50 protein-coding genes (1 of these 50 running past the window's edge) are annotated in these 57,671 nt (G+C 69.2%); 30 read left to right on the top strand and 20 right to left on the bottom strand.

Annotated elements, in window-relative coordinates; all coding sequences use genetic code 11:
* Nucleotides 1-65, top strand: partial view of a DUF805 domain-containing protein gene (locus FB475_RS33090; RefSeq protein WP_141861902.1) — the end only. The gene continues 346 nt to the left of window position 1, outside the view; only the last 65 of its 411 coding nucleotides appear in the window; its start codon lies beyond the left edge, outside the window; it ends in the stop codon at nt 63-65.
* 54 nt (nt 66-119) lie between these two features.
* On the opposite strand, the gene FB475_RS33085 is transcribed toward FB475_RS33090, so the two are convergent.
* Genes FB475_RS33085 through FB475_RS33075 form a run of 3 tightly spaced genes read right to left on the bottom strand, consistent with a single transcriptional unit; the run spans nt 120 to nt 3,940 of the window.
* Nucleotides 120-1,520, bottom strand: coding sequence for a metallopeptidase TldD-related protein (locus FB475_RS33085; protein ID WP_141861900.1), 1,401 nt, complete (start codon nt 1,518-1,520; stop codon nt 120-122).
* Entirely contained in the window at nt 1,517-3,028 is a 1,512-nt protein-coding gene (locus FB475_RS37945) for a TldD/PmbA family protein (RefSeq protein ID WP_141861898.1), read from the bottom strand. The genes FB475_RS33085 and FB475_RS37945 overlap by 4 nt, the downstream gene beginning before the upstream one ends.
* A gap of 30 nt (nt 3,029-3,058) precedes the next feature.
* Complete coding sequence (locus FB475_RS33075; protein WP_238332593.1) at nt 3,059-3,940, bottom strand: alpha/beta hydrolase; 882 nt, start codon at nt 3,938-3,940, stop codon at nt 3,059-3,061.
* Nucleotides 3,941-4,086: 146 nt separating this feature from the next.
* Between FB475_RS33075 and FB475_RS33070 the strand changes: the two genes are divergently transcribed.
* Genes FB475_RS33070 through FB475_RS33050 form a run of 5 tightly spaced genes read left to right on the top strand, consistent with a single transcriptional unit; the run spans nt 4,087 to nt 9,652 of the window.
* Entirely contained in the window at nt 4,087-5,016 is a 930-nt protein-coding gene (locus FB475_RS33070) for an ABC transporter permease (RefSeq protein WP_141861896.1), read from the top strand.
* Nucleotides 5,016-6,014 carry an ABC transporter permease gene (locus tag FB475_RS33065; protein WP_141861894.1) on the top strand — a complete coding sequence of 333 codons (999 nt, stop codon included), beginning with the start codon at nt 5,016-5,018 and terminating at the stop codon, nt 6,012-6,014. The genes FB475_RS33070 and FB475_RS33065 overlap by 1 nt, the downstream gene beginning before the upstream one ends.
* Nucleotides 6,007-7,005, top strand: a complete 999-nt coding sequence (locus tag FB475_RS33060; protein ID WP_141861892.1) for an ABC transporter ATP-binding protein — start codon at nt 6,007-6,009, stop codon at nt 7,003-7,005. Before FB475_RS33065 ends, FB475_RS33060 begins: the two co-directional genes overlap by 8 nt.
* Entirely contained in the window at nt 7,002-7,985 is a 984-nt protein-coding gene (locus FB475_RS33055) for an ABC transporter ATP-binding protein (protein WP_185759544.1), read from the top strand. The genes FB475_RS33060 and FB475_RS33055 overlap by 4 nt, the downstream gene beginning before the upstream one ends.
* Nucleotides 7,982-9,652: an ABC transporter substrate-binding protein gene (locus FB475_RS33050; protein ID WP_141861888.1), complete on the top strand. Its 1,671-nt coding sequence runs from the start codon at nt 7,982-7,984 to the stop codon at nt 9,650-9,652. Before FB475_RS33055 ends, FB475_RS33050 begins: the two co-directional genes overlap by 4 nt.
* 1 nt (nt 9,653) lies before the next feature.
* Here the strand turns inward: FB475_RS33050 and FB475_RS33045 are convergent, their stop codons facing one another.
* Nucleotides 9,654-10,148, bottom strand: a complete 495-nt coding sequence (locus FB475_RS33045; RefSeq protein ID WP_141861886.1) for a phosphatase domain-containing protein — start codon at nt 10,146-10,148, stop codon at nt 9,654-9,656.
* Nucleotides 10,141-10,692, bottom strand: a complete 552-nt coding sequence (locus tag FB475_RS33040) for a GNAT family N-acetyltransferase (protein ID WP_141861884.1) — start codon at nt 10,690-10,692, stop codon at nt 10,141-10,143. Before FB475_RS33040 ends, FB475_RS33045 begins: the two co-directional genes overlap by 8 nt.
* Nucleotides 10,693-10,830: 138 nt before the next feature.
* Here FB475_RS33040 and FB475_RS33035 point away from each other — a divergent pair, with 138 nt between their 5' ends.
* Both FB475_RS33035 and FB475_RS33030 read left to right on the top strand, forming a co-directional pair.
* Nucleotides 10,831-11,955 (top strand): metallophosphoesterase family protein, encoded by a 1,125-nt coding sequence (locus FB475_RS33035; RefSeq protein WP_141861882.1) that lies wholly within the window; start codon nt 10,831-10,833, stop codon nt 11,953-11,955.
* On the top strand, nt 11,952-14,708 hold the full coding sequence (locus FB475_RS33030; protein WP_141861880.1) for an AAA family ATPase: 2,757 nt from the start codon (nt 11,952-11,954) through the stop codon (nt 14,706-14,708). Before FB475_RS33035 ends, FB475_RS33030 begins: the two co-directional genes overlap by 4 nt.
* Here FB475_RS33030 and fdhD read toward each other — a convergent pair.
* Nucleotides 14,692-15,525: a formate dehydrogenase accessory sulfurtransferase FdhD gene (fdhD, locus tag FB475_RS33025; RefSeq protein ID WP_141861878.1), complete on the bottom strand. Its 834-nt coding sequence runs from the start codon at nt 15,523-15,525 to the stop codon at nt 14,692-14,694. The two genes, FB475_RS33030 and fdhD, sit on opposite strands and share 17 nt — an antisense overlap.
* Entirely contained in the window at nt 15,522-16,547 is a 1,026-nt protein-coding gene (locus tag FB475_RS33020) for a phosphotransferase family protein (protein ID WP_141861876.1), read from the bottom strand. Before FB475_RS33020 ends, fdhD begins: the two co-directional genes overlap by 4 nt.
* 56 nt (nt 16,548-16,603) lie before the next feature.
* Between FB475_RS33020 and FB475_RS33015 the strand changes: the two genes are divergently transcribed.
* Nucleotides 16,604-17,209 (top strand): trimeric intracellular cation channel family protein, encoded by a 606-nt coding sequence (locus FB475_RS33015; protein ID WP_141861874.1) that lies wholly within the window; start codon nt 16,604-16,606, stop codon nt 17,207-17,209.
* Here the strand turns inward: FB475_RS33015 and FB475_RS33010 are convergent.
* Nucleotides 17,192-17,902, bottom strand: a complete 711-nt coding sequence (locus tag FB475_RS33010; protein ID WP_141861872.1) for a MerR family transcriptional regulator — start codon at nt 17,900-17,902, stop codon at nt 17,192-17,194. The genes FB475_RS33015 and FB475_RS33010 overlap by 18 nt on opposite strands.
* Nucleotides 17,903-17,942: 40 nt before the next feature.
* Complete coding sequence (locus FB475_RS33005; protein WP_238332592.1) at nt 17,943-19,118, bottom strand: MFS transporter; 1,176 nt, start codon at nt 19,116-19,118, stop codon at nt 17,943-17,945.
* Between the two features lie 72 nt (nt 19,119-19,190).
* Between FB475_RS33005 and FB475_RS33000 the strand changes: the two genes are divergently transcribed.
* The 3 genes from FB475_RS33000 to FB475_RS32990 all read left to right on the top strand — a co-directional run bounded on the left by FB475_RS33000 (nt 19,191) and on the right by FB475_RS32990 (nt 21,647).
* Nucleotides 19,191-20,261: a ferrochelatase gene (locus FB475_RS33000; RefSeq protein WP_141861868.1), complete on the top strand. Its 1,071-nt coding sequence runs from the start codon at nt 19,191-19,193 to the stop codon at nt 20,259-20,261.
* Complete coding sequence (locus tag FB475_RS32995; RefSeq protein ID WP_141861866.1) at nt 20,258-21,052, top strand: inositol monophosphatase family protein; 795 nt, start codon at nt 20,258-20,260, stop codon at nt 21,050-21,052. The genes FB475_RS33000 and FB475_RS32995 overlap by 4 nt, the downstream gene beginning before the upstream one ends.
* A gap of 295 nt (nt 21,053-21,347) precedes the next feature.
* A complete protein-coding gene (locus tag FB475_RS32990) occupies nt 21,348-21,647 on the top strand; it encodes a DUF4193 domain-containing protein (RefSeq protein WP_130379292.1) in 300 nt (99 codons plus the stop codon).
* Between the two features lie 83 nt (nt 21,648-21,730).
* On the opposite strand, the gene FB475_RS32985 is transcribed toward FB475_RS32990, so the two are convergent.
* Both FB475_RS32985 and FB475_RS32980 read right to left on the bottom strand, forming a co-directional pair.
* Nucleotides 21,731-22,057: a DUF4235 domain-containing protein gene (locus FB475_RS32985; protein WP_141861864.1), complete on the bottom strand. Its 327-nt coding sequence runs from the start codon at nt 22,055-22,057 to the stop codon at nt 21,731-21,733.
* 29 nt (nt 22,058-22,086) lie between these two features.
* Entirely contained in the window at nt 22,087-22,554 is a 468-nt protein-coding gene (locus tag FB475_RS32980) for a DUF3093 domain-containing protein (RefSeq protein ID WP_238332591.1), read from the bottom strand.
* A gap of 52 nt (nt 22,555-22,606) precedes the next feature.
* On the opposite strand from FB475_RS32980, the gene dut reads away from it, so the two are divergent.
* The 4 genes from dut (at nt 22,607) to FB475_RS32960 (ending at nt 24,915) form a co-directional block, all read left to right on the top strand.
* On the top strand, nt 22,607-23,059 hold the full coding sequence (gene dut / locus FB475_RS32975) for a dUTP diphosphatase (protein ID WP_141861860.1): 453 nt from the start codon (nt 22,607-22,609) through the stop codon (nt 23,057-23,059).
* Nucleotides 23,060-23,158: 99 nt separating this feature from the next.
* The gene (locus FB475_RS32970) at nt 23,159-23,812 is read left to right on the top strand and encodes a DUF3710 domain-containing protein (protein WP_141861858.1); all 654 of its coding nucleotides are present in this window, start codon (nt 23,159-23,161) and stop codon (nt 23,810-23,812) included.
* Nucleotides 23,813-23,831: 19 nt separating this feature from the next.
* On the top strand, nt 23,832-24,221 hold the full coding sequence (locus FB475_RS32965; RefSeq protein WP_141861856.1) for an OB-fold nucleic acid binding domain-containing protein: 390 nt from the start codon (nt 23,832-23,834) through the stop codon (nt 24,219-24,221).
* Complete coding sequence (locus FB475_RS32960) at nt 24,214-24,915, top strand: DUF3159 domain-containing protein (protein WP_141861854.1); 702 nt, start codon at nt 24,214-24,216, stop codon at nt 24,913-24,915. The genes FB475_RS32965 and FB475_RS32960 overlap by 8 nt, the downstream gene beginning before the upstream one ends.
* Here FB475_RS32960 and FB475_RS32955 read toward each other — a convergent pair.
* The 3 genes from FB475_RS32955 to FB475_RS32945 are packed head-to-tail and all read right to left on the bottom strand — an operon-like array spanning nt 24,902 to nt 27,145.
* Nucleotides 24,902-25,759, bottom strand: a complete 858-nt coding sequence (locus FB475_RS32955) for an aminoglycoside phosphotransferase family protein (RefSeq protein WP_141861852.1) — start codon at nt 25,757-25,759, stop codon at nt 24,902-24,904. The genes FB475_RS32960 and FB475_RS32955 overlap by 14 nt on opposite strands.
* A 51-nt stretch (nt 25,760-25,810) precedes the next feature.
* On the bottom strand, nt 25,811-26,488 hold the full coding sequence (locus FB475_RS32950) for a potassium channel family protein (protein WP_141861850.1): 678 nt from the start codon (nt 26,486-26,488) through the stop codon (nt 25,811-25,813).
* 9 nt (nt 26,489-26,497) lie between these two features.
* Nucleotides 26,498-27,145, bottom strand: coding sequence for a potassium channel family protein (locus tag FB475_RS32945; RefSeq protein ID WP_272952126.1), 648 nt, complete (start codon nt 27,143-27,145; stop codon nt 26,498-26,500).
* Between the two features lie 108 nt (nt 27,146-27,253).
* Between FB475_RS32945 and FB475_RS32940 the strand changes: the two genes are divergently transcribed.
* The 8 genes from FB475_RS32940 (at nt 27,254) to FB475_RS32905 (ending at nt 40,783) form a co-directional block, all read left to right on the top strand.
* The gene (locus FB475_RS32940) at nt 27,254-29,281 is read left to right on the top strand and encodes an APC family permease (protein ID WP_141861846.1); all 2,028 of its coding nucleotides are present in this window, start codon (nt 27,254-27,256) and stop codon (nt 29,279-29,281) included.
* Complete coding sequence (locus FB475_RS32935) at nt 29,278-30,489, top strand: class I SAM-dependent RNA methyltransferase (RefSeq protein ID WP_141861844.1); 1,212 nt, start codon at nt 29,278-29,280, stop codon at nt 30,487-30,489. The genes FB475_RS32940 and FB475_RS32935 overlap by 4 nt, the downstream gene beginning before the upstream one ends.
* A gap of 134 nt (nt 30,490-30,623) precedes the next feature.
* Complete coding sequence (locus FB475_RS37050; protein WP_185759543.1) at nt 30,624-35,558, top strand: hypothetical protein; 4,935 nt, start codon at nt 30,624-30,626, stop codon at nt 35,556-35,558.
* Between the two features lie 10 nt (nt 35,559-35,568).
* The gene (locus FB475_RS32925) at nt 35,569-36,501 is read left to right on the top strand and encodes an LLM class F420-dependent oxidoreductase (RefSeq protein ID WP_141861842.1); all 933 of its coding nucleotides are present in this window, start codon (nt 35,569-35,571) and stop codon (nt 36,499-36,501) included.
* 145 nt (nt 36,502-36,646) lie between these two features.
* Entirely contained in the window at nt 36,647-39,421 is a 2,775-nt protein-coding gene (gene acnA / locus FB475_RS32920) for an aconitate hydratase AcnA (RefSeq protein ID WP_141861840.1), read from the top strand.
* Nucleotides 39,422-39,424: 3 nt separating this feature from the next.
* Nucleotides 39,425-39,655 (top strand): cold-shock protein, encoded by a 231-nt coding sequence (locus FB475_RS32915; RefSeq protein WP_141861838.1) that lies wholly within the window; start codon nt 39,425-39,427, stop codon nt 39,653-39,655.
* Nucleotides 39,656-39,684: 29 nt separating this feature from the next.
* Entirely contained in the window at nt 39,685-40,236 is a 552-nt protein-coding gene (locus FB475_RS32910; RefSeq protein ID WP_141861836.1) for a HEAT repeat domain-containing protein, read from the top strand.
* A gap of 61 nt (nt 40,237-40,297) precedes the next feature.
* Complete coding sequence (locus FB475_RS32905) at nt 40,298-40,783, top strand: GNAT family N-acetyltransferase (RefSeq protein ID WP_238332590.1); 486 nt, start codon at nt 40,298-40,300, stop codon at nt 40,781-40,783.
* Here FB475_RS32905 and FB475_RS32900 read toward each other — a convergent pair.
* Nucleotides 40,760-41,176, bottom strand: a complete 417-nt coding sequence (locus tag FB475_RS32900) for an HIT family protein (protein WP_141861832.1) — start codon at nt 41,174-41,176, stop codon at nt 40,760-40,762. The two genes, FB475_RS32905 and FB475_RS32900, sit on opposite strands and share 24 nt — an antisense overlap.
* The gene (locus tag FB475_RS32895; RefSeq protein WP_141861830.1) at nt 41,176-43,083 is read right to left on the bottom strand and encodes a Na+/H+ antiporter; all 1,908 of its coding nucleotides are present in this window, start codon (nt 43,081-43,083) and stop codon (nt 41,176-41,178) included. Before FB475_RS32895 ends, FB475_RS32900 begins: the two co-directional genes overlap by 1 nt.
* A 131-nt stretch (nt 43,084-43,214) precedes the next feature.
* Here FB475_RS32895 and FB475_RS32890 point away from each other — a divergent pair, with 131 nt between their 5' ends.
* Entirely contained in the window at nt 43,215-44,720 is a 1,506-nt protein-coding gene (locus FB475_RS32890) for an alpha/beta hydrolase family protein (protein ID WP_141861828.1), read from the top strand.
* Here FB475_RS32890 and FB475_RS32885 read toward each other — a convergent pair.
* Together FB475_RS32885 and FB475_RS32880 are read right to left on the bottom strand one after the other, a co-directional pair.
* Nucleotides 44,717-45,211 carry a ribonuclease FAU-1 family protein gene (locus FB475_RS32885; RefSeq protein ID WP_141861826.1) on the bottom strand — a complete coding sequence of 165 codons (495 nt, stop codon included), beginning with the start codon at nt 45,209-45,211 and terminating at the stop codon, nt 44,717-44,719. The genes FB475_RS32890 and FB475_RS32885 overlap by 4 nt on opposite strands.
* A 178-nt stretch (nt 45,212-45,389) precedes the next feature.
* Nucleotides 45,390-45,929, bottom strand: coding sequence for a ribonuclease FAU-1 family protein (locus FB475_RS32880; RefSeq protein WP_141861824.1), 540 nt, complete (start codon nt 45,927-45,929; stop codon nt 45,390-45,392).
* Between the two features lie 102 nt (nt 45,930-46,031).
* On the opposite strand from FB475_RS32880, the gene dxs reads away from it, so the two are divergent.
* The 5 genes from dxs to FB475_RS32855 all read left to right on the top strand — a co-directional run bounded on the left by dxs (nt 46,032) and on the right by FB475_RS32855 (nt 53,560).
* Nucleotides 46,032-47,912 carry a 1-deoxy-D-xylulose-5-phosphate synthase gene (gene dxs / locus FB475_RS32875; protein ID WP_141863076.1) on the top strand — a complete coding sequence of 627 codons (1,881 nt, stop codon included), beginning with the start codon at nt 46,032-46,034 and terminating at the stop codon, nt 47,910-47,912.
* A gap of 9 nt (nt 47,913-47,921) precedes the next feature.
* Nucleotides 47,922-49,262, top strand: coding sequence for a hypothetical protein (locus FB475_RS32870; RefSeq protein WP_141861822.1), 1,341 nt, complete (start codon nt 47,922-47,924; stop codon nt 49,260-49,262).
* Nucleotides 49,263-49,328: 66 nt separating this feature from the next.
* Nucleotides 49,329-50,660, top strand: coding sequence for a hypothetical protein (locus tag FB475_RS32865; protein ID WP_238332589.1), 1,332 nt, complete (start codon nt 49,329-49,331; stop codon nt 50,658-50,660).
* A 69-nt stretch (nt 50,661-50,729) separates the two neighbouring features.
* Nucleotides 50,730-52,211, top strand: coding sequence for an amino acid permease (locus FB475_RS32860; protein WP_141861821.1), 1,482 nt, complete (start codon nt 50,730-50,732; stop codon nt 52,209-52,211).
* A gap of 62 nt (nt 52,212-52,273) precedes the next feature.
* The gene (locus FB475_RS32855) at nt 52,274-53,560 is read left to right on the top strand and encodes a hypothetical protein (protein ID WP_141861819.1); all 1,287 of its coding nucleotides are present in this window, start codon (nt 52,274-52,276) and stop codon (nt 53,558-53,560) included.
* 1,147 nt (nt 53,561-54,707) lie between these two features.
* Here FB475_RS32855 and FB475_RS32850 read toward each other — a convergent pair.
* Entirely contained in the window at nt 54,708-56,816 is a 2,109-nt protein-coding gene (locus FB475_RS32850) for a 3-hydroxyacyl-CoA dehydrogenase NAD-binding domain-containing protein (RefSeq protein WP_141861817.1), read from the bottom strand.
* The coding region (locus tag FB475_RS32845; protein ID WP_141861815.1) for a thiolase family protein at nt 56,813-57,671 on the bottom strand (859 nt) is incomplete at its 5' end. The genes FB475_RS32845 and FB475_RS32850, both read right to left, overlap by 4 nt.

Below are 57,671 nucleotides of genomic sequence, written 5' to 3'. Positions count from 1 at the left end.
ACCCGAAGGCAGCTGAGCGGTTCGGCGGGCCGGGGCAGGCGGAGCCGGGTTACCCGACTGTCTGACGTAGTACGAACAGAACGCCCCGCCGGTGAATCGGCGGGGCGTTCGGCGTTTGATCAGTTCGCCTGGCTGACGCTGGACATGTTGTAGTCCGGGATGAGCAGCGGCGGTGTCGCGGTGCGGGAGAAGTAGTCGCCCCACTCGCGCGAGAACGACGGCACGGTCGCGCCGGCCGCGGTGAAGCGGGCCAGCAGGTCGACCGGGCTCTCGTTGAACCGGAAGTTGTTGACTGCGCCGGTGACTTCACCGTTCTCCACCAGGTAGACGCCGTCGCGGGTGAGTCCGGTGAGCAGCAACGTCTGCGGCTCGACGACCCGGATGTACCAGAGGCAGGTCACGAGCAGCCCGTGATCGAGCCCGGCGACGAGGTCGTCCGTCGAACCTGACGCGCCGTCGACCGAGAGCACGTAGTTGTCGATGCCGGGCGTCGCCGTCGGTACGTCGATCAGGTCCGCCGTGTACCGGCTGGTCATCAGGTGCTCGAGCTTCCCGCCGCGGATCCAATCCGTCGCCGCGAGCGTGAGGCCGTTGTCGAACACGCTCGACGATCCGCCGGACGAACGTGCCACCGCGAACGCGAACGCCTCCAGTCCGGCCAGCGCCGGATCCGAGTGCAGGTTCACCGGCTGCGGCGACAGCGTGTCGCCGATCCGGGTCCCGCCGCCGGGCTTCGAGAAGACGGTCTGCCCCTCGAATGCGTCCCGGCCGTCGAGGACCCAGTACAGGTACGTCACCAGGTCCGCGACCGCGGCCGGCGGCAGGATCGTCGGGTGCCTACCTGCGTCGACCGAGACCGTCCGGCCGGCCCAGCCGAGGCGGCGGGTCAGCTCGGTGTCCAGCGCGAGCGGGTCGACGTCGGTGAAGTCCCGCGTCGCCGTACCGACCCAGGCCGAATGGGCGCCGACCTTGCCGGTGGAGGACACGTACCCGCGGGGGAGGGCCTGGCGCAACCGCAGCCCGGTGGAGGAGCCGACGTACAACGTCACGACCTCGTGGTCGGCGAACCCGAACAGCCGGCGGTTCTCGGCCGACGCCTGCTTCAGCGACTCCCCGAGCGACGGCGCGAACTTCTCGTAGACGGAGACCGAGGTCTCCTCCGGTTCGAGATCCCAGTCCGGCGAGGCGGTTCCGTCCACGAGTGGTCGCGCGTCCTCGGCCGGACCGGCGGCGCGGGCGGTCGCGATCGCGGCGGAGACGATCTCGCGGAGCGAGTCCTCGGTGACGGACGAGCGGCCGATGACGCCGGCCGCCGTACCCTCGCCGGAGCCGACCGTGGCGATCACGGTCACGTTCGAGCCGCGCATCGCCCCGTTCGTGGTCAGGGTGTTGTTCGCCCAGCGCAGGTTCGTGCTGGAGGTCTCGGCCACGAGTACGACGCAGCCGTCGGCGCCCTCGTCCGCCGCCAGGGCCAGGCCCCGCTCGACGGTGTCCTGCGGGGTGAGCTGTACGGCGGTCACCGGCCGGCCTCCTGAGTGGTGTTGAGAATGCGGACACCGCGGAACAGCGCGGAGGGGCAGCCGTGGCTGACCGCACCGGACTGCGCCGGCTGGGCCTTGCCGCAGTTCAGCGCGCCGCCGAGGACGTACGTCTGCGGGCCGCCGACCGCCTCCATCGAGCCCCAGAAGTCGGTCGTGGTCGCTTGGTACGCGACGTCGCGGAGCTGGCCGTCGAGCTTGCCGTTGGTGATCTTGTAGAACCGCTGCCCGGTGAACTGGAAGTTGTACCGCTGCATGTCGATCGACCAGGACCTGTCGCCGACGATGTAGATCCCGTTCTGCACCCGGCTGATCAGTTCCTCGGTGGACGGGCCGTCCGCGGCCGGCTGGAGCGATACGTTCGCCATCCGCTGGATCGGGATGTGCCCGGAGGAGTCGGCGTACGCGCACCCGTTCGAGCGCGGGGCGCCGAGCACATCCTCGTTCTTCTTCGCCATCCGGCGGTCGACCTGATAGCCGACCAGGATGCCGCCTTTGACCAGGTCCCATTGCTGGGCGGCGACACCCTCGTCGTCGTACCCGACGGTGGACAGGCCGTGCTCGGCGGTGCGGTCGCCGGTGACGTGCATGACGGGCGAGCCGTACTTCAGTGTGCCTAGCTGGTCGAGGGTGGCGAAGCTCGTACCCGCGTAGTTCGCCTCGTAGCCGAGGGCGCGGTCGAGCTCGGTGGCGTGGCCGATCGACTCGTGGATCGTCAGCCAGAGGTTGGACGGGTCGATGACCAGGTCGTACGTACCGGCCTCGACGCTCGGCGCCGCGAGCTTCTCGGCCAGCCAGCCGGGGATCTGGGCGAGCTCGTCGTCCCAGTTCCAGCCGGTGCCGGTCATGTACTCCCAGCCGCGGCCCGCCGGCGGCGCGGTCGACGACATCGAGTCGAAGCGGTCCTCGGCGACGCCGTGCGCGGTGATCGACGGACCGATCCGGACGCGCTGCTGCGTGTACGACGTGCCGGCGGAGTTCTCGTAGAACTTGCACTCGTGGACCGTGGCGACGTGGACGCTGACGTGCGCGACACCGTCGGCCTTGAGCAGGCGGTCGCTGTAGTCGGTGAGCAGTGCGACCTTCTCCGCCCGCGGCACGCTGAACGGGTCGATCTCGTACGACGAGATCCAGCTGACGTCGTCGTACACAGGCTCGTCGGCGAGCTCGATCGTCTCCGCGTTGATCGGGCGCGACACCTGCGCCATGTGCACCGCCTGCTCGGCGAGCAGCACCGCCTCGTCGGCGGTCAGCGCGACCCCGGCCGCGAACCCCCAGGTGCCGTCGTGGATGACGCGCACGGCGAGACCGAGGTCCTCGTCGTCCTTCGCGCTCTCCAGCACGCTGTCACGCAGAGAAATGGACTCGGACCGGATCCGCTCCAACCGGAACTCGGCAAACGTGGCCCCCAGATCACGGGCACGCTGCAGTGCAGCCGCAGCCAACTCGTGACGGGGCAGAGCGAGAAACGCCGCATCGATATCAGGCACAAACCCGACCCTATACACACCCGGGGACACTCAGACCCCCGCAGACAACCAGCGCAGGAGTTCGCGGTAGGTGTTTGTTGGGGGGATGTGGCCGCCGATGTAGTACCTGCGTTCGGCGGTGGGGATTGCTGCGGTCAGGTGGTCGGTGTATTTGCCGGCTCGTTCGTCTGCGGAGCCGTGCCAGAGGGTGATCGGTACGTGGATGTCGGCCAGGTCGAAGCCCCACGGGTTGGCGAAGGCGATGAGGTCGTCGATCCAGCCGTCGTGGCTGGTGACGAAGGTGGCGGTCAATCGCGCCATCGCGGCGGGGTCCTCGCGTGCCGGTGGGCCGGGTTCGGCGCCGGGGTCCGGCGGAAATTCCGGGCCGCCTGCCTCGACGGCGGCCATGATCGAGCGGGCCGTCTCCTCGAGGCTCGGGCGCAGGTCCTCGCGAAGCGCCTTCCAGGACGTGCGATTGCGGCGTGGATCCGCGGCTTCCTCTGCCTCGGTCGGCTCCGGACCGTCGACGATCGGTGGCGCAATGCTCGCGGTCACCGCACAACGAGTCACCCGGTCCGGCAGCAAGGCCGCGCATGCCAGCGCATGCGGCCCGCCGCCCGATCCGCCGGTGACCGCGAACCGGTCCCACCCGAGCGCATCGGCCAAGGCCACCGTGTCCGGTACGACGGACGCCACCGTCCGACCGGGTTGCCGCGTCGACCCGCCGTACCCCGGCCGGTCCGGCACCGCCATCCACAACCCCGACGCGCGCAGAGCCGCGACCGCGTCCGGGCGCTTCCACCGGGTGCTCGGCGAACCGCCGAACGAGATCGCGGGTACGCCGCCCGCGGTGCCGTACATGTTGTACAGCAGAATTCGCTCACCCAGCCGCACGAACCCGTCGTCCATGCCGTCGTCCATGCCGTCGTCCATGCAGCGGAGCGTAACCAAGCGGCAAGAGCTATCCGAATGTGGAGTTATCAACCCGAGATTCTCGGGATTCGAGATGAAGTCCGTGGGGTGGAAGGATGCGGCCTAGGTTTTGTCGGCTGTAACTATCTGACCAGTCGGGAGTGCTTGTGAGTACCTCGGTCGCCGGGGCCGTATCGCCCACCCGGCAAGCGTTGCGCCGGGTCCGGCGCGACCGCAGTGCCCAGGTCGGGTTCTTCCTGGTCGTACTGCTGATCGTGATCGCCGCGGCCGCGCCGCTGCTGGTGCGGCTGGCCGGCCAGGACGCCACGACGTACCACATCGACCTGCTCGATCCGGCCCGCGGCAACGCGCCGCGCGGCGCGGCCGGCGGGATGAGCGGCAACCACTGGTTCGGCGTCGAGCCGCTGACCGGCCGGGACCTGTTCTCGATCGTGGTGCTCGGCCTGCGGACGTCGCTGGTGATCGCGATCTCGGTGACCGTGATCACCAGTGTGGTCGGCACGTTGCTCGGCATCAGCGCGGCCTACTTCGGCGGCTGGTACGACGCGGTCGTGTCCCGGCTGCTGGACTTCCTGTTCGGCTTCCCGCAGCTCGTCTTCATGATTGCCCTCGGCATCATTGTCCCGGCGAAGGTGTCCCGATCGCTGCTACTGGTCGGCGTCCTGAGCTTCTTCGGCTGGGCCGCTCTGGCCCGGCTGATCCGCAACCAGGCACGTTCGCTGGTCACCCGCGAGTTCGTCGAGGCGGCCCGCAGCGTCGGCTCGACCGGCTGGATGGTGATCACCCGCGAGCTGCTGCCGAACCTGCTCGGCCCGGTGCTGGTGATCGCCACGCTCGCGATCCCGGGGTACGTCGGTGCCGAGGCGGCGCTGTCGTTCCTGGGCGTCGGCGTACCACCGCCGACACCGAGCCTCGGCCGGTCGATCTCGGACTCGATCGCCTGGGTGTACACCGGCGCGGACCCGTGGTTCCTGCTGTTCCCGGGCGCGATGCTGTTCATCGCGGTGCTCGGGTTCACCTTGCTCGGCGACGGCGTCCGGGACGCGTTCGACGTACGGCTGCGGAGGACGAACTGATGCCCGATCTCCTCTGGTTCATCATCCGCCGGCTGTTCGGCACGCTGCTCGTGATGCTGGCGCTGAGCCTGGCCGTCTACCTGGTCTTCTACGCGATTCCGGCCGACCCGGCGCACCTCGCGTGCGGCAAGCCGTGTACGCCGGACCGCCTGGAGCAGGCGCGCCACTTCATGCAGCTCGACCAGAGCACCTTGCAGCAGTACCTGAGCTTCCTGAAGGGCATCTTCGCCGGCCGCACGTTCGGTGACGGTACGGCGGCAGTGCACTGCAACGCTCCGTGTTTCGGGTACTCGTTCCCGCTCGCCCGCCCGGTCACCACGCTGATCCTGAACCGGCTCCCGATCACCGCCTCGATCGCGCTCGGTGCCGCCGTACTGTGGCTGCTCCTCGGTGTCTCGCTCGGTGTGATCGCCGCGCTGAACCGGGGCCGCATCCTCGACCGGCTGTCCGTCGGGGTCGCGCTGATCGGGGTGTCGACGCCGTCGTTCCTGCTCGGGCTGCTGGCGATCCTGGTGTTCGGGTTCTGGCTGAACATGGTTCCGGTCAACGGGTACGTCCCGCTCACCGAGAGTCCGGTCGACTGGGCCTGGCACCTGGTCACGCCGTGGATCGTGCTCGCGGTTCTGCAGGCGGCGTCCTACATCCGGCTGACCCGCTCGCAGATGCTCGAGGAGCTGAACCTCGACTACATCACCACGGCTCGCGCGAAGGGCGCGGGCGAGGCGCGGGTGGTGATCACGCACGGTCTGCGCGGCGTCCTGGTACCGGTGATCACCTTGTTCGGCCTCGACCTCGGCGGCCTGCTGGGCGGTGCGATCCTGACCGAGAAGGTCTTCAGCATGCAGGGCCTCGGCGACCTGCTGATCACCGCGGTCGGTTCTCTGGACGTGGCCGTGGTGGTCGGCGTGACCCTGTTCTCGGCGTTCCTGATCATTCTCGCGAACCTGGTGGTGGACATAGTGCACGGTGTGCTCGACCCGAGGGTGAGCCATGGCTGAATCTGTCCTCGAAGTGCATGACCTGCATGTGACCTTTGCGACCGAGAACGGTCCGGTACCGGCCGTGGATGGGATCGACTTCGCGGTCGCGGCAGGGCGGACGCTGGCGATCGTGGGCGAGTCCGGGTCCGGGAAGAGCGTCAGCTCGTCCGCGGTGATGGGCCTGCTGCCGTCGAACGCCGACGTCACCGGCGAGGTGCTGCTGGACGGCCGGCAGCTGAACGGCCTGCCGAACGACGAGCTGCGCAAGATCCGCGGCAACGACATCGCGATGGTCTTCCAGGACGCCCTGTCCGCGCTGAACCCGTACTACTCGGTCGGCTGGCAGGTCGCCGAGGCGTACCGGCTGCACCACGACGTGTCCCGCAAGGTCGCGCACCGGCGCGCGGTCGAGATGCTCGACAAGGTCGGCATCCCGGACGCGGCCCGGCGCGCGGAGAGTTTCCCGCACGAGTTCTCCGGGGGAATGCGGCAGCGGGTCGTGATTGCTATGGCTCTGGTGAACGACCCGAGAGTGCTGATCGCGGACGAGCCGACGACCGCACTCGATGTGACCGTGCAGGCACAGATCATGCGCCTGCTCGACGATGTGCAGGAGGAGTTCGGTACGGCGCTGGTGCTGATCTCGCACGACCTCGGCGTGGTCGCCGAGGTCGCGGACGACGTGCTCGTGATGTACGCCGGACGCGCGGCCGAGCGCGGTACCGTCCGGGACCTGTTCCACCGGGCGGCACATCCGTACAGCATCGGCTTGCTCGGGGCGATGCCGCGGGTCGACGTACCGCCGAAGCCGCGGTTGACGACCATCCCGGGCAGCCCGCCGTCGCCAGGATCGATCACGACCGGGTGCCCGTTCCAGCCGCGGTGCGCGTACACGCATCTGGTGGGGGAGCGGTGCATCACCGAGCGGCCCGAGCTCACGCCACGTCCCGGTGAAGGCGATCACGAGGCGGCGTGCCACCTGGGCCGGCGTCCGGAGGTGCTGCTGTGAGCGACCTGCTGCAGTTGAAGGACGTGAAGAAGTACTTCGGTCTGCGCGGCGCCCCGTGGCAGAAGGCGCAGGCCGTCCGCGCCGTCGACGGCGTGAACCTCGTCGTCCGCAAGGGCGAAACCCTCGGCCTGGTGGGCGAGTCCGGCTCGGGCAAGTCCACCCTCGCCCGGGTCGCGACCCGGCTGCTCGACCCCACGCAGGGCCGGGTGGAGATCGGCGGCAAGGACGTCACCAAGGTCAAGGGCCGTCGGCTGCGCCCGATCCGCCGGCAGATCCAGATGGTCTTCCAGGACCCGCAGGCTTCGCTGAACCCGCGGCAGTCCGTCGGCACGATTCTCAGTACGCCGTTCCGCGCGCAAGGCATCCGGCCGACCCGCGCTCAGCTCGTCGAACTGCTGGAGCAGGTCGGGCTGTCCGAGCAGCACCTCGTCCGGTACCCGCACGAGTTCTCGGGCGGACAGCGGCAGCGGATCGGCATCGCCCGGGCGCTCTCGGTGAAACCCGAGCTGCTCGTGTGCGACGAGCCGGTGTCCGCGCTGGACGTGTCCGTCCAGGCGCAGGTGCTGAACCTGCTCGCGGATCTGCGCGACGAGCTCGGCCTGTCGTACGTGCTCGTCGCGCACGACCTCGCCGTCGTCCGCCAGGTCGCCGACCGGATCGCGGTGATGTATCTCGGCACGATCGTCGAGGAGGGCCCGGCGGCACAGGTGTACGAGTCGCCCGCGCATCCGTACACCAAGGCGCTGCTGTCCGCCGTACCCGTTCCGGAGCCCGGCGTGGTGCGGGAACGGATCGTGCTGACCGGCGACGTACCGACCCCCATCGACCCGCCGTCGGGATGTCCGTTCCGGACCCGCTGTTACAAGGCCGAGGACGTCTGCGCGACCGCACGACCGGTACTCGAACCCGTCCAGGGTTCCGCTGAACACCGGGCCGCCTGCTACTTCCCTGAGCCCCCCACCCCTGAGAGGAAACAATGAAACGCATAACCCGTGCAGTGGCGGTCGCCGCTGTACTGGCGCTGGCGGCCGCGGCCTGCAACGCCAACAACAAGACTGCTTCGAGCGGCAGCACCGCGGCCGCCGAGCAGGGCGGCACGTGGCACATCCTGACCACCAGCAAGGAGATCAGCCTCGACCCGGCCAAGAGCCAGAACCTCGGGATCAGCTCGATCCACCTGGTGCTGCGCGGCCTGACGTCGTGGAAGACGTCGCCGGACAAGGCGGCCGAGCTGGTACCCGACCTGGCCACCGACACCGGCCAGGTCAGCGACGGCGGCAAGACCTGGACGTACAAGCTGAAGCCCGGCCTGAAGTACTCCGACGGTTCCCCGATCGTTGCCGCCGACATCAAGTACGGCGTGGAGCGCTCGTTCGCGCCGGAGCTGTCCGGCGGCCTCGGGTACCACAAGTCGCTGCTCGTCGCCGGTGACAAGTACCAGGGCCCGTACAAGGGCGGCGAGCTGGCCTCGATCGAGACCCCGGACGACTCGACAGTGGTCTTCAAGCTGAACAAGCCGTACGGCGACTGGCCGTGGATCGTCAGCATGCCCGCGTTCTCGCCGGTGCCGAAGAAGGCCGACACCGACCCGGCGCACTACGGCGAGAAGCCGGTCGCGAGCGGTCCCTACCAGGTGAAGTCGTACACGCCCGGCTCGAAGCTCGAGCTGGAGCGCAACCCGAACTGGGACAAGTCCACCGACCAGGCGCGGACCGGTCTGCCGGACGCGATCGAGTTGGACATGGGCCTGCAGCCCGACGTCGTCAACCAGCGGCTGATCGCGGACGCCGGCGACGACAAGTTCGCCGCCACCACCGGTACGTCCGTACCGGCCGCGCTGATCCCGACCATCACCGGCAACCCCGCCGTGAAGGCCCGGGTGGCGACGTCGCCGTCCGGTGCGCTCGAGTACCTCGCGATGAACACGAAGCGCCCGGCGCTGTCGAACCCGGCCGTGCGCAAGGCGATCGAGTACGCCGTCGACAAGCAGGCGGTGCAGGTGGCGGAAGGCGGACCGGAGTACGGCGGTGAGATCGCGTCGACGCTGATCACGCCGGGGATCGACGGCTACAACAAGTACGACCTGTACCAGGCGCCGCCGGCCGGCGATCCTGACAAGGCGAAGCAGATGCTCGCCGCCGCGGGCGTCAGCGGGCTGAACCTGGTGCTGGCTGCCGACAACACGACCGGTTTGGGTGTGGCGCAGGCGATCCAGCAGGGCCTGAAGCGGGCCGGGATCACCGTCACGATCAAGCCGCTCGACAGCGAGCCGCTGACCGACCTGATCACCGGCAACAAGCCGGACTTCGATCTGACGGTCTCCAGTTGGCTGCCCGACTTCCCGAGTGCGATCGGCAACATCCAGCCGCTGTTCGCCTCGTCGGAGATCGGCAACGGCGGGTACAACATCTCCCGCTACTCCAACCCGGCTGTCGACTCGGCGATCGCCGCCGCCACTGCCGAGACCGACCGCACCAAGGCCGCCGGCCTGTGGGGCGCCGTGGACAAGCAGATCATGCAGGACGCCCCGATCGTCCCGTTGATCTACGCCCGCAACGCGTTCCTGCACGGCTCGAAGGTCCAGAACTTCTACCTGTCGTCCTACCCGCCCTACCCCAACCAGCTGATCGTGGGGTTGAGCAAGTAGCTCAGGTGCGTCCTTCGGACTCCTGAGCTTCGAAGAGGGCCGGCTGGGTCTCGGGATCGAGGCCCCAGTCGGCCCTCATCACTGTGTAGCCGGCCTTCTGGGCGGCAGCGACCACCTTGGCGTCGTCGTCGACCAGCACGGCGACCGGGCGCTGTTCGGCGAGGCGCTTGAGGCGGCCGAGTTTCATCAGCATCGACGGGCGGCGGTCGGTGTTGCCGCGCATGTAGACCTTGCCCTCGGGGAAGCCGTTGTCCTTCAGCCATTTCTCGGTGTCGCGGCGGAGTCGCTCCGGGCGGCCGGTCAGGTAGACGATCACGTGGTCCGCCGCGAGCGTCGTCGCGACCGCGAGCCCCTCCTCGAGCACCGCGTCCTCCTTCGCGTGCTCGAAGAACGAGTCCCAGTCCTTCGGCTTCTTCTCGACGAAGTGGATCCGCTTGCTGGTGTCGGACAGCGTGGCGTCGATGTCGAGTACGGCGTACGGCCGGTCGTCACTCATGTCGTCCAGCTTCCCAGGTCGTCCGATCCACCGAGTACAGCACCTCGCCGAACTCCGTCCCCGGCAGTGGATCGTCGAACTGCACGTGGAACACCTTCTCGAACCGCAACCCCGCCCGCCGCATCACCGCCCGCGAGCGGTGGTTGACCGCCATCGTGTCCGCCTCCACCCGCTCCATCCCGAGTGCGGTGAACGCGTGCGCGATCAACGCCCTCGTCCCCTCGGTCGCGTACCCCTTGCCCCATGCGCTCCGCAGCAACCGGTACCCGACGCCCACAGTCGCCGCATCCGAGGTCGGCTGCAGCCCGAACCACCCGACGAACCCGCCGGCGGCCGAGGCCGCGAAGGTCCCGAGCCCGGGATGCTCGGCGTACACCTTCAGAATCCCCGGCAGTACGACGCTCTCGATCTCGGCTCGCGACGTCGGCTGACCGGTCAGATACCGCATCACCTCGGGATCGGAGTCGAGCGCGACCAGCAACTCGACATCGTCCGCGGTGAACCGCCGCAACCGCAGCCGCTCGGTCTCCAGGTACGCATCCACCAGCGGATCGTAGAAGCACCTTGCGCGCGGACCAACCGGTTTCGCACACAGAACCGTGTCCGGAGTGTGGGCGGTGTGGGGTGTCGTGTGTGTTGAGTGTGCGAAGTGTCGGCGGCTCGGGTTAGCGTTCTTCCCGCAATGGACTCGCTCACGTTTCTGCACAGCTCGGACTGGCAGCTCGGCATGATGCGCCGGTTCCTGGGGCCGGACGGCCAGGCCCGGTGGGGTCAGGCGCGGCTGGATGCTGTCGCACGGATCGGCGAGGTCGCGGAACGGACCGGGGCTGCGTTCGTGGCCGTCACCGGTGACGTGTTCGAGCACAACCAGGTCGAGCGGCAGACCATCCTGCGCGCGTGTGAGGCGCTGAAGCGGATCCCGGTCCCGGTCGTGCTGCTCCCGGGCAACCACGACGCGCTGGAGCCGGGCTCGCTGTGGACCTCGAGCCAGTGGAGCGCTCACGCCCCGGACCACGTCACGGTGCTGACCGAAACGACGCCGTTTCAGATTCTCCCGGGTGTGGAGATCCTCGGCGCGCCATGGCGTTCCCGCCGCCCGTTGTCCGACCCCGCCGCGCCCGGGTACGCGGACCTGACGGCCGACCCGAGCAAGATCAGGATCCTGCTCGCCCACGGCCAACTGACCAGCCTGTCCGGCGGCATGTCCGACGTACCGCCGATCGACCAAGCGGCTCTCGAAGCAGCGGTCGCGGACGGCCGGCTGCAATACGTCGGCCTCGGCGACCGCCACTCGACCACGCGCGTCACCGACCGGATCTGGTTCTCCGGCACCCAGGAGGTCACGTCACCGGAGGAGGACGCGCCCGGCAATGTCCTCAAGGTGACGATCGCCGGCGACAGCATCAACGTCGAGCCGATCCGCGTCGGCGCCTGGCACATGGTCGATCACCGCGTCGAGCTCTTCGACGAGGAGTCGATCACGGCGCTGGAGGACTGGTTCGCGGAGCTCCCGGACAAGGAGCGGACGTACGTACGCCTCGCGGGCGACGGCTCGTTGTCGCTGCCGCTGCTGGCCCGGCTGGACTCCATCATCGACGCCCAGGGCGAGGTGTTCGCGAGTGTCGAGCGGTGGGCGAAGTTCTGGACCGTACGCCCCGCGCCGGACGCCGCGGATCTGGAATCGCTGCAGTTGAGCGGCCCGGCCCGTGCCGCGATGGAGGAACTGCGGCAGGCACTGGCCGGCGGTGACGAGAGTGCCGGCGCCGCGCTCTCGCTGATGCACCGACTGGCTCGGGACGCGGGATGAGATTACACAGCTTGGCGCTGCGGGACTTCCGTGGCGTCAAGGACCGTACTGTCCGGTTCCGCGCGCTCGGTACGACGGTCGTGGTCGGCGACAACGAGGTCGGGAAGTCCAGCCTGGTCGAGGCGTTCGGGCTGATCTTCGACCTGCCGGACGACTCGAAGTCGACCCGGATCAAGGACATCCAGCCGGTCGGCCAGGACGTCGGCCCGGCGGTGACCGCCGAGCTGAGCCTCGGCGGCCGCGAGCTGACGTACTCCAAGCGCTGGCTGAAGAACCGGTCCACCGAGCTGACGATCGTCGAGGCCGACGGCCGCCGGCAGTCCTGGACCGGGCGCGAGGCGCACAACGAGGCCGAGCGGTTGTTCCACGAGCACGTCGATCCCGTGCTCTGGCAGACGTTGATGGTCAGCCAGGGCCAGTCGTTGGTGTTGCCAACGCCGGCGGATGCGGAGCCGTTGATCACCGCGGTCACGGCCGAGTCCGGGACGCCGGTCGACGGTGCGTCGATGCCGCTGGTGAGCGCGGTCGAGCACGAGTACCTGCGGTACTGGACACCCCGCGGCAAGCCGACCGGTGACTTCGCCCGGTCCGGGAAGGCGGTCGATGCGGCCGAGCTCGCGTTCAAGCAGGCGCTGCAGGCGATGGAGGAGGTGCAGTCCGACATCCGGCGGGCCGAGCGGCTGAACCTCGACCTCGACGACGTGTCGAACCGCCTCGCGGAGCACCTCACCGGGGTCGAGGCGCTGCGTGAACGCAAGCAGGCGACCGACGAGATCCTGCTCCGCCGGGACTCGGTCAGGTCCCGCGCCGAGACCGCCCGCGCCCGGCTCGAGAACCACACCCGGACCCGGCTGGAGCGGGAACGCCTGCTCGAGGAGGTCGAACGGTTCACGACGTTCGACGCCGACCTGGCCGACCGCCGCGCCGACGCGGAGCTCGTCGCGAAGAAAGCGGCCGAGACCGTCCGGGCAGCCGAGGCCGCACTCGCGGAGGTCGTCGAGCTCAAGGACCTGCGGCGTACCGAAGTACAGGCCGCTGAACGGCGCGTGTCCGATCTGATGGACCGGGCCGAGCTGGACCGGTTGATCGGGCAGCAGACCGAACTGGTCGACGTCCGGGCGCGGATCGCCGCGGCCGGGACGATTCTCGATCGGATCAAGGTCGACGACGCGACCGTGTCCGCGCTCGAGGATGCCCGCGCCGCCGTGGTCGAGGCGCGCGCGGCGCTTGCCGCCGGCGTGCCCGAGGTGACGGTCCGGCGACTCGGCCCGGAGCCGGTCGAGCTGTCCGGGACGGGCCTCGACGGTGACGTACCGGCGGATCTTGGGTTCGACGCGACGGCCAGCCTGCTCGTGTCCGGCGAGCTCGTGGTCGGCGTACCGGGGCAGCTCGAGGTGACCGTACGCGCGGGTGGTGAGGCGGCGACGCTGCGCTCGCGGGTCGACGACGCCGTACGGCGGGAGAAGGACCTGCTCAAGAAGGCCGGCGTCAAGGACGTCGCCGCGGCGCGGGAGCTGCTGCGCAAGGCGGACACCGCGCTCGCCGAGCTGAACGAGGCCCGCCGGACCGAGAAGTCGCTGACGGCCGGTGGCGATCCGGGCGAGCGGATCGCCGTACTGACCGCGCGGCTCGGGGTCGGCGAGGAGGCCGAGCCCGAGGAGGAGAAGACCACCAAGCAGCCGGTGGTCGACGTACCGGGCCAGATGTCGCTGTTCGAAGAGTTCGCGTCACCGCACGACACGTTGTTCGACGACTTCGAGGTGGCCGAGCCGGAGCCCGACGATCTCGCGGCGGCGCAGCGCGCCCTGGAGGAGGCTCGCGACGGGCTGGCCGAGGCAGAGCGGTTGCTGACGGACGCGGAGTTCGCGGCGGCGCAGGCGCGGAAGGCCGCGGACGAGGACCGGTCGGAGGCGCAGAACGCGCGCGCCCGGTCGGAGCTCGCGGGCGAGCGGCTGGCCGCGGCGATCGAGTCGCTGGAGGCCGCGCGCGCGGCGCTCGACGACGAGGCCGTCGCTACGGCGGAGGCCGAGGCGACCGCGGAGGTCGAGGCGGTGATCGAGGAGCTGACGGCCGTCGAGGCGCAGGCCGCCGCGGCCGGGGCGGACGAGATCGCGGGCGAGCTGAACCACGCCCTCGCCGTCGCCAAGCGCCTGCAGGACGAGCGCGACCGGCTGCGCGACGCCCTGCGGACGACCGAAGGCCGGCTCGAGCAGTCCGGCCGGGACGGGCTCGCGACCCGGCGCGATGTCGCCGAGCTGGAGCTTGCTGCCGTACGCACGGAACACGAGAGCCTGTTGCGCCGCGCCGAGGCCGCGCGGCGGGTGCACGAGACGCTGAGCCGGCATCGCGCCGAGGCGCAGACGAAGTACTCCGAGCCACTGCAGAGCCGGATCGAGGCGCTCGGCCGGAGCGTGTACGGGCCGTCGTTCCGGGTCTGGCTGGACGACGACCTCGCCGTGGCCGAACGTGAGCTGGAGGGCGTCCGGCTGCCGGTCGAGGCGCTGTCGACCGGCGCTCAGGAGCAGCTCGCGATCATCACGCGGCTCGCGATCAGCCACCTGGTCAGCACCGGCGAGGGCAGCGTCCCGGTGATCTTCGACGACGCGCTCGGCTGGTCCGACAAGGCCCGGCTGCGGGACATGGGCGCGCTGCTCGGCCGGGCCGGCGACCACGGGCAGGTCATCGTGCTGACCTGCATGCCCGACCGTTACGAGTACGTCCCGAAGGCCACCTTCATCACGCTGGACGGATGATCCGCTCCGGCGCCGAGTAGACGACGCAGCGGTCGCCGCGGGCGAAGCCGGCCAAGGTGATGTTGAACTTCCTCGCCAGATCGACGGCGAGGCTGGACGGGGCGCCGACGGCGACGATCATCCCGAGGCCCGCGGCGACTGCCTTCTGGACGATCTCGTAGCCGGCCCGGCCGCTGACGGCGAGGACGAGGCCCTTGCGGCTGTGCTGGTTGAGGACGGTCCAGCCGACCACCTTGTCGACGGCGTTGTGACGGCCGATGTCCTCCTTCACCACGACCTTGCGGCCGTCGGTGGTGAACAAGCCTGCGGCGTGCAGTCCGCCGGTACGGCTGAACATCGGCTGCGCGTCGCGGAGCAGGTCGGGCAGCCGGCGTACGACATCGACCGGCGCTTCCACCGGATCGACCGGGTCGTACTGGCGTTCCGCGAGTTCGTCGAGGCTCTGTTGACCGCAGACGCCGCACGCTGCCGACGTCACGCCGTACCGCTGGGGTGGTTCGCGGTCCGGGGGACCGTCGAAGCTGACCGTGACGGTGTTGAACTGCTGCTCTCTGGTGAGGGTGACGTCGGTGCAGTAGGCGACCGTGCGGATCGCGTCCGGGCGGACCGCGAAGCCTTCGCCGAGGCAGAAGCCGGCGGCGAGCTCGAAGTCGGAGCCGGGGGTGCGCATGGTGACGACCAGTGGTTCGGGTGGCCGGCCGGGCCACTCGAGCCGGAGCTCCAGTGGTTCCTCGGTGCTGACGACGTCCTCTCGCCGCGAGGTCTTGTCACCGTCGAGCACTTCGACCTTGAACCTGCTGGTGGGCGCCTTCGTCATACGTCTACGGTATGCCACCGACGACGTGCGGCGAGCCAGTCGAGGAACGTCCACGCGTACAGCCGCTGGTGAGCGCGCAGTGCCGGGGTGCAGCCGGGTGGGGGTGGGGCGTCGGCGTTCTTCATCATGTACGCGGCGATGACCGCGACGAAGCTGTCGAGGTAGTCGCTGGGTACGTCGGCGGTCAGTGGGCTCCGGGTGATCGCGGTGAAGGTGTCGATGCCTTGGTACTGCGCTACCGGCAGCAGCCCGACCCAGTCCAGCCAGGCGGGGCCGAGAGTCAACCAGTTCCAGTCGATCGTCCAGCACGTGCCGGCGTCGTCGATCAGCAGGTTGTCGGGTCGCAGGTCCGAGTGGGCGGCTGTATCACCGGCCAGCGCCTCCGGAGCCAGCTGCATCAGTTCCACCAGCTCCGGCAGCACCTGCGGCACCCAACCCTGCAGCCCCGTCGGCAACTCTTGCTCACCCGACAGAACCGCCGCGGGCACGCCGACGTCCTCAGCCACCAGCTCCCCGAACTTCTTCAGCCCGACCAACGGACTCGGCCACAGAGCCTCAGCCATCTGCTCACAGGCAGCAGTCACCCGACCGAAGTCCTCAACCGTCCACGGTCCGCCAGGCATCCGCCCGTCAACCCACTCGGACACAACAGCAAACCACCGCCCACCGCCGCCTCCGGGAGTCGTCGTCCCGGTAGTGCCGGTCGGGGTGGTGTGGGCGGTGGTGATGATGGCGGGTGCTCGGACTGAGTTCGGGAGTTGGGGGACTACTTCGGCCTCGCGTTGGTATGCCTGGTAGGCGTGGAGGCCTTCGGGTGCCGCCTTGATGAAGACTTGGCGGCCGTCGGCCAGGTCTGCTCGGGCTGCGAAGCCGCCCGTGAAGCCGGACGTGACGGGGTTGTGGACGTGGGTGATGTTGGTGCCCAGGGCAACGGTGAGGGACTCGTGGAGGGCGGGCGGGAGCGACGCCCAGGAGGGGCGGAGGGAGGTGGCGGTGTAGTCGATGTCCGGCGCGCGGCTCATGTCCACAAACAATAGAAGTGACAGAGAACCAGCGCCCGTGGATTAGCGTTCGGCACATGGTGTTGCATGTGCTCGACCTGGTCGGGATCTTCGTGTTCGGGATCACCGGGGCGCTGGTCGGCGTCCGGAAGAAGCTGGACGTCTTCGGAATCCAGGTGCTCGCGCTCGTCACCGGTCTCGGCGGCGGGTTCATCCGCGACGTACTGATCGGCCAGACGCCCCCGGCCGCGCTGCGCGACTGGCGCTACCTGGTCGTCCCGATCGTGGCGGGGCTGCTCACGTTCTTCCTCCATCCCGGGATCGGCCGGGTCGAACGGCTGGTGAACATCTTCGACGCGGCCGGTCTCGCCCTGTTCTGTGTCACCGGCGCCCTGAAAGCCATCGACTTCGGCCTGTCGCCGATCTCGGCCGCTCTGCTCGGCACGCTGTCCGGCATCGGCGGGGGAGTACTCCGGGACGTGCTCAGCGGCCGCGTACCCGTCGTACTGCGCTCCGAGATCTACGCCACGCCCGCACTGCTCGGTGCGGGCATCGTCGTGATCGCCGCGTGGCTGGAGTACCACGCGTTGTGGGTGCCGATCGCCGCCGCCCTGGTCTGCTTCACGATCCGCCTGATCGCGATCCGCCGCGGCTGGAACGCGCCGCTACCCCGCAACCCGTGACGGCGGCGCCCACCCGTTGATCACGGCAACCAGTTCCTGGTACCGGTACCAGTCAGGCCCGGCCTCGGTACGACGGAGTTCGATCAGCTTCCGGCGGTACACCGGGTCCGCGCGCAGCGGATCGTCTCCGGCCAGTGCGAGATATCCGGCCAGAAGACGCCGTACCGACTCCTGAAAGTCATGCGACGACACCAGCGCGGTCAGCTCCAGCCAGGCCTCGACCTGCTGCGGGTCGGGGTGCTCGGGCAGTACGGGCGTCAGGTTCTGGCGGACTGCCGGGGCGACGCCATCGAGCGTCGTGCTGAGGAAGTCCTCGATCAGCGCGCGGCGGTCCTGCTCGGACTGTTCGGTCATGAGGTGAAGATCCTCCAGTTCGGGATTTCGGGCCAGGACCGTGAGCAGGGCGTGCTGCTGGCGCAGCGTGCTGATCTGGATCGCGAGCGCGTCCGCGTGGGTCGCGGCGACCTCGGCGAGGGGGCGTTCGTCCCGCAGTACGGCGCGGATCGTCGGCAGGTCCAGGTCCAGCGCACGCAACGTCCGGATCAGCCGCAGCCGTACGACGGCGTTGTCGTCGTACCGTCGATGGCCGGCGGCAGTACGCCGTGACGTCACCAGCCCGAGGTCGGAGTAGTGCCGCACGGCTTTCACCGACACGCCGGCGAGCCGCGCCACCGCACCGATCGAGTGGTCCATACCCGCCACCCTCACACCTCCCGTAACGGGAGATACAAGCCTAGTTGTGCGCGAACCGTTCCTTCGGGCGCGCGAACGTGATCGAGATGCCTGCCACGATCGCACACGCGATCCCGACCCCGAACGGGACCCAGTACGCGTTCGACGGTCCCCAGATGTCGACCGCATGCCCGGCGGCAGCGTTTCCGGGCGCCACGCCGAGCAGGATGCCCGTGACCGTCCACGTGATCGCCTCGGTCAGCCGCTCCGGCGGCACCCACTCCTCGACACACGCGGTGACCGCGACCATCGTCGGCGCGATCGTCATACCGCAGCAGAACAACACCACGCCGAGCAGCGGGACACTGTTGACCCAGGGGAGCGGCGCCAGCGTGATCGCGAGCGCGATGGTGCCGAGCAGCAGCCGGCGCTCGACCGCGGCGCGCCAGTGCACCGAGCCGTACCAGAGTCCCGCCAGCAGGCTGCCGAACGCCCAGATCGCGAGGACCACGCCTGCGAGCCCCGCCTGGCCCTTCTCGGTCGTGAACGCGACCGTGATGACCTCAGCGCCGCCGAGGGTCGCACCAAGGCCCAGACCGATGAGGCTGAGCAGCATGATCGACAGCCAGGGCAGCGGCGCCTGCTCGGCGCCGTCGGACTTGCCACGCCCCGGCGGGTCGGAGGCGCGCAGCAGAGCCAGCCAGATGCCCCCGGCCAGTCCCAGTACGCCGGCAGCGGACAAGGCGGCGTACGGGCTGACCTGGGTGGCGAGAGTGGTGACCAGGACCGGTCCGACGATGAAGACGACCTCGTCGCCGACGGCCTCCAGCGCGAACGCCGTCTGCAGCGCGCGCCCGCGGCCGAGCAGATGCGTCCACCGGGCCCGGACGAACGAGCCGACCTGCGGACGGGTGCCACCGGCAACGAACGACAGCGCGTACAGCACCCAGGTAGCCGCTTCGGCACGGACCGCGACGAGCAGCCCGGCCAGGCCGACCGTACAGGCGACCGAGCCGATCAGGATCAGGCCGCGCTGACCGAACCGGTCGACGAGCCGGCCCTGGATCGGGCCGGTCAGGGCACCGGCGATCACGGCCACGCCGGACACCGCCCCGGCGAGTCCGTACGAACCGCTCTCCTGGGCGATCAGGATCACGATTCCGAGGCCGATCATCGAGATCGGCATCCGCCCGAGGATGCCGGCCGCGAAGAACGCACCGGCGCCGGGGCGGCGCATGAGGTGAACGTAGGGCTTGAGCATGAGAGACCGGGAGCAGCTTAGGTCATCGGCGTCTGAGAAGCTTGGAATATGTCGCCAGCCGCACCTCCCTACGACGCTGTCCTGCTGCTCTCGTTCGGCGGACCCGAGAAACCCGAGGACGTGCTCCCCTTCCTGCAGAACGTGACCCGCGGCCGCGGGATCCCGGACGAGCGGTTGAAGGAGGTCGGTGAGCACTACTACGCGTTCGGCGGCAAGAGCCCGATCAACGACCAGAACCGGGCGCTGCTCGCGGCGCTGCGGACGTCGTTCGACGAGATCGGTCTGGACCTGCCGATCTACTGGGGCAACCGCAACTGGGCGCCGTACCTGACCGACACGATGCGCGAGATGGCCGCCGACGGGATCCGCCGGGCCGTGGTGATCGTCACGTCCGCCTACCCGTCGTACTCCGGCTGCCGGCAGTACCGGGAGAACCTGGAGGACGCGGCGCGCGCGGTCCCGGACGCGCCGCGGATCGACAAGCTCCGGCACTACGCGAACCATCCCGGCTTCGTCGCCTCGTTCGTCGAGTCGACCGCCGAGGCACTGAGCAAGCTGCCGGAAGGGTCAGCGATCGCGTACGTGACGCACTCGATCCCGACCGCGATGAACGCGACCAGCGGCCCGGACGGCAACGGGTACGTCGACTGGCACGACGACGTCGCCGCGTCGATCACGGCGGAGCTTGAGCGCCGTACCGGGCAGACCCGGCGTACCGACCTGGTCTACTGCTCACGCTCCGGGCCGCCGCAGGTGCCGTGGCTGGAGCCGGATGTGAACGACCACCTCGAGACCCTCGCCGCCGAGGGGCAGCCCGGCGTGGCCGTCGTACCGATCGGGTTCGTCAGCGACCACATGGAGGTCATCTACGACCTCGACACCGAGGCCGCGAAGACCGCGGAGAAGCTCGGGTTGCCGATGGCGCGCGCTGCCACGCCGGGGACCGACCCGAAGTTCGTCACGATGCTCCGCGACCTGGTGGTCGAGCGAGCCGCCGCCGAGCGCGGCGAGCAGCCGGAGCGCCCGTGCGTCGGAAAACTCGGCCCGGGCTGGGACGACTGCCGGCCCGACTGCTGCCCCCCGCTCCGCCGACCGACCCCAGCTAAGGAAACCGCATGACTTCCCCCGATGAATTGCTGAAGCTTGCGGTTGACGTGGCGGAGGAGGCGGCGCGGCTGATCGTCGAGCGCCGCCGCGGCACGATCACCGTCGCCGACACCAAGAGCACGATCACCGACGTGGTCACCGCGGTCGACCGGGAGTCCGAGGAGCTGATCCGCGCCCGGGTGCTGAAGGCCCGGCCGGACGACTCGTTCCTCGGCGAGGAGGGCGACGACGTGGTCGGTACCAGCGGCGTGCGCTGGGTGGTCGACCCGATCGACGGCACGGTCAACTACCTGTACGACCTCCCGACGTACGCCGTGTCGATCGCCGTCGAGGTGGACGGCGAGACGGTCGCCGGGGTGGTCGTGGACGCGCCGAAGGGCGAGGTTTTCACGGCGACACGCGGTGGCGGGGCGTTCGCCGACGGCAAGCCGATCCGGGTGTCCGGCGAGACCGAGCTGGCGAAGGCGCTGGTCGGTACCGGCTTCGGCTACGACCCTGCCCGCCGGCAGGTACAGGCCGAGGTGATCCAGCAGCTGATCACCAAGGTCCGCGACATCCGCCGGATCGGGGTCGGCGCGATCGACCTCTGCTACGTAGCGTGCGGGCGGCTGGACGTGGTCTTCGAACGCGGACTGAACCCGTGGGACTACGGAGCGGGTGCACTGATCGCGGCCGAGGCCGGCGCGCGGATCGGCGGGCTGCACGGCGCCCCCGTGTCTCCGGAGATGTCGATCGCGGCCAGTCCCGCACTCTTCGAGCCGTTCCACGACTTGCTCGCCGCCAGCGACCCGCTGCGCGCTTAGACTCTCCTGAGTGTTCGTTTCTGCGCAGTACCGAGCATTAACGAGCATTCTGGTGTTCGGTCCTGACATTTGTGGCGACACGCGGGTCACACCATGGACCCAGTCGTGCATTGCGGGCCTTTATAAGGCACAATCCCGTCCTCGGGAACGGTGAGTGCCGGTCCCGGCCTGGCTGTCAAGGGTTTCGGGGGACGAAGATTCAGCGCGGTGCGCCGACGCGGAATTTCTCGGCCGCTCCACCCGTTCAAGGGCTCAGCAGGCAACACCACGGGTACGAAGAGGGCAGGGAAACACCATGGCGACTGATTACGACGCCCCGCGCAAGACGGACGAGGACGCTTCCGAAGAGTCGATCGAGGAGCTGAAGACACGCCGTCACGACAAGAACTCCGGCAAGGTCGACGAGGACGAGGCCGAGGCCGCGGAGAGCTTCGAGCTGCCCGGCGCCGACCTGAGCCACGAGGAGCTGGCGGTCCGGGTCCTCCCGCGCCAGGCCGACGAGTTCACCTGTTCGAGCTGCTTCCTGGTTCACCACCGCAGCCAGCTCGCCGAAACGAAGAACGGGCAGCTGATCTGCCGCGACTGCGCAGCCTGACTGCTAGCCCTTCTTCGCACAACGCACGGCGGGACCCTCCCACTGCGGTGGGAAGGTCCCGCTGTTGTGCGTCGTGCCGGGTCTCAGTCCTGCTTCTTGACCAACCCGGTGTCGGTGCCCTTGATCAGCGGGGCAGTCGAGTCCTTGACGTAACCGGGCGGCGCGTGGCCCGTGGACTTCAGGTAGTACGCCGCGGCGCGGCGCTCCGCGAACAACCTCGCCGCCGCTGCGGCCGCGGCACTCGCGGCGGCCCAGCTCATGACCTCCAGGTACTCGCCCTGGCCGTCCTTCGGCGGTTTGCCACCGGACCCCAGCTTCCAGGCCGTGCTGACCGCCTTGCTCGCGGCCAGGCCCACCACGATCGTGAATGCGGCCTGCACCAGCTTCCAGCCGATCTTCGCTCCGACCACTGCAAACCCTCCTCGTACGACGGCTGACCTCAGGATCTTCCCACGCTGTGCCCGCTGAGCGCGGCAGCCAATCGATCGGGATGCCGCGTGGCGATCAGCCAGTACGGCGCCGGGTCGGCCGGGTCGGTGATCTGGACCCGGACCGCGCCGGGCAGGTAGCTACGCAGTACCAGGTACGCCTTCGGGTCGCAGTCCCGGCCGAACGCGTTGCGCGCCGCGTCACCGGTCAGTGCCTCGACGTCGCCCAGGTACGTACGGTCGATCTCGGCGCGCCCGGCGCGCAGCCGTTGCTCGTCGACCTCCACCCGCGCCCCGCCGTACCGCAGGAACAACGCCAGCAGCAGTACCGCGGCGAGGCCGCCGACGATCGCGCCGGCGAGGGTGTTGACCGGCACGGCGACGATGACGAACAGGGTGATCACGGTGGCGGCGGCGATGATCCACCACGACACCGGCACCCGCAGACTCTCGCGATACTTGTTCTCTTCCAGGCCCACGGGACCAGCCTGGCATGTGGTCCGCCCGGGCCGCTCGATAGGGTCGCCTCTCGTGACCGAGGTACTCATCCAGCGACTCGACCCCGACCTCCCGCTGCCGGCCTACGCGCACCCCGGCGACGCCGGCGCGGACCTGGTGGCGGCCGCCGACCTGACCCTGAAGCCGGGGGAGCGCGGGCTGGTCGGTACCGGCATCGCGATCGCCCTGCAGGACGGGTACGCCGCGTTCGTGCACCCGCGCTCCGGCCTGGCCGCGAAGCACGGCGTCTCGATCGTGAACGCCCCCGGCACCGTCGACGCCGGGTACCGCGGCGAGATCAAGATCAACCTGATCAACCTCGACCCGCACGCCGAGGTGACGATCCGGCGCGGCGACCGGATCGCGCAGCTGGTCGTCCAGCAGGTGGAGAAGGCCCGGTTCGTCGAGGTGACCTCGCTGCCGGGTTCCGCGCGCGGCGAGCAGGGGCACGGGTCGACCGGCGGTTTCGGCGATGTGACACGCTGAGCAGGTGCACCCGTTGACCTGTCGGATGCGCGAGACTACGGCGCGGTATTTTGCGCCGGTACCAACATCGACGAAGCATCGAGGAAGTAGGCAACAGCTGTGATCTTCCGCCGTAAGGGCAAGAACGACGAGCCCGAGACGAGCGAGACCGTCGAGGAGGCTGAGTCGAACCGGCCGGACGCCCGCGCCGAAGGTCCGTTCGACTCGGCCGAGGTCGAGGCGGCCGACCTGGAGGCCGACGACCGGATCGACCTCGGCGCGCTGCGGGTCGCGGGGATGCCCGGCATGGAGCTGGGGCTGCAGGTCGACGAGCAGAGTGGTGTCGTGCAGGCGGTGTTGCTGATGCTGGACGACTCCGCGCTGGAGCTGCGCGCGTTCGCGGCGCCCAAGACGACCGGCATCTGGGACGAGGTCCGCCAGGAGATCGTCGGCGAGGCCGCGAAGATGGGCGGTACGGCGACCGAGACCGAGGGGCCGTTCGGCACCGAGTTGCAACTGGTCGTGCCGGTCGAGGACCCCGAAGGTCAGGTCTTCAGCCAGACGTCGCGGGTGATCGGCGTCGACGGCCCGCGCTGGCTGCTTCGCGCCACCGTGCTGGGCCGCGCCGCGGTCGAGCCGGACGCCGCCGAGCCGATGATCGACACGCTCCGCAACGTGATCGTGGTCCGCGGGAACGAGCCGATGGCGGTCCGCGAGTCGCTGCCGCTGCGGCTGCCCGAGGGCGCCCAGCCGAACGACGCCGAGCAGGCGTAACCGGACTACACTCGAGACCATGGGTAGCAACAAACCCGCGGGGCTGTGGAAGCGTGCCTTCCGCGGTCTGGCCGGCGACCGCGATCAGCAGGACGCGGAGGTCCTGCAGGACTTCGCGCAGGACTGTGGTGCGCGCTCGATCACCGGCTGCCACGACCGCGAACTCGTCACGCTGTACGGCACGCTGCGCACCATCACGTTCAGCCCGCGCGGCGGCGTACCCGCACTGGAGGGTGAGTTGTACGACGGAACCGGCACGGTCAAGCTGATCTGGCTCGGTCGTCGCAAGATCGGCGGCATCCACGCCGGCTCGGAGCTGATCGCCTCCGGCCGGATCGGCGTCGTCGACGGCGACCGGGTGATGTTCAACCCGCGCTACGAGCTCCGGCCCCAAGAAGCTCATGGCTGAGCCGGCCGCGGCACCGTCCAAGGGACTCGGCAGCTGGGTCGGCATGATGGTCGACGTCGGCCTGCCCTGGATCGCGTTCACCCTGGTGTACGGGTTCAGCGACCACAACCTGAAGCTGGCGCTGATCGTCGCGATCTCGGCCGCTGCGGCCGTGGCGCTGTACCGGCTGGTCCGGCGCAAGCCGATCGCCAGCGTGATCGCCGGGTTCATCGGCGTCCTGATCTCGGCTTGGACGGCACACCACACCGGCCAGGCCCAGGACGCGTTCCTGCCCGGCATCCTACTGAACGCCGGCTACGGCGTGCTGTACCTGGTGACGATCGTGACCCGGTACCCGCTGTTCGGCCTGCTGTACGGCGTGATCACGCAGACCTGGCTCGGCTGGCGCAACGACCCGGTCCTGTTCCGTGGCCTGAACCGCGTCACGATCGTCTTCGCCGGCCAGGTCGCGATCCGGCTGCTGATCATGGTGCCGCTGTACCTCGCGCACAACGTGAACGCGCTCGGCATCGCGAAGATCGGTCTCGGCCTCCCGTTCTACGCCGTCACGCTGTGGGCCGCGTACGCCGTACTCCGCTCGTCGATGCCGGCGGACAAGTGGGAAGAGGTCAAGGACAACTTCGCCCACCTGCTCCGCGGCACCAGGCCCGAGACCAAGCCTGAGGAACGCGCAGGATCCTCTACCGACTCTTGATGATCTCGTCGAGAGTCGGCCAGGGCGCACCGGCGCGGAGCAGGCGGATGAGCTCCTCGCCGAAGTACTCACGGTCTGGGAACTGGTCGCCGATGTCCCAGCGCCAGGCGGCGACCATCGCGAGGACGAGTTGGCGGCAGTCGTCGAGCAGGTCCTGGTCGATACCCGGGTAGTGCTTGCAGACCTCGGCCGGAACGTGCGCGAGATCGAACTCGACCGGCCCGCGGCAACACGTCTCCCAGTCGATGAACCGTGGGCCGCTCGCCGTACTGAGCAGATTCCCCGGATGCGGCTCACCGTGCAGCAACTGTTCCTCCGCTGTGCGGGCCTCGATCGCCTGGCGTAGGTCTCGTAGCCGGTCGCCCAGGAACCGGCGGTCCGCTTCGGCGAGCTCCGGTGAAAGTTCCGGGTCGGAGATGATCGACTCGGCCTCCGCCACCCGATCCGTGAATCGCCCGGCCTGCACGTCGACCTCACGCATGCCGGCGTGCAAGCGCTCGAGCGCCTTCGCGTAGTCAGCAGGCGGGACCTGAGGTGCCGCAGGCGCGTAGTAGCGCCAGAGCGTCACCGCGAACCCGTCGTGCACGTACACCCGCGGCTCGGCCCGAGGCTCCAGCTCCGCCACCGGTGCCCCGACCTCCGCGAGCCGCTGAGCGAGCTCGACCTCGAACTCGGCGACCTCCTGCCCGAGCGGAGCAACTCGGGCCATCACCTCGCTGCCCGTCAATCGCAGGGCCAGCTTGTTCGAGTTGTGCAGGACAACAGCGTCCCCGGCCGCCAGCCCGACCGAGCGTGCAACCGACTCCGCCGCGGCGACCGCCCGTGTGACCTCTGTCGTCTCCATAAGGCCCGCACCCTACCCGCGACCGGCCCCGGAAACCTCCCAATAAAAGGACTACTCGGGGCGCTGCTGGTGATGAGGGGACAGCATGGCTTCCAGCTGCTCTTCGGTTTCGTCGGCCGCGACGAAGAGCAGTTCGTCATTGAGCTCGAGGGTGCCTTCGGGGTCCGGACGCAGCACCCGGCCCTCGCGGAGGATGACCACCAGCGCCGTGTCGAGCGGCCAGTCGACGTCGCCGACGCGCTGGCCGATCATCGGGGAGTCCTCGGGCAGCGTGAGCTCGACCAGGTTGGCGTCGCCCTGGCGGAAGGTGAACAGCCGGACCAGGTCGCCGACCGAGACGGCTTCCTCCACGAGCGCGGACATGATCCGCGGCGTGGACACCGAGACGTCCACACCCCAGGCCTCGTTGAACATCCACTCGTTCCGCGGATGGTTGACCCGGGCAACGGTCCGGGGTACACCGAACTCGGTCTTGGCGAGCAGCGAGACGACCAGGTTGACCTTGTCGTCGCCGGTGCTGGCGATCGCGACCTGGCAGCGCTGCAGCGCCGCCTCCTCCAGCGACGACAGCTCGCAGGCGTCGGCCAGCAGCCACTCGGCGCGCGGTACGGACTCGGCCTTGATCGCCCGCGGATCCTTGTCGATCAGCAGTACCTCGTGGCCGTTCTCGAGCAGTTCGCCGGCGATCGATCGTCCGACGTTCCCGGCTCCCGCGATGGCAACCCGCATCACAGCTCCTCAGGCCTCTTCAGGTTTGGTGCCGAGCTGGGACTCGATCGTGGGGGCGTCCTGCTCCAGCATCACGACGTGCACCAGGTCACCTTCTTGGATGACGGTGTCGGCCTTCGGCAGCATGCCCTCGCCGAGCCGGGTCAGGAACGCGACCCGGGCGCCGGTCGCCTTCTCGATGTCGAACGCGAGCCGGCCGATCCAGTCCGCGTGCACGTGCACCTCGGCGAGCCGGACGGTGCCGGAAGGGTCTCGCCATTCGGGCTCGGAGCCCTCCGGGAGCAGCCGCCGCATCATCTGGTCGACGGTCCAGCGCACGGTACCGACCGTGGGGATGCCGAGCCGCTGGTACACCTCGGCGCGGCCCGGGTCGTAGATCCGGGCCACCACGTTGCTGATCCCGAACGTCTCGCGCGCCACCCGGGCGGCGAGGATGTTCGAGTTGTCGCCGTTCGAGACCGCGGCGAACGCCTCGGCGTCCTCGATCCCGGCCTCGATCAGCACCTCGCGGTCGAAGCCCATCCCGAGGATGGTGCGGCCGGTGTACGACGGGCTCAGCCGGCGGAAGGCGTCCGCGGACTGGTCGATGATGGCGACCGTGTGTCCGCGTTTCTCCAAACCGCGCGCGAGCATCGACCCGACGCGGCCGCAGCCCATGATGACGACGTGCACGTGGTGATCACTCCTTGCCCCGGCGGGGGCCGCTGGCTCATTCGGCAGGGATAGACGCTACACCGGAACTGGCGGCCATCTAACATCACCGGTGTGACTCCCGCTTTAGGCGATATCGGCAAACGGCTGCTGCTCGGGCGCAAACTGCGCAGCACCCAGCTGGGTGAGACCCTGCTGCCGAAGCGCATCGCGCTCCCGGTGTTCGCGAGCGACGCGCTGTCGTCGGTCGCCTACGCCCCCGACGAGGTCTTCCTGACGCTGTCGATCGCCGGCCTGGCCGCGTACAGCTACTCGTGGAAGATCGGCCTGCTGGTCGCGTTCGTGATGCTCGTCGTGGTGGCGTCGTACCGGCAGAACGTGCACGCGTACCCGTCCGGCGGTGGTGACTACGAGGTCGCGACCGTGAACATCGGCCCGACCGCGGGCCTGACGGTGGCCAGCGCGCTGATGGTCGACTACGTACTGACGGTCGCGGTGTCGATCTCGTCCGGTGTCCAGAACGCGAAGTCGGCGCTGCCGTTCCTGGAGGGGCACGAGGTACCGCTGGCCGTCGGCCTGGTGTTGTTGCTGACGGCGATGAACCTGCGCGGCGTCCGCGAGTCCGGCGCGGTCTTCGCCGTACCGACGTACATCTTCATGTTCTCGATCATCGGAATGGCGATCTGGGGCCTGATCCGGCTGGCCGCCGGCAACCTCCCGCCGGCCGAGAGTGCCGGGTTCGAGGTCCGGCCGGAGAGCGGGCACGAGCTGTTCACCGGGCTGGCCGCGGTGTTCCTGCTGGCTCGGGCGTTCTCCTCCGGTTGTGCCGCGCTGACCGGTGTCGAGGCGATCAGCAACGGCGTACCGGCGTTCCGCAAGCCGAAGAGCAAGAACGCCGCGACCACGTTGCTGCTGCTCGGCACGATCGCGGTGACGATGCTGATGAGCATCCTGTTCCTGGCCAGCAAGATCGGCCTGCGGTACGCCGAGGACCCCGCCACCCAGCTGTACCGGAACGGGCAGCCCGTCGGCGACGGCTACACCCAGAAGACCGTGATCGGCCAGATCGGCGACTCGGTGTTCTCGAACTTCCAGCCGGCCTTCTACGTCGTCATCGGCGCGACCATGCTGATTCTGGTCCTGGCCGCTAACACCGCGTTCAACGGCTTCCCGGTGCTCGGCTCGATCCTGGCCCGGGACGGGTACCTGCCGCGCCAGCTGCACACCCGCGGCGACCGGCTCGCGTACAGCAACGGCATCATCCTGCTCGCGCTGTTCGCGATGGCGCTGATCATCGCGTTCGACGCCCAGGTCACCAAGCTGATCCAGCTCTACATCGTGGGTGTGTTCGTCAGCTTCACGCTCAGCCAGTTCGGCATGATCCGGCACTGGACGCGGCTGCTGAAGACCGAGACGGACGGGGCCAAACGGCGGCACATGTTCCGCTCGCGGGTGATCAACACGGTCGGCCTGACGATGACCGCGGTCGTGCTGGTGATCGTCCTGCTGACCAAGTTCACGCATGGCGCCTACATCGCGATCATCGCGATGGCCGTGCTCTTCCTACTGATGAAGGGCATCCACCGGCACTACGAGACGGTCCGCCGGCAGATGTCGGCCGAGGACGACGAGCCGTTGATGCTGCCGTCCCGGGTGCACTCGATCATCCTGGTCTCCAAGCTGCACCGGCCGACGCTGCGTGCGCTGGCCTTCGCCAAAGCGGCCCGTCCGTACACGCTGGAGGCCGTGACGGTCGACGTCGACCGGGAGGAGTCGGACGCGCTCCAGGCCGAGTGGGACGCCCGCGGTATCCCGGTACCGCTCAAGCGGCTGGCCTCGCCGTACCGGGAAATCACCCGGCCGATCCTGCAGTACGTCCGTGACATCCGCAGGCAGTCGCCGCGGGACGTGGTGATGGTCTACATCCCCGAGTATGTGGTTGGGCACTGGTGGGAGCACTTGCTGCACAACCAGAGCGCACTGCGGCTGAAGGGACGGCTCTTGTTCACACCTGGTGTGATGGTTACCTCCGTTCCTTACCAGCTGCTCTCGTCGCAGGGGGCCGAGGAGCGGCAGGACCGGGTGGAACGGGTAGCCGGCCAGGTACGGCGCGGTGCCCGCAAGGCGTCAGGAGATCGGTGACAGACTCAGACAGTCTGGTCGGGGCGGTAGTTGAGCTGGAGGTAGGTCCAGTCGCGCACGGGGGACACTGCGTCGCCCGGCACGAGGGGCAGGTGGTGTTCGTCCGGCACGCGCTGCCGGGGGAGCTGGTGCACGCCCGGATCACCGAGCAGACCGCGAAATACCTGCGGGCCGATGCGGTCTCCGTGCTGACACCGTCACCGCAGCGGGTCGAGACGCCGTGCCCGTACGCCGGTCCGGGCCTGTGTGGCGGGTGTGACTTCCAGCACGCGAATATCGTCGAGCAGCGCCGGCTGAAGGCGACGGTCGTGTCGGACACGCTCCGGCGGATCGGCGGGATCGAGCGGACCGTGGTGATGGAATCGCCCGGCGACGACGGCCTCGGCTGGCGGACCCGGATGCGGTACGCCGTCGTGGACGGGCGGCCCGGGATGTTCGCGCACCGTTCGCACGACCTGATCCCGATCGACCGGTGCCTGATCGCGCATCCGGGGACTCCCGACGTACTGGGTTCGCGCTGGGAGGGGGCGTCCTCGGTGCAGGCCGTGGTCTCGTCCGAGGGCAAGACCGCCGTACAGACCGATCAGGACCCGGGGGAGCGGCTGGTCGAGGTGGTGCGGGAGCGGCGGTTCCTGGTGGAGGCCGGGGGCTTCTGGCAGGTCCACCCAGCGGCGCCTGAGACGCTCGTGGACGCCGTACTGAGTGGGCTGGAGCCTGCTGCGGGTGAGACCGCGCTGGACCTCTACTCAGGCGTCGGCCTGTTCGCTGCGTTCCTGGCTGAGGCTGGTTGTGCGGTGCTGGCGATCGAAGGCGACAAGGACGCGGTACGGAACGCCCGGCGCAACCTGCACGACCTCGACGGGGTGACGCTGGAGAACGGTGACGTCGACCGGGTGCTCAACCAGGCGGCCGGTCAGGGGCTGGAGCACGTGGACCTCGTCGTCCTCGATCCGCCACGGACCGGGGCCGGCAAGGACGTCGTACGGCGGATCGCGGCGCTCGGGCCGCGGCGCGTCGCGTATGTGGCGTGCGATCCGGCGGCGCTGGCGCGGGACCTGAAGACGTTCGGGCGGCTCGGGTACGGGATCGCGTCGCTGCGCGCGTTCGACCTGTTCGGCATGACCCACCACATCGAGTGCGTCGCCGTACTCGAGCCTGTTGACAGTACTGATGCCGCGACTCCGTCGCGGCGGGGCATGGGGCTGTAACTCCCGCCCTTCCCTCGTCGCTGCGCTCCCTCCGCTCCTCAGCCAGGACGGGAGGCCCCACGACCGCCAGGTGGTCAGCGGGGGAGGGCTCGGGTAGCGTCTGGGCCTGGATTCCAAATGCGCTTGGAGACCTGATGCCGCTCGTTGACCTGGACGACCCGGAAGAGTTGCGCGCCCGCTGGACCGCACTCGCCGCGGTCGCCCATGCCACGGGCTTCGACCGCCGGTGGTACGCCGACGCCGACGGATACCACCACCAGGACGAGACCGCCTCCGTGCTGCGGATGACCCGGCTCCCCGACGGGCGGGCCGTGCTGTGGGGCTTCCACACCCAGCACAGCCAGACCGCCGGCGAGGACCTGCTGGCCGGGTCGCCGGACTGGATCGGCCGGCCGGAGGTGCGGCAGCGGCAGGCGGCGGGCGAGCTCGGATTCGTGTACGGCGCGTTCAACTCGACCTGGGCACGCGCGTCGTACCCGGGTGATCCGTGGCAGCCGGTCGACGACGGTTTCCTGCCGATCGGGCAGTGGATCACCTCAGACGAGGCCGCCGCGGACGAGATGATCGAGTGGGTCGCGGAGTGGGCCGACTACTTGGGCGGCCTCGACGAACTCCGCCCGTACGGCGTCGAACTGATCCGGACCGCTGCGTCTCCGGGGTTGACGCCGGAAGCGCTCGGCGCATTCTTCGCTCACTTCCACATCGACCCGAGGTCACCGGTGCAGCCGGACCTGCTCGCCGGGTCCGCGGCCGCCGACGACTTCACCCGAAACTTTGCAGAACCGGCAAGTTTCCCCCAACCCCCTGACACACCCGAGCCCTCGCTCGTTGAACCCCCCGTGACCGGAGTAAACCCGCCCCCGGAGGACGAAGAGTCCTACGTAGTCCCCCCAGGCATCAGCCCCTTCACCGGCCAACCCATCCCCCCCACCCCCACCTCGCCACCCGCCGCGGCTCCACCCTCCCCCGCCGCGCACCAACCCGCCACCGCGCGCGGACCTGCCGACGCACGCCACCCTGCGGACGCTGACGGCCTCGCCGGTCCACACCACCCTGCGGACGGCACACCGAGCCCCCTCACGCCCCACGCCGACCCCGCCATGCCCGGCGCACCCGGCCCCTACGCTGACCCCGCCGCGTACGGCGCCGCGTCCTACGAGGAGTCCGCCGCGTCGGCGACGCACGAGGAGCCGGGTGACGAGGACGACCAGATCCTCGGGTTCCCGGCAGATCGGTCGGACGACTACGGGGTGACCCGAAAGCGGCAGGGTTGGCTGCGCCGCCGCAAGCACGACCCAGCCCCCGCCCCCCAGCCGACTCCCGCGCCCCGCCCCGACCCGGCCGCCCCCGGCACATACCTCCCCGACGACACCCCCAGCTCCGGCCTCCCAATGCGCCCGGCCCAGCCGTACCTGCAAGCCGCCCCACCGCAGCCCCCAGCAACCCTCCAGCAGCACCCGCCCGCCCACGGCCAACCACCCGCCCACGGGCAGCCACTCGCGGCTGGGCAGCCACCCACTCCCGGACAAGCACTTGCTGCGGGAGAGGCACCGGCCGTCGGACAAACACCCGCACCCGCACCCGGACATGCACCTGCTCCCGGGCAAGGCCTCGCGTCCGGACACGCGTCGGTTCCCGGGCAGGCACCCACCGGCGGGCAGGCATCCGGGCTCGAGCAAGGACTTGCGCCCGACTCCGATGCTGCACGCCGTACACCGGCGGCTGGTTCGGCGTTCTCGACGCCGCTGCCGGCGTACGAACACAACCTCCCATCCTCGGAACCACCGCGCGTCGGCGGCGGCCTTTACGAGGGCGAGGACTTCTACAACAGCCTCTTCGCCGACGCCCCCGCAGCCGCGACGCCGACCCGCGAGCAGGACTGGGAAACCACCGAACAACCCTCCTGGTCCGACGAGGAAGCCACCAGCGAGTACACCCCCTTCACCAACAACACCACCAATAGCCACCCAACCCCCGACCCGGCCACCCCCCGCTGGATCAACGGCAAATGGGTAGAACCCGAAGCCGCCACGAGAGCGACCCAGCCGCCCGCCGACTCACCCCTCACCCCAGAAGCCCGCGCGACCCCCGCAGCCGGAGCAGCCCCGAACGCCCCACACGAGGCGCTCCACGAAGCCGCCCCGGACCCACGCGGCCCCGCACCCACCGCGCCCCACACGGCGCCACCGAGCTCGTCCGACACCGACGTACCCCCCGACTCGCCCTTCGCACCAGTCGACCAAGGGGCAACCCGGGGAGCTTCGCCCTTCGCACCGGCCGCGGACGCATCAACCCCCTCCGACCCGCCCTTCGCGCCGGCAGCGGACGCGTCGACTCCCACGGACTCGCCATTCGCGCCGGTCCCGTCGCGCGACGACGTACGTGCCGGATCGTCCGGCGAGCCGCGCGGGTTGGCTGACCATGCGCCGCAGGGTTCGCCGTTCGCCCCGGCTTCCAGCGACGTTCCGACTTCGCACGCGGACCTCGATGACGACGCGCCAACAGCCGAAATCGCGGCAGTACTCGACCCAGAGCCACCAGCCGACGAGGAGGACCTGTCGTCCTTCACCGGCCCCTCACCCTTCGCCCCCACCGCCATCGAGCCGGTCAGCCGGGACGAGTCGGCTGAACCCACGTACGGCCAGCATCCGGGAACGGGGTACGACGGCCCGTCCGCGCATGGGCAAGAGCAACTGGCGGGACGCGGAGAGGACGCCCCGGCGGACAGCCAGGACGCTGGCTCGAGTGAAGGCCAGTACGGTCAACAGGCGGGACCGGCGTACGGCGATCCGCTCGGGCGTGGAAACGACGAGCTGGCGGCAGGCGGGAACGACGAGCCGGCTGTCGGGGCGAGCGACGGGGCGGCAGTCGATGCGGCCGACGAGTCGGCGGAACGCTCGTACGGGCAGCTGGCGGGAGGCGGGAATGATCACCTGGAGATCCGCGCGAGCGACGGGTCGGCAGTCGGTGCGGCCGAGAAGTCGGCGGAACGCTCGTACGGGCAATTGGCGGGAGGCGGGCACGACGAGCCGGCGGTCCGCGGGAGTGACGGGTCGGCGGTCCGTTCGGCCGGCGCGTCGGCCGAACGGGCGTACGGGCAGCTGGCGGGAACGACGTACGACGAGCTGAACGGGCGGGGGTACGACGAGCCGAGCGGGCGGGCCTCCGAAGAGTCGGGCGGACGAGCCTACGACGAGCCGAGCGGGCGGTACTCCGAACCAGGTGGGCGGTACGACCAATCAGGGGAGTCTGCGTACGGCGGGGCGGGCTCTGTCGCGGGGGTTGGTACGGCAGCGGATGGACACGTTGACGGGCTGGGCGCGTCTGGTGGGCAGATGCGTGAGGTCGGTGATGAGCGGGACGTTCGGAGCCGCGACGGGTTTGTGGCGGAGCTGGATGTCGATGAGGACGATCAGACGGCTGAGATTCCTGTCGTAGACGCGCTGTCGGCCGACGGTGACGCGCTGAGCTCCGATGTGCCGGACGGCCGTGAGGCCGGGGGTCGGTACGAGGAGGCTGGCGGGACCGGAGCGGAGGACGCGACCGGTGGTGTTGGAGCGGAGTTCCTGGCCGGGGGCCTTGCGCCTGTGTACGAGGACGAGGCTTTTGGGTTGCCTGAGGAGGTGCGGCGGGGGGAGGTTGAAGGTCAGGTAGAGCCTTACCCTCAGCCGGAGCCTTGGCCGCGGCCTCATCCTGAGCCGTGGCCGGAGCCGGAACCTCGGCCTGCGCCGTGGCCGGAACCCGCGCCGCCGGTGCCTGGTCCCGGGCCAACTCCGGGTCCGGAGCCTGTACCGGGCCCGATTCCAGGACCGGCCCCGGAACCGATGCCCGGTCCCGAGCCCACACCTGGGCCCGCGCCGACGCCTGGCCCGGAGCCAGTGCCCGGGCCGGAGCCAGTGCCCGGGCCGGAGCCAGTGCCCGGGCCGGAGCCAGTGCCCGGGCCGGAGCCGGTGCCCGGGCCCGAGCCGGTGCCTGGTCCCGAGCCCACACCTGGGCCGGAGCCGGAGCCTTCGCCTTCGCCTTTGCCGGATCCGGAGCCGTTGCCTGAGCCGTTCCCACGGCCGGAGCCTGAGCCCCTGCCTCCGTCCGAACGGGAGCTTGAGTCCGTGGCTCCGTCTGAACGGGGGCCTGAGTCCGTGCTTCCGTCTGAACGGGGGCCCGAGCCTGTGCTTCCGTCTGAACGGAGGCCCGAGTCCGTGCTTCCGTCTGAACGGGGGCCCGAGTCCGTACCTCCGTCCGACCCGGTGGCTGAGCCTGTGCCTCCGTCCGAGCTGGGGCCCGAGCCCGTACCTCCGTCCGACCCGGTGGCTGAGCCTGTGCCTCCGTCCGAGCTGGAGTCGTTGCCGCATGCGGTTGGGGCGGTGGCGTGGGGGAGCCCGGGGGCGGTTGTGGGAGATGTGGAAGATGAGACGCCTACTGGGTTTGTGCCGATTTTTGATGATGAGGCGACCGGTGTTGTGGAGGCTGTGGGGTTTGATGATGAGGCGGCTCGGGATCGGGGGGTAGCGGGGGCGTACGGCGGGGGCGGTGCGGGTGCGATGGTGGTGCCTGGGCTGGGGGTGATCGGTGGGGGTGGGCCTCGGGTTGTGCCGGCGGCGGGGTCGTTGGAGGAGGCGATGCGGGCCGAGGTGGAGCGGCCGCGGCCGCGGCCTCGGGTTTCGCGGGCGGAGGAGGAGTTGCGGGGCTGGTGCCGGGCGCGGACGGCGATCGTGCCGTCGGGGTTCACGATCCAGGTGCAGGTGCTGGATCCGAAGGCGCCGTCGTACCGGTTCGATCTGGAGCCGCCGGAGGTGGACGACCCGGAGTTCGCGGCGGAGCGGCTCAGCGAGCTGCTCGGCGAGCTGTGGCTGGCCGAGGCCGACGACGAGCAGGGTGGATGGTTGTTCGCGCGGATCGACGCGGCCGGGCGGACGGTGCGGATCGACCGGTGGTACGACCAGGTGCCCGACTGGTGGGACAACCCGGTCGAGGATCGCCTGGACGTGGACGCGCTGGTACGGCGGCTCTACAACCGCGGCCCGCAATGGCAACCGACGTACCTGGAGAAGCTGTACACGAGCGCGAGATAGCGTTGGCGCCATGCTTCTGAGGATCTTCACCGAACCGCAGCAGGGCGCGTCGTACGACGACCTGCTCGCCGTCGCGCGCAAGACCGAGGAGAACGGGTTCGACGCGTTCTTCCGCTCCGACCACTACCTCGTGATGGGTGATTCCGACGGGCTGCCGGGCCCGACGGACTCGTGGATCACGCTCGCCGGCCTGGCCCGGGAAACGCAGCGGATCAAGCTCGGCACGCTGGTCAGCTCGGCCACCTTCCGCAACCCCGGCGTGCTCGCGATCTCGGTCGCCCAGGTCGACCAGATGAGCGGCGGCCGCGCCGAGCTCGGGCTGGGCGCCGGCTGGTACGAGGCCGAGCACAAGGCGTACGGGCTGGACTTCCCGGACACCCCCGGGCGCTTCGACATCCTGTCCGAACAGCTCGAGCTGATCACCGGGCTGTGGGAGACCCCGGTGGGCGAGAAGTACAACTTCGACGGCAAGCACTACCAGCTGTCGGACTCGCCGGCGCTGCCGAAGCCGGTGCAGCAGCCGCACCCGCCGATCATCGTCGGCGGCGCTGGCAAGAAGCGGACGCCGGAGCTCGCCGCGAAGTACGCCGCCGAGTTCAACGCCGGCTTCCGCAGCGTCGAGCTCACCGAGACGCTCTTCAAGCGGGTACAGGCTGCGTGCGAGGCCGAGAGCCGGGATCCGAAGACGCTCGCGCTGTCGACCGCGCACACCGTGGTCGTCGGGAAGGACGACGCGCAGGTCAAGCAGCGGGCCGACGCGATCGGCCGCGACGTCGAGGACCTGAAGGCGAACAGCATCGCGGGCACCCCGGCCGAGGTCGTGGACCGGCTGGGGCAGTTCGCCGCGGTGGGATCGCAGCGCCAGTACGTGCAGATCATGGACCTGCAGGATCTCGACCACCTCGACCTGATCGCCGCGGAAGTTCTTCCACAGGTTTCCTAGGACGTCACGCAGTTGGCTCGATGTCGTGTATCTTGATGTCGAGAGAGTTTTCCGCCCCGAGGTTAGGTGGACCTGACCTCCGGGGCGGGCGACGCGCTCGGCAGGATGGCTGTAGCGGACACGGACTGGACAGAGGAGCAGGTTGATGGCGAGCGTCGACAGCTTCGGTGCCAAAGGGGCACTCGAGGTCAACGGGCAGTCGTACGAGATCTTCAGGTTGGCGGGCATCGAGGGTGCGGACACGCTGCCGTACTCGCTGAAGGTCCTGCTGGAGAACCTGCTGCGCACCGAGGACGGCGCGAACATCACCGCGGACCACATCCGCAAGCTCGGCAACTGGGACCAGAACGCGGCGCCTGACACCGAGATCCAGTTCACCCCGGCGCGGGTGATCATGCAGGACTTCACCGGCGTACCGTGCGTGGTCGACCTGGCCACGATGCGCGAGGCGGTCGGTGAGCTGGGCGGCGACCCGACCAAGATCAACCCGCTGGCACCGGCCGAGCTGGTCATCGACCACTCCGTCATCATCGACGTGTTCGGTACGCCGGACGCGTTCGAGCGCAACGTCGAGTTCGAGTACGGGCGCAACCGCGAGCGCTACCAGTTCCTGCGCTGGGGCCAGACCGCGTTCGACGAGTTCAAGGTCGTCCCGCCCGGCACCGGCATCGTGCACCAGGTGAACATCGAGCACCTGGCCCGCACGGTGATGGTCCGCAACGGCCAGGCCTACCCCGACACCTGCGTCGGGACCGACAGCCACACCACGATGGTGAACGGCCTCGGCGTGCTCGGCTGGGGCGTCGGCGGGATCGAGGCCGAGGCCGCGATGCTCGGCCAGCCGGTCAGCATGCTGATCCCGAAGGTCGTCGGCTTCAAGCTGACCGGTTCCGTGCCGGCCGGTGCGACCGCGACCGACGTCGTCCTCACCATCACCCAGATGCTGCGCAAGCACGGTGTGGTCGGCAAGTTCGTCGAGTTCTACGGCGACGGCGTCGCGGCGGTGCCGCTGGCGAACCGCGCCACGATCGGCAATATGTCCCCGGAGTTCGGCTCGACCTGCGCGATCTTCCCGATCGACGACGTCACGCTGGACTACCTGCGGCTGACCGGCCGCTCCGACGACGACGTGGCGCTGGTCGAGGCCTACGCCAAGGAGCAGGGCCTGTGGCACAACCCGGCCGTCGAGCCGCGCTTCTCGGAGTACCTCGAGCTCGACCTGTCCACGGTCGTGCCGTCGATCGCCGGTCCGAAGCGCCCGCAGGACCGGATCGAGCTGAGCAAGGCCAAGGAGTCGTTCCGTGGCGTGCTCGGTGACTACGCGACCGAGGAGCTCGACGTCGACCCGTCGGAGCTCGGCAGCTTCCCGGGCAGCGACGCGCCGAACGGCCACGGCCACACCGACGACAACCCGCACGAGGTGCAGGGCGCCAAGGACCGGCCGTCGAAGAAGACCACGGTCAGCCTCGACGGCCAGGAGATCGAGCTCGACCACGGCCACGTCGTGATCGCGAGCATCACCTCCTGCACCAACACGTCGAACCCGTCGGTCATGCTGGCCGCCGCGCTGCTCGCCAAGAACGCGGTCGACAAGGGCCTGGCGTCCAAGCCGTGGGTGAAGACGTCGCTCGCACCCGGGTCGAAGGTCGTCACCGACTACTACGAGAAGGCCGGCGTCACGCCGTACCTGGAGAAGCTCGGCTTCCACCTGGTCGGCTACGGCTGCACGACCTGCATCGGCAATTCCGGCCCGCTGCCCGAGGCGGTCTCGGCCGGTGTCCAGGAGGCCGACCTGGCGGTGGTCTCCGTGCTGTCCGGCAACCGGAACTTCGAGGGCCGGATCAACCCGGACGTGAAGATGAACTACCTGGCCAGCCCGCCGCTGGTGATCGCCTACGCGCTGGCCGGCACCATGGACTTCGACTTCGAGACCGATGCCCTGGGCAAGGACAAGGACGGCAACGACGTCTTCCTGCGCGACATCTGGCCGAGCGCGGACGAGGTCGAGCGGACGATCGCGAGCTCGATCAACAAGGAAATGTTCACCAAGGACTACGCCGACGTGTTCGCCGGTGACGAGCGCTGGCAGTCGCTGCCGACGCCGGAGGGCAAGACCTTCGCCTGGGACCCGGAGTCGACCTACGTCCGCAAGCCTCCGTACTTCGACGGGATGGCGAAGGACCCGTCGCCGGTCACCGACATCGCCGGCGCCCGCGTGCTGGCGAAGCTGGGCGACTCGGTCACCACCGACCACATCTCGCCGGCCGGTTCGATCAAGGCCGACAGCCCGGCCGGCAAGTACCTCGCCGAGCACGGTGTGGACCGGAAGGACTTCAACTCCTACGGTTCCCGCCGCGGTAACCACGAGGTGATGATCCGCGGTACGTTCGCGAACATCCGGCTGCGCAACCAGATCGCGCCGGGTACCGAGGGCGGTTTCACCCGCGACTTCACCAAGGACGACGCGCCGGTCACCACGATCTACGACGCCGCGCAGGCCTACGCCGAGCAGGGCACCCCGCTGGTGATCCTGGCCGGCAAGGAGTACGGCTCCGGCTCGTCGCGGGACTGGGCCGCGAAGGGTACGGCGCTGCTCGGCGCGAAGGCCGTCATCACCGAGTCCTTCGAGCGCATCCACCGGTCGAACCTGATCGGCATGGGCGTCCTGCCGCTGCAGTACCCGGAGGGTGAGACCGCGGAGACCCTCGGCCTGACCGGTGAGGAGACGTTCGACATCACCGGCGTCACCGCGCTCAATGACGGCTCGATCCCGCGCACCGTGCACGTCAAGGCCACCTCGCCCGACGGCGGCGTGAAGGAGTTCGACGCGGTCGTCCGGATCGACACGCCCGGTGAGGCCGACTACTACCGCAACGGCGGCATCCTGCAGTACGTGCTCCGTTCGCTGATCGCGGGCTGACACGTGGAACTCGGTACCGGTGAGGACGACGGCGTCGTCCGCACCTGGTACGACGACGAGGGCTGGGGCGTCATCGACTGCCCCAGCACTCCCGGCGGCTGCTGGACGCACTTCTCGGTGATCGAGGCCGAGGGGTTCCGCTCGCTGCCGCCGGGCGGTTCGGTGCGAGTCAGGTGGGAGTCGCCGGGCCAGGACGGGTACGACTACCGCGCCGAGTGGGTCAAGGAGCGGTAACTGTCGGAGGCTCGCGGTTTACTGAGCGCATGAGGGATTCACCGCGGGACGTGGTCCGGGCCGCCTGCGCGCGGTACGGCGAGGACGTCGTGATCGACTGGTGCGTGGCCTTCCTGTCCGGGGAGATCTCGGGCGAGGAGGCATACGGCGCCGAGCTGCCGAAGCTGGTGGCGATCACCGGGTCGGACAATCCGGGCGGGTGGAAGTCACCGGTCGATCCGGTCAACTACTACTGGATCCGGGTGTGGGCTGCTCGGGTGTTCCTGTATGTGTGGCGCGACGACCTCGTCGACGTACTGCTGAAGGCGGCGAGCGATCCGGCGTGGCGGGTGCAGGAACACGTCGCGAAGATCACCGCCCAGCGCGAGCTCGGTCAGTTGGTCGACGCACTCCTTCCGCTGCTCGACCACGAGCTCCCGCGGGTGCGTGCGGCCGCCGTACGAGCGGTCGGAGCGGCCGGCGAGTACGAACACGCCGAAGCAATCCGCCCCCTCGCCGACGACCCCGACCAGACGGTCCGAGCCGCGGTAGAACGATCCCTCGAAAAACTGGAGACCCGCCTTGACCGCCCCGTTCGCTGACAACCCGTCCCCAGGACCGCTCCGTGCAGGCGCTGGCGTGATCTCCGCGCGGGTGGCGGCGGTGGCGGATGGTTCGGCTGTTGGGGAGGTTCATGCTGCGTCGTGGGGTGCGGCGTATGGGCCCCTGTTCTCCCCCGAGATGGCGCGGGAGGGGGTGGCGAGTCGGCTGGAGAGGTGGCACGAGCGACTGGCGACTGGTAACGGGCTGGTGATGCTGGGATTTGTCGATGAGCGGCCGTTGGCCATGTCGTGGAGTTTGGCGTCCGAGACGCGTGCAGGCTTCGCGGAGATCTACAGCTTCTACACGCACCCCGACGGGTGGGGGAGCGGTGTATCGGTCGCGTTGATGGATGCCACGCTGAAACACCTGCAGGCTGACGGATTCGAGCGCGTGCATCTCTGGACTCTGCGGGACACCCCCCAGTCGCGTCGGTTCTACACCAAGTGCGGCTTCGTCGAAACCGGAGCCACCCAGTTCAGGGACTTCGGTGACGGGAACCCGCTGCCGCAGGTGGAGTACGCGCTAGTCCGCGAGGGCGGCGCGTAGTTTCCCGGCGTACTCCTCGGCCTCGGCGGTGTCGGCGTACTTCGTGCGCGGCCAGAAGAACCCGCGCAACCCGTCACCCTTCGTGCGGGGTACGACGTGGACGTGCAGATGCGGCACCGACTGGGACACAACGTTGTTGACGGCAACGAACGAACCCTGCGCGTCGAACGCGGGACGGACCGCGGCCGCGACCGACCGGGCCGCGCCGAACAGCGGCACGGTGAGCTCGTCCGGCAGTTCGACCAGTGTCGGCACGTGGGCCCGCGGCACGATCAGCGTATGACCCTTGAACACCGGCCGGATGTCGAGGAAGCCCACGATCTCCGGGGTGTCCAGGACGATCTGCGCGGGCGTCGTTCCCGCGATGATGGAGCAGAACAGACAGTCAGCCATTAGCCCAGCTTCTCGTCAACGAAGCACCAGCGCCAAGTTTCACCCGGTTCGAAGCTGCGCATCACCGGATGCCGGGTCTCCGCGTTGTGCTTGCTCGCGTGCTTCATCTCCGAGGAGTCACAGCACCCGACGTGCCCGCAGCCGAGGCACAGCCGCAGGTGCACCCAGGTCCCGCCGTCGGCCAGGCACTCCTCGCAGCCGTCCGGCGTGTTCGGAGCGACCACCACCGGCGCTTCGGCGAGGTGCTCGCACTCACCGCCCGGCAGCACCTTCGGCCGCAGATCCTCGGAGCGGCCGCCGACGTCGTCGTCCTCGTCGCGGTCCAGGATCGACTCCTCGATGTCGAGCGCGTTCTGCGCCCGCTGCAGCACCTCGTCCGCGACCAGCCCGGCATCGCGGACCTTGAGGATGTGCGAACGTTCCGCCTCGAGCATCGCGATCCGCAACCGGCGGTACGCCTCGCTCGGTGTCTCGTACTCGCTCTCCGGCCGCCCGAGCCGCTCCCAGGCCGCCTGCGCGCGCGCCTCACCCCGCTGCCGCAGGACGTCGAGCACGGCCGGCGGGTCGGACGGGGTCGCGATCTCGTCGAGCTTCGCGATCGCGGCCCGATGAGCTCCCTGCAGTACGGCGGCCTCCTGCAGCGCGTCCTCCGCCGGATCGGGGCCGGGCAGCCGCAACCGCCGTACCAGCCAGGGCAGCGTGGAGCCCTGGACGAGCAGCGTGCCCGCGGTCACGGTCAGTGCTATGAACACCAGTACTTCGCGATGCGGCGTGTTCTCGGGCAGCGTGAACACCGCGGCCAGCGTGACCACGCCGCGCATGCCGGCCCACGACACCACGATCAGACCGCGGCTCGACACCGGACCGGGGCGCGACGGGCCGAGGAATTTCCGGGACAGCAACGTGGTCGGGATGATCCAGATCGGCCGCAGCAGGATGACCGCGACGAACGCCGCGACCGTCGCGGCCGCGATCAGCCAGCCGGGCAGCGGGCTGGCGCTCAGGTCGTCGAGGATCCACCGCGTCTGCAGGCCGATCAGCAGGAAGACCGTGTTCTCCAGCAGGAACTGGAAGGTCCGCCAGTTGGTGCGCTCGGACATCCGCGACTTCGCCGACTGGATGATCGGCGCCTTGTGACCGAGCAGCAGACCGGTGACGACGACCGCGAGGACACCGGACGCGTGCACGTAATGGTTCTCGGCCGCGATGTATGCGACGAACGGGGCGGTCAGGCTGAGCGTGGTGTCCAGTACCGGGTCGGTGAACCGGCGGCGCATCTTCGCGAGCACGAACGTCACGACGAAGCCGACCAGTACGCCGCCACCGGCCGCGCGCAGGAAGTCCAGGCCGACGTGCAGCACGGTCGGCGCGACGACGGCCGCGGCCACCGCCGTCCGCAGGCAGACCAAGGCGGTCGCGTCGTTCATCAGGCTCTCGCCCTCGAGGATCGTGACGATCCGCCGGGGGAGACCGACACGCTTGGCGATCGCGGTGGCGGCGACCGCATCGGGCGGCGCGACCACCGCACCGATCGCGAACGCGGCCCAGAACGGCAACGGCTGCTGACCGATCGACTCCGCGACCTGGCCGAGCACCCACCACGTCACCACCCCGACGCCGAGGGCGGTGAAAACCACGAGTCCGACGGACAGCAACCCGATCGACCGCCGGTGCTTGGTGAAGTCGACCAGGCTGGTCTTGATCGCGGCCGAGTACAGCAGCGGCGGCAGGAACCCGACCAGCACCACCTCGGGCGAGAGCTCGACCCGCGGGATGAACGGCAGGTACGACGCGGCGATCCCGATGACCACCAGCAACAGAGGGGCCGACAGCCCGATCCGCCGCGCCAGCGCGGCGCCGGCCGCGACGACGGCGACGAGGGCCACGACCTCGATCGCGATATGCACGCGCACAGTGTCGCAGCGGCGGCCGCATTTCGCCCCTCGGTTCGCCGACGGCTGAGGACGCGATCTGGTCAGGAAGCGGGGAGTCCTCTAGCGTGTGCGAAGCGAGATTCGTCGATCACCTGGAGTGACAGATGCGTCGTGTGCTTGCTCTGGTCGGTGCTGTCGCCCTGCTGCTGTCCCCGGTCATCCCGGCCGCGGCGGCCGGTACTGTCACCAACGGCTGCGTCAACTCGGTCCCGGAGCCGGGTACGACGGCGCCCGTGAAGATCTGCTACACGCTGTTCCGGCCTGCCGACGCGACGAAGCACCACACCGTCCCGCTGATCTTCCACAGCCACGGCTGGGGTGGGAGCCGGACGACGGACCCGGCTGCGTTCAAGGCTTGGCTCGACGCGGGCTTCGGCGTCCTCAGCTTCGACCAGCGGAGCTTCGGGCAGAGCACCGGCGTCGCGCACGTGATGAACCCGGACTACGAGGGCAGCGACGTGGTCAAGCTCGTCGACCTGGTCGCCGGGCTGGACTGGGTGACGAAGCAGCGACCGGGTGATCCGCTGATCGGGGCGATCGGCGGGTCCTACGGCGGCGGGTACCAGTTCGCCGGCGCCTTCACCGAGCTCCGCGACCGCGGGGCGACCCGGTTCGACGCGCTCGCGCCGGAGATCACCTGGTGGGACCTGAAGCAGAGCCTCGCGCCCCAGGAGGCCGCCCGTACGATGTGGCTGTCGCTCCTGTTCGCGGGCGGCGGGACGCACTTGCCGCCGGCCGTACAGAAGGCGTTCGTCGCTCTGATCGCGACCGGTGCCTGGCCGACTGGCAAGGCCGGTCGCGAGCTGACCGCGTTCTTCGCGCACAACGGTCCCGCGTGGCAGGTGTCCCAGGGCCGCAAGCTCGACATTCCGGTGCTGTTCGGTCAGGGCATCTCCGACAACCTGTTCAACCTCAACCAGGGCCTGATGAACTTCGACCACGCGCTGACGGCGAAGGCTCGGGCGCGGTCGATCTTCGTCGGGTACAACGGTGGCCACACGCTGCCGGCCGTCGTACCGCCCGGCTACGCGACCCCCGGCGACCCGTGCTCGATCGCGCTCGGTTCGCCGACCTTCTCCGACCTGTCGATCCGGTTCATGCGGCAACAGTTGCTGCACCAGCCGAGCGGTCTGGAGGGCTTCGGTACGTACCACCTGTCGACCGCGGCAGGTCGGTGCCTCACGCAACGGAGTCTGGCACCGAACACGGCGTACCGGCTCGGCAAGATCGTCGCGCCGACCGGCGTCGGCCTGCCCGTGAACCTGCCGATCGCGAAAGGCCCGCTCACGATCGCGGGTACGCCGACCGTGACCGCCAACGTCTACACGGTCATCCCGCAGTCGGCGGCGTACTTCGCCCTGAGCGTCGGGAAGAGCCCGCTCACGGCGAAGGTCGTGCAGAACAACACGATGCCGCTCCGCGAGAAGCACACAGCCCGGGGAGTACGGCGTACCTTCGAGCTGCCCGCGATCGCCGTCGACGTCCCGGCCGGGCAGAACCTTTACCTGACGGTCGCCCCGGTCGCCGACATGTACGCCGGGCAGCGCGGCCCGCTACCGGGCGTGATGATGCTCAAGAACGGAACCCTGCGCGTCCATGAGGTTCGCTAGCGGATCTTGTCCAGGTGGGTCTTGTAGACTGTGAGGAACGGCTCCTCGGTCGACACGGCCCGGAAGAGCCAGTCGCAGGTCTGCCGGGCGGTGGCGATCACGTCCGGAGGGTACGCGTACTTGACCTGGTGCTCGGCGAACTCGTCCTCGTCGTCGATGAACACGGTGCCGTCGCGCCGCTTGATCACGTCCAGGTCGAGGTCGATCATCGTCAGCACGTCGTCGGAGAACTCCACCGGCGTGGTGATGTCGGCGTAGATCTCGGTGTACCGCGGCTCGTCGTTGAAGATCGCGGTGAACCACTTGTCGTGCGGGAACAGCTGGACGTGCGCCTGCTCCTGCGTCACCACAGGCTCGTCACCGCGCTGCGACACCGATCCCGCGGGCGCTCCGAGCCAGACGCCGTACTCGTCCTCGCCGAGGTAGCGCATCCACTGGTGCCAGTGCAGCTTCTCGTCGTACTTGCGGTAAACCACCCTGACGTCACGCATGAGCGTCAACTTATCCCGGCACGGGTGCGACTGCAGGTTCATGCAACTTTGCGCTGGGCAGTGGACCTGTCGCGGTATGCCACCGCACGATGGAGAGGTGCCGGCCCACGCCGTCATAAGACCGGTCCCTGGAGGCTCAGGGGGGCTCCTAGCCTCCGGGACCGGTCGCCGCCGTGGGTCAGGCCGTCAGCGAGCGGATCTGCTCGAGGTACGGCTTGTACGCCGTCAGGAAGGGTTCCGTGGTGGTGATGGTGGCCGCCAGGTGGTCGCAGACGGCCTGGGCGGTGGCGACGACCTGCGGCGGGTAGTCGTACCGGACCTGGTGTTCGTGGAACTCGTCCTCGTCCATCACCTTGACCGTGCCGTCGCGGAGCAGCCGGATGTCCAGGTCCAGGTCGACGGCGGTGACCGAGTCGACGCCGAACTCGGGCGGCATGGTGATGTCGCAGTAGATCGCGGTCTGATGCGGGGTGTCGTTGAACAACGCGCTCCACCACTGGCCACGCGGGAACAACCGGACCCGGTGGTAGTCGATCGACTTCCAGCTGCCGTCGGCGCGCTGGCCCTGGCTGCCCGGGAGTGATCCGACCCACAGCCCGTGCTCGTCCTCGCCCAGCCGGATGGCCTCGACCAGGCGATGCGGCTGCCCGTCGTACTTCCGGAACAGCGTCCGCACTGTCCTGATACCTTCCCCGCCCCACCAGCCCCGGTCCTCCATGTCTGTCACCCTAGGTGAGACCCACCACAGGGCCGAACGAGGCGCACCCGGGTAGCGTCTTGAAGTGTGAGAGCATTCGAGGACGACCGCGGGAGGAGCTCGATGCGCGTGCTGGAGACGGTTGAGGGTCCGGAAGACCTCAAGAAGCTGACCGATCAACAGCTGACCGATCTGGCGACCGAGATCAGGGACGTGCTGGTCGAGACCGTGACCCGCACCGGGGGCCACCTCGGCCCGAACCTTGGCATGGTCGAGATCACCCTGGCGATGCACCGGGTGTTCGACTCGCCACGGGACCGGCTGGTCTTCGACATCGGTCACCAGGCGTACGTGCACAAGCTGGTCACCGGCCGCGCGCGCTCGTTCGGCACGCTCCGTCAGGAGGGCGGCCTGTCCGGGTACCCGAGCCAGGCCGAGTCCGAGCACGACATCGTCGAGAACTGCCACGCCTCGACCGCGCTGTCGTATGCCGACGGCCTCGCGAAGGCGTACCGGCTGCGCGGGGAGAACCGGCACGTGGTCGCGGTGATCGGCGACGGCGCGCTGACCGGCGGGATGGCCTGGGAGGCGCTGAACAACATCGCCGCCGCCAAGGACCTGAACCTGGTCATCATCGTCAACGACAACGGGCGCTCGTACAGCCCGACCGTCGGCGGCCTGGCCACGCACCTGACCAGCCTGCGCACCAACCCGCGGTACGAGAAGATCCTCGACCTGATCAAGAAGAACCTCGGCCGGACGCCGTACGTCGGCCCGCCGATGTACGAGGTGCTGCACGGGGTGAAGAAGGGCCTGAAGGACATGCTCGCCCCGCAGGGCATGTTCGAGGACCTCGGCCTGAAGTACGTCGGCCCGGTGGACGGCCACGACCGGAACGCGCTCGAGGACGCGCTGCGCAACGCGAAGTCGTTCGGCGGTCCGGTGATCGTGCACGCGGTCACCAAGAAGGGCTTCGGCTACCCCGCCGCGGAGCAGGACGAGGAGGACAACCTCCACCAGGTCCGCCCGCTGAACAAGCCGCGCGGCTGGACCGACGTGTTCTCCGACGAACTGGTGAAGATCGGCCACCGGCGCCCGGACGTGGTCGCGATCACCGCGGCGATGCTGCACCCGACCGGCCTCGCGCCGTTCGCGGAGGAGTTCCCGGACCGGACCTTCGACGTCGGGATCGCCGAGCAGCACGCGGTGACCAGCGCCGCCGGCCTCGCGCTGGGCGGCCTGCACCCGGTCGTCTGCCTGTACTCGACGTTCCTGAACCGCGCCTTCGACCAGGTTCTGCTGGACGTCGCGCTGCACAAGTGCGGCGTGACGTTCGTCCTCGACCGCGCGGGTGTGACCGGTGACGACGGCCCGACCCACAACGGTGTGTACGACATGTCGCTGCTGCAGCTCGTCCCGGGCCTGCGGCTCGCGGCGCCACGGGACGGCAAGCGCCTGCAGGAACTGCTCGACGAGGCGGTCGACGTGGACGACGTCCCGACGGCGCTGCGGTTCGCGAAGGGCGAGGTGTTCCCGGACATCGAGGCGATCGACCGCGTCGGCGACATCGACGTGCTCAAGCGCTCGGGCAACGACGTCCTGCTGGTCGGTATCGGTTCGATGGTCGCGACCGCGATGGACGTCGCGCAGCGCCTCGAGGCCCATGGGTACGGCGTGACTGTGGTCGACCCGCGCTGGGTGAAGCCGGTCAACCCGAAGCTGGTCGAGCTGGCAAGCGGCTTCAAGCTGGTCGTGTCGATCGAGGACAACGGCCGCTCCGGCAGCTGCGGCGACCTGATCGCGCAGGCGCTCCGGGACGGGGGCGTACAGGCGCCGTTCCGCGACTTCGCCGTACCGCAGGTGTTCCTCGACCACGCCAAGCGCGCCGCGGTCCTGCAGGAGATCGGTCTGACCGGCCAGGAGGTCGCTCGGGAGATCACCGAACAGCTGACCCAGCACGCCGGTCACGCGTTCAACGAGCCGGCCGGCGGCCGGAACGCCTAGCCAGGACCCATGGCCGAGGGGGTAGGGCGGCACAGCCGGCACGCCGCCGACCGCCGCAGGAGGTCGCGGCTCTGGCCGTTCCTGCTGTCGCTCGTCCTGGTGGTGGCAGCGGTCGCGGGCGGTCTCGCCCTGCACCGGTCGAGTCAGAACCAGGACGCGGCCGCGAACGCCGGTACGAGTACGCCGACGATCGACCTGGCCGCGCGGTCGGCCGCCGTCGACCAGGTGCTGAAGCGGCGTTCGCAGGCGGTCCTCACCGGCAACGAGCAGGAGTTCGTCGCCGACGTCGACCCCGCGAACACCAAGCTCGTCGCACGCCAGCGAGTGCTGTTCACGAACCTGCGCCAGTTCGGTTTCGCGAAGCTCGCCTACCAGCAGCTCGCCCAGCAGTACGACGACACGATCGCCCAGAAGTACGGCCCGTCGACGTACCTGGTCGCGGTCGCGATGGAGTACCAGCTCCGCGGCATCGACCTGGTACCGGTCCGCGCGATGCTCGGGTACACGTTCAGCAGGCGGGCCAACGGCACCTGGATGCTGGTGTCGGACTCCGACCTCGACCAGCGGCTGCCGCGCGGCTCGCACCAGGAGGCCTGGGACTTCGGGCCGGTCCTGGTGAAGCGCGCGCCGCGGGTGCTCGTGGTCGTCGACCAGGGGCAGGACGCGCTCGCGACGAAGTTCGTCACGATGTCGCAGAACGCCGTACAGGCCGTCTCGACGAACTGGCCCGGCGGCTGGAACGGCTCCGGCCTGGTGATCGCGCTCGACCAGAAGGTCGTCCGCGGCGCCGACTACACCCAGCCGAAGAACGCCGAGGACGCGCTCGCGATGGCGACCTGGGTGTACCGCACACTGCCCGGCGAGGTGACCGGCGAAGGCGAGCGGGCCGACTCGTACGTCGTGGTGAACCCGAACAACCGGGACAAGGTCGACACCCGCACGCTCGCCCACGAGTTCACCCACGTCGCCACCGCGCCGTACGGCCCGTATGCGCCGCGCTGGCTGGTCGAGGGCTCCGCGACGTACGTCGAGTTCCTGCACATGCCGGGCCAGAACGACCTCGCGATCCCGCAGTACCGCCAGGACGTGCGCACCAAGTACCTCGCGAAGGCGACCGGCCTGCCGCCGGACGCCACCTTCTTCGACCACGCGGACAGCTCGTACCCGCTGTCCTGGCTGGCGCTCGACTACCTGTTCACCCGGTTCGGCGGGACCGAGGTCGGCACGCTGTACCGCGAGCTCGCGTCGCTCGGCAGCACCCAGAAGGACCGCGACCGGATCATGCTCGAGCACATCGGGATGACCGAGGCCGGACTTTTCCGCGCGCTGAAAGCTGCCGCGGCAGCGTAAACCGGCGGCGTCGAGTAGGGTAGCCCGGCTGCGAACCATCGGGTACTCGGAGGGGAACCGCCCGTAGTGAGTGCAACGACGCCCATTCTCCGCCGCTGGTCGGGTCTGCTGCTGGCGGTGGCGCTGGTCTCGGGCGGCGTCGTCTACACCGTTGAACAACGGCATCAGGACGCCCGCGCCCGGCTCGCCGTCACCACCCCGGCACCGCCGTCGACGACACCCAAGCCGTCCCGGATCGCGGCCGCGGTCGCCGCCCGGCGGCTCGCCGTCGACCTGATCCTGGTGCGCCGCGCCCAGGCCGTGCAGACCGGGAACGAGCAGCTGTTCCTCGCCGACATCGACCCCACCAACAAGAAGCTCGTCGCGGCGCAGAAGATCCTGTTCGCGAACCTGGTCGAGATCGGCTTCGACGAGCTCGGCTACAGCCAGGCCGAGGAGCGCTTCAACCCGGAGATCCTCAAGGCGCACGGGAGTACGACGTACCTCGTCCGGGTGCTGATGCGGTACCAGATCCCCAAGGTCGACTTCACACCGGTGACGACCGAGCTCGGGTACACGTTCATCGCCCGCGGCGGGCACTGGCTGCTCACGTCGGACAGCGAGCTCGACAACGACCTCGGGCCGGGCGCGCACCGGGAGGCGTGGGACCTCGGCCGGATCGAGGTACAGCGTTCGCCGCGGGTGATGGTGATCGTGGAGAAGGGCGACACCCGGCGCGGGCGGGCGATCGTGCACGCGGCGAACGAGGGCCTGGCCGAGGTGACGGCGTACTGGCCGTTGAAGTGGACCGGGTCGGTGCTGGTGATCGCGCTCGACGAGACCGATGTCCGGGACGCCCGGTTCGCCGACGAGGACATCGAGTCCGCGGCCAGTACCGGTTCCACGTTCTCGTCGCTGCCCGGTCAGGAGACCGTCGACGGTACGGTCGCCGGCGGGTACATCGTGATCAACCCGAACCAGCGCGACCAGGTCGACGAGATCCTGCTGTCGCACGAGATCACGCATGTCGTGACCGCGTCGCTCGGCGGGTACGAACCGCTGTGGCTGGCCGAGGGATCCGCGGAATACGTGTCCTGGCGGGGGATCGAGGCTCTCAGCGGACCCGGGCAGGTCGCCAAGTGGGAGCAGGAGGTCGTCGACACCGCCGTACCGCAGCTGACCGCACTGCCGAGCGACGCGGGCTTCTACCAGAACTCCGCGGACGTGTACGGCGTGAGCTGGCTGGCGGTCCGTTTCCTCGTGCGGCGGATCGGGCTCGACAAGGTCGAGGAGCTGTACGAGGACATGGCGCGCAACGGCACCGACCAGGCTGCCCGCGACCGCATCCTGCAGGACCGTACGGGTCTCACCGAGGCGACGTTGTGGACGTCACTGACAACATACCGGCCACAACGCTGAGTGGCGGTTTGACCTCATCCAGTCAGAGGTACAGGCTCGGAGGGTTCCGTCCACCTGAAGGAGGCGCTGATGAGTCTTGTGCGGAAGAAGACGATCGAGCAGTCGATCGCCGACACGGACGAGCCGGAGTTCCAGCTCAAGAAACGCCTCACCGCGATCGACCTGACCGTCTTCGGCATCGGCGTCATCATCGGTGCGGGTATCTTCACGCTGACCGGCCGCGCGGCCAAGCTGTACGCCGGTCCGGGGATCGCGCTGTCGTTCGTCCTGGCCGCCGTCTGCTGTGCGCTCGCGGCGCTGTGCTACGCCGAGTTCTCCTCCACCGTGCCGGTGTCGGGATCGGCGTACACGTTCTCCTACTTCTCGCTGGGCGAGATCTTCGCCTGGATCATCGGCTGGGACCTGCTGCTCGAACTGATGCTCGGGGCAAGCGTCGTGGCGCAGGGCTGGTCGACGTACGCGAAGCTGTTCCTCGAACAGATCGGCCTCGGCTGGCCGGATTCGATCGGCCCCGACAGCCACGTGAACGTGCTCGCGATGCTGCTGGTGCTCGTGCTGGCCACGCTGGCGACGATCGGCATCAAGGAGTCGCTGCGGGTCAACCTGGTGCTGGTCGCGATCAAGCTGTTCGTGGTGCTGTTCGTGATCATCGCCGGTCTGTTCTACATCAAGGGCTCGAACCTGACGCCGTTCATCCCGGACAGCGTGCCGGCGCCCGGCGGGCACGTCGAGCTGACCACGCCGCTGTTCCAGGCGATCCTCGGCTTCACCCCGTCGACGTTCGGGATCATGGGGCTGGTGTCCGGCGCGTCGCTGGTGTTCTTCGCGTTCATCGGGTTCGACGTGGTCGCGACCACGGCCGAGGAGGCGAAGAACCCGCAGCGGGACCTGCCGCGCGGCATTATCGGCTCGCTCGCGATCTGCACCGTGCTGTACGTCCTGGTCTGCATCGTGATCACCGGCATGGTGAAGTACTCCGACATCAACGGTGAGGCCGCGCTCGCGGAGGCGTTCAAGTCGGTCGGCCGGGGCGGCTTCGCGACGCTGATCTCGGCCGGTGCGGTCGCCGGTCTGACCACCGTCGTCCTGACGCTGATGATCGGTGCGGCCCGGGTCGTGTTCGCGATGAGCCGCGACCACCTGATGCCGAAGCAGCTCGGCAAGACCCACCCGAAGTGGGGTACGCCGTACCGGCTCACCATCGGGATCGGCGTCGTGGTCGCACTCATCGCCGGGCTGACCCCGATCGGGAAGCTCGAGGAAATGGTGAACATCGGCACGCTGGCCGCGTTCACACTGGTGTCGATCGCGGTACCGCTGCTGCGCCGCAGCCGGCCCGACATCCAGCGCTCGTTCCGGGTGCCGGGCAACCCGGTGATCCCGATCCTGGCCGCGCTGATCTGCATCTACCTGATGCTGAACCTGTCGATCGAGACCTGGATCCGGTTCCTGGTCTGGATGGTGCTCGGCTTCGCCCTCTACGCGCTGTACGGCTACCGGAAGAGCCGAGTCGGAATCGAGCAGAAGACCGGCGAGGTCCAGAAAGCCTGATCCTCGTCCCAGGGACGGTCGGCCGGCCGGTAGGATCGGCCGACTGTCCTAGGGGGCCACCGATGAAGCACCACAAACGCCTGTACGCGGGCGTTGCCGCGCTGGCGCTCGCTGCGTCCGGCGCGGTTGTCGTCGTCCGGAGTCGCGACGTACCGCCTGGTGACGCGGCCGCCGCAGTTGCGGTGACGCCTTCTCCGACGGCGGCCGCTACGGAGGACGCGGCGCGGAAGAAGGCGATCGACGTACTGCTGGCTGCGCGGGCGGCCGCTGTGCTGAAGGGGGATCTGAAGGGGTTCCTGGCCGCGGTCGATCCGAAGCAGCCGGTGTTGGTCGCGCGGCAGAAGTTGTTGTTCACGAATCTGCGGAAGTTCGGGCTGAGTTCGCTGAAGTACTACAGCGCGGACGTGTTCCGGCCGATCCCGGGGCTGGTGGACAAGTTCGGGGCGGCGACGTTCTCGACGCGGGTGATGATGCGGTACCAGGTGAGCGGGCTGGATCCGCGGCCGGTGCAGACCGATCTCGGGTACTCGTTCGTGCATCGGTCCGGTGGGTGGGTCCTGGTCGACGACTCCGCCGCTGACGAGTTGCTGAGCGCGGACGGGCATCACCAGCCGTGGGACTTCTCCGAGGTGGTCGTCGTACGGCGGGGAACGGTCGCGGTGGTGGTGGACAAGAAGGAAGCCGGCATCGGGACGAAGGTCGCGCAGGTCGCCGAGAAGGCGGTGACGTCGGTACGCAAGCACTGGAAGCGGCCGTGGAACGGGGCCGTGATGGTGGTCGCGATGCCGCAGAACAGCGTGATGTCGACGCTGTGGACCGCTGGTAGCGGTGACGGTTGGACGATCGCCGCGAAGGCGGTGACGCTGTTCGAGGGGCAGCAGATGGGGCGACCCATGGGGCGGCCGATCGGCAGTCGGATCGTGGTGAACCCGGCGCTGCGGAAGAGGCTTGACAAGGACCTGCTGGTGCATGAGATGACTCATGTCGCCACGGCTACTTTGGGTACGAACGCTCCGATCTGGGCGGTCGAGGGGCTGGCGGAGTACGTCCGCTGCCGCTCCATCGAAGATGACCCGCACTGGTCCGTCGATCCGTACCGCAAGCGGGTGAAGTCGCAGTACCTCCCGAAACTGAAGACGCTGCCGGACCGCACTACGTTCGACGGCAACGCGGATCTTGCGTATGGGACGAGCTGGTGGACAATCGAGTACCTGGCCCACAAACTCGGCGAGAAAAAACTGGCCGCTCTCTACACCGACCTGGCCCAACACGGCGAATCCGTGGTGAAGAAGGACACCGGCCAAACGGCTGCTCAAATAGCCGCCTCCACAAAAACCTTCAAAGGCTGACAACCAACCACCTACCGGGCGGCCAAGAGCTGCCAGCCGAGCGGCTACCGGGTGGAGCAACAGCTGTCAGCCGAGCACCTACCGGGTGGGGAAAGAGCTGTCAGCCGAGCGGCTACCGGGTGGGGAAAGAGCTGTCAGCCGAGCGGCTACCGGGTGGGGAAAGAGCTGTCAGCCGAGCAGCTACCGGACGGTGGATGGAGCTGACGGCCCCGCGTCCGCCAAGTAGGTCGGTAGGCGGGCGCGGGCCGCCGGTGGGCAGAGCTGTCCGCGGGGGACGCGCCAGGTGGGGAAGAGCTGACAGCCGAGCATCCGCCAGGTAGGTCGGTAGGCAGGTGCGGGCCGCCGGCCGGGGGCTGTCGGCGCAGGATGCGCGAGGTGGGCTGGTCGGCAGGTGTGCGTGCCGCTGGGTGGGGGAGAGCTGTAAGCCGAGCAGCTACGGGCGGTGGATGGAGCTGACAGCCGAGCATCCGTCAGGTAGGTCGGTACGCAGGTGCGGGCCGCTGGCCGAGGGCTGTCGGCGCAGGATGCGCGAGGTGGGTTAAGTCGGCAGGGTGGGTGTCGCTGGGTGGGGGAGAGCTGTAAGCCGAGCAGCTACGGGCGGTGGTTGGAACTGGCAGCCGAGCATCCGTCAGGTAGATCGGTAGGCAGGTGCGGTGCCGCCGACCGGGGGCTGTCGGCGCAGGATGCGCGAGGTGGGTCGGTCGACCGGTGTGGGTGCCGCTGGGTGGGTGAGAGCTGTCAGCCGAAGAGGCGCGAGGTGCGTTGGTCGACAGGTGCGGGGCGCCGGGGGCACGCGCGTTGGCGGGGCGGGCGGCTACCACGTGGGTGCAGTTGTCGGCCCACCGCCACCTGCAGGCAGAGTTGACAACCGAGCAACTACTGGGCGGGGGAAACCCCACCCGAGCTGCGTCCCGGTGAGTGGGTGCACATTCGCGGGTTCACGGACTCGATGGGCGCGAATCCTTCGGGGTGGACTCAAGCGCCGTGGTGTTGAGGCGAACCGCCGGTGATGTGACTAAGCCAGTCACCAATCTGAAATTTGTTTCTTGGCGTGCTTTGGTTTTTGGTCTTTTGTTCTTGGGGTCGGGTTGGTTGTTGCTGGGGGCCGGGGCGGGCTTCCGGCGCCGCACTGGCCCCCAGCGGATTGTTAGAGGCTGGCTGTGCCTCGGGGGAGGAAGCGGGTGCCGTTGACCTTTTCGGCGATGCCTGTGCGGTCGAGGTACGGGGTGATGCCGCCCAGGTGGAAGGGCCAGCCGGCGCCCAGCAGCAGGCAGAGGTCGATGTCTTGGGCTTCGGCTACTACGCCTTCGTCGAGCATGATCTTGATTTCTTCGGCCAGGGCCGTGAGGACTCTTGTGCGGAGTTCGTCGGGGGTGGACGGCTTGTCGCCCACCGTGACCAGTGCCTCGACCTCGGGGTCGACGACCGGCTTGCCCTCGGGCCAGATGTAGAACGAGCTCTTGCCGGCGGCAACGACCTTGGCGAGGTTCTCCGAGACGGCGTACCGGTCGGGGTACGCGCGGTTCATCGTCTCCGCGACGTGCAGCGCGACCGGCAGGCCGACCAGCTGGAGCAGCACGAACGGCGGCATCGGGAGACCGAGGGCGGACAGGGCACGGTCCGCGGAAGGGATCGGCGTACCCTCGTCGACCGCCGCGCTGACCTCGCCGAGGAAGCGGGTCAGGAGCCGGTTCACCACGAACGCCGGCGCGTCCTTGACCAGTACGCACGACTTCTTCAGCTTCTTGCCGACCGCGAACGCCGTCGCCAGCGACTCGTCGTCGGTGCGATCCGCGCGGATGATCTCCAGCAGCGGCAGCACCGCGACCGGGTTGAAGAAGTGGAACCCGACGACCCGCTCCGGGTGCTCCAGGTCCGCGGCCATCTCGGTCACCGACAGGGACGAGGTGTTCGTCGCCAACACAGCATCCGGCCGGATGATCTTCTCCAGGTCGGCGAAGATCGTCTTCTTCAACTGCAGCTCCTCGAATACGGCCTCGATGACGAAGTCCGCGTCCGCGAACACGCTCTTGTCCACCGACCCGGTGACGAGCGTCTTCAGCTGGTTCGCCTTGTCCGGGCGCACCCGGCCCTTCGCGAGCAGCTTGTCGATCTCACCGTGCACGTACCCGACACCGCGGTCGACCCGCTCCTGGTCCAGATCGGTGAGTACGACGGGAACCTCGAGCCGGCGGGCGAACAGCAGCGCGAGCTGACCCGCCATCAGACCTGCACCGACGACGCCGACCTTGTTCACCGGCCGCGCCAGCGACTTGTCCGGCGCACCGGCCGGCCGCTTGGCCCGCTTGTTAACGAGGTCGAACGCGTACAGCCCGCTGCGCAGCTCCTCGCTCATGATCAGGTCCGCGAGCGCCTCGTCCTCGGCCGCGAAGCCCCGGTCGCGATCGTTGTCGCGAGCCGCCGCGATCAGGTCCAGAGCCCGGTACGGCGCCGGCGCCGCGCCGCTGACCTTGACGTCGGCGAAAGCCTTGCCTCGGGCAACGGCCGCGTCCCACGCCTCGCCGCGGTCGATCGCGGGTCGCGCGACAACAACGGCGCCGGTGAGGACGCGCGAGGCCCACAGCAGCGACTGCTCCAGGAAGTCGGCCGAGTCGAGCAGTACGTCGCCGATGCCGAGCTTCACGGCCTCCGGGCCGCTGAGCATCTTGTTCTGGTTCAGCGCGTTCTCGACGACGACCTTCACCGCGTTGTCCGCACCGATCAGGTTCGGCAGCAGGAAGTTGCCGCCCCAGCCCGGGATCAGCCCGAGGAAGACCTCCGGCGTCGACAGCATCCCGGCCGCGACCGACACGGTCCGGTACGTCGCGTGCAGCGCGACCTCGAGCCCGCCGCCGAGCGCGACGCCGTTCACGAACGCGAACGACGGCTTGCCGCCGTCGACCAGCTTGCGCAGTACGCCGTGCCCGATCTTGCCGAGCGCCAGCGCCTGCTCCCGGTCCTTCAGCTTCGGTACGCCGGTCAGGTCCGCGCCCGCGGCCAGGATGAACGGCTTACCGGTGACACCGATCGCGACGATCTCGTCCCGCGCCAGCGCCGCGTCGAGAGCCGCGTTCAGCGAGCCCAGGCCCTTCGGCCCGAACGTGTTCGGCTTGGTGTGGTCGTGCCCGTTGTCCAGCGTGATGAGCGCCATCAGGCCGGCTTTCCCAGGGAGTGCGACGTCCCGCGAGTGCGCCAGTGTGACAACCTCGTCGGTCGACAGGGCGGAAGCGCTGTCGATCAGTTCCTGCAGACTCATGCGGCCGCACCTTCCCAGTTGGGGTTCTCCCAGATGACGGTCCCGCCCATGCCGAGGCCGACGCACATGGTGGTGAGGCCGTAGCGGACCTCGGGCCGCTGCTCGAACTGCTTGGCCAGCTGGTTCATCAGCCGCACGCCGGACGACGCCAGCGGGTGGCCGAACGCGATCGCACCGCCGTACGGGTTGACCCGCGGGTCGTCGTCGGCGATCCCGTAGTGCTCCAGGAACGCCAGCACCTGGACGGCGAACGCCTCGTTCACCTCGAAGGCCTGGATGTCGTCGATGGTCAGTCCGGCGAGCCGCAGCGCCTTCTCGGTCGCGGGGATCGGGCCCTCGCCCATCACCTCCGGCTCGACGCCGGCGAACGCGTACGAGACCAGCTTCATCTTCGGGGTCAGCCCGAGTTCCTCGGCCGCCTCGGCCGACGTCAGTACGCACGCGGTGGCGCCGTCGTTGATACCGGCGGAGTTGCCCGCGGTCACCCGGCCGTGCGGGCGGAACGGGGTCTTCAGTCCGGCGAGGTCCTCGGCCGTCGTGCCCGGCCGCATCGGCTCGTCGGTGGTGGCGTAACCCCAGCCCTGCTCGGCGGACCGGGTCGCGATCGGTACCAGGTCCGGCTGGATCAGGTCGTTCGCGTAGGCCTTTGCCGCCTTCTCCTGTGAGGCGACGGCGTACGCGTCGGCGCGCTCCTTGGTGATCGTCGGGTACCGGTCGTGCAGGTTCTCGGCGGTCGAGCCCATCACCAGCGCCGAGGTGTCGACGAGCTTCTCGGCGATGATCCGCGGGTTCGGGTCGACGCCCTCGCCCATCGGGTGCCGGCCCATGTGCTCGACGCCACCGGCCACGACCACG

Source organism: Kribbella jejuensis, assembly GCF_006715085.1.
Taxonomy (GTDB): Bacteria; Actinomycetota; Actinomycetes; order Propionibacteriales; family Kribbellaceae; genus Kribbella; species Kribbella jejuensis.
This window is presented reverse-complemented; position numbering and strand designations above follow the sequence as displayed.

Bases quoted from the DNA above. Each gene is read 5' to 3' on its own strand.
- FB475_RS33075 (WP_238332593.1), bottom strand. From the start codon at position 3,940: ATGGACGACGGCATGGACGACGGCATGGACGACGGGTTCGTGCGGCTG.
- FB475_RS33065 (WP_141861894.1), top strand. From the start codon at position 5,016: ATGCCCGATCTCCTCTGGTTCATCATCCGCCGGCTGTTCGGCACGCTG.
- FB475_RS33060 (WP_141861892.1), top strand. From the start codon at position 6,007: ATGGCTGAATCTGTCCTCGAAGTGCATGACCTGCATGTGACCTTTGCG.
- FB475_RS33050 (WP_141861888.1), top strand. From the start codon at position 7,982: ATGAAACGCATAACCCGTGCAGTGGCGGTCGCCGCTGTACTGGCGCTG.
- FB475_RS33045 (WP_141861886.1), bottom strand. From the start codon at position 10,148: ATGAGTGACGACCGGCCGTACGCCGTACTCGACATCGACGCCACGCTG.
- FB475_RS33035 (WP_141861882.1), top strand. From the start codon at position 10,831: ATGGACTCGCTCACGTTTCTGCACAGCTCGGACTGGCAGCTCGGCATG.
- FB475_RS33030 (WP_141861880.1), top strand. From the start codon at position 11,952: ATGAGATTACACAGCTTGGCGCTGCGGGACTTCCGTGGCGTCAAGGAC.
- fdhD (WP_141861878.1), bottom strand. From the start codon at position 15,525: ATGACGAAGGCGCCCACCAGCAGGTTCAAGGTCGAAGTGCTCGACGGT.
- FB475_RS33020 (WP_141861876.1), bottom strand. From the start codon at position 16,547: ATGAGCCGCGCGCCGGACATCGACTACACCGCCACCTCCCTCCGCCCC.
- FB475_RS33015 (WP_141861874.1), top strand. From the start codon at position 16,604: ATGGTGTTGCATGTGCTCGACCTGGTCGGGATCTTCGTGTTCGGGATC.
- FB475_RS33010 (WP_141861872.1), bottom strand. From the start codon at position 17,902: ATGGACCACTCGATCGGTGCGGTGGCGCGGCTCGCCGGCGTGTCGGTG.
- FB475_RS33005 (WP_238332592.1), bottom strand. From the start codon at position 19,118: ATGCGCCGCCCCGGCGCCGGTGCGTTCTTCGCGGCCGGCATCCTCGGG.
- FB475_RS33000 (WP_141861868.1), top strand. From the start codon at position 19,191: ATGTCGCCAGCCGCACCTCCCTACGACGCTGTCCTGCTGCTCTCGTTC.
- FB475_RS32995 (WP_141861866.1), top strand. From the start codon at position 20,258: ATGACTTCCCCCGATGAATTGCTGAAGCTTGCGGTTGACGTGGCGGAG.
- FB475_RS32990 (WP_130379292.1), top strand. From the start codon at position 21,348: ATGGCGACTGATTACGACGCCCCGCGCAAGACGGACGAGGACGCTTCC.
- FB475_RS32965 (WP_141861856.1), top strand. From the start codon at position 23,832: ATGGGTAGCAACAAACCCGCGGGGCTGTGGAAGCGTGCCTTCCGCGGT.
- FB475_RS32960 (WP_141861854.1), top strand. From the start codon at position 24,214: ATGGCTGAGCCGGCCGCGGCACCGTCCAAGGGACTCGGCAGCTGGGTC.
- FB475_RS32955 (WP_141861852.1), bottom strand. From the start codon at position 25,759: ATGGAGACGACAGAGGTCACACGGGCGGTCGCCGCGGCGGAGTCGGTT.
- FB475_RS32950 (WP_141861850.1), bottom strand. From the start codon at position 26,488: ATGCGGGTTGCCATCGCGGGAGCCGGGAACGTCGGACGATCGATCGCC.
- FB475_RS32945 (WP_272952126.1), bottom strand. From the start codon at position 27,145: ATGGGCTGCGGCCGCGTCGGGTCGATGCTCGCGCGCGGTTTGGAGAAA.
- FB475_RS37050 (WP_185759543.1), top strand. From the start codon at position 30,624: ATGCCGCTCGTTGACCTGGACGACCCGGAAGAGTTGCGCGCCCGCTGG.
- FB475_RS32925 (WP_141861842.1), top strand. From the start codon at position 35,569: ATGCTTCTGAGGATCTTCACCGAACCGCAGCAGGGCGCGTCGTACGAC.
- acnA (WP_141861840.1), top strand. From the start codon at position 36,647: ATGGCGAGCGTCGACAGCTTCGGTGCCAAAGGGGCACTCGAGGTCAAC.
- FB475_RS32910 (WP_141861836.1), top strand. From the start codon at position 39,685: ATGAGGGATTCACCGCGGGACGTGGTCCGGGCCGCCTGCGCGCGGTAC.
- FB475_RS32900 (WP_141861832.1), bottom strand. From the start codon at position 41,176: ATGGCTGACTGTCTGTTCTGCTCCATCATCGCGGGAACGACGCCCGCG.
- FB475_RS32890 (WP_141861828.1), top strand. From the start codon at position 43,215: ATGCGTCGTGTGCTTGCTCTGGTCGGTGCTGTCGCCCTGCTGCTGTCC.
- FB475_RS32885 (WP_141861826.1), bottom strand. From the start codon at position 45,211: ATGCGTGACGTCAGGGTGGTTTACCGCAAGTACGACGAGAAGCTGCAC.
- FB475_RS32880 (WP_141861824.1), bottom strand. From the start codon at position 45,929: ATGGAGGACCGGGGCTGGTGGGGCGGGGAAGGTATCAGGACAGTGCGG.
- dxs (WP_141863076.1), top strand. From the start codon at position 46,032: ATGCGCGTGCTGGAGACGGTTGAGGGTCCGGAAGACCTCAAGAAGCTG.
- FB475_RS32870 (WP_141861822.1), top strand. From the start codon at position 47,922: ATGGCCGAGGGGGTAGGGCGGCACAGCCGGCACGCCGCCGACCGCCGC.
- FB475_RS32860 (WP_141861821.1), top strand. From the start codon at position 50,730: ATGAGTCTTGTGCGGAAGAAGACGATCGAGCAGTCGATCGCCGACACG.
- FB475_RS32855 (WP_141861819.1), top strand. From the start codon at position 52,274: ATGAAGCACCACAAACGCCTGTACGCGGGCGTTGCCGCGCTGGCGCTC.
- FB475_RS32850 (WP_141861817.1), bottom strand. From the start codon at position 56,816: ATGAGTCTGCAGGAACTGATCGACAGCGCTTCCGCCCTGTCGACCGAC.